The sequence below is a fragment of the Pseudoalteromonas sp. A601 genome (assembly GCF_002165575.1).
Lineage (GTDB): Bacteria > Pseudomonadota > Gammaproteobacteria > Enterobacterales > Alteromonadaceae > Pseudoalteromonas.
Window position 1 is genome coordinate 1 of the sequence record NZ_MXQF01000004.1, and the last position, 57,671, is coordinate 57,671.

56 protein-coding genes and 1 pseudogene (1 of these 57 running past the window's edge) are annotated in these 57,671 nt (G+C 38.0%); 9 read left to right on the forward strand and 48 right to left on the reverse strand.

What is annotated here, in order from left to right; genetic code table 11:
• Positions 1 to 387: 387 nt before the first annotated feature.
• Positions 388 to 1,449, forward strand: coding sequence for a DUF5677 domain-containing protein (locus tag B5G52_RS03975; protein WP_140394299.1), 1,062 nt, complete (start codon positions 388 to 390; stop codon positions 1,447 to 1,449).
• Between the two features lie 166 nt (positions 1,450 to 1,615).
• Here B5G52_RS03975 and B5G52_RS03980 read toward each other — a convergent pair whose 3' ends face one another.
• The 11 genes from B5G52_RS03980 to B5G52_RS04030 form a co-directional block, all read right to left on the reverse strand.
• A complete protein-coding gene (locus tag B5G52_RS03980; protein ID WP_087531411.1) occupies positions 1,616 to 2,662 on the reverse strand; it encodes a patatin-like phospholipase family protein in 1,047 nt (348 codons plus the stop codon).
• A gap of 65 nt (positions 2,663 to 2,727) precedes the next feature.
• Positions 2,728 to 4,134 carry a sodium:alanine symporter family protein gene (locus B5G52_RS03985; RefSeq protein ID WP_087531412.1) on the reverse strand — a complete coding sequence of 469 codons (1,407 nt, stop codon included), beginning with the start codon at positions 4,132 to 4,134 and terminating at the stop codon, positions 2,728 to 2,730.
• 289 nt (positions 4,135 to 4,423) lie between these two features.
• A complete protein-coding gene (locus tag B5G52_RS03990; protein WP_087531413.1) occupies positions 4,424 to 4,870 on the reverse strand; it encodes a hypothetical protein in 447 nt (148 codons plus the stop codon).
• A 3-nt stretch (positions 4,871 to 4,873) separates the two neighbouring features.
• On the reverse strand, positions 4,874 to 5,902 hold the full coding sequence (locus B5G52_RS03995) for a hypothetical protein (protein WP_087531414.1): 1,029 nt from the start codon (positions 5,900 to 5,902) through the stop codon (positions 4,874 to 4,876).
• Positions 5,892 to 6,161 carry a hypothetical protein gene (locus B5G52_RS04000; RefSeq protein ID WP_087531415.1) on the reverse strand — a complete coding sequence of 90 codons (270 nt, stop codon included), beginning with the start codon at positions 6,159 to 6,161 and terminating at the stop codon, positions 5,892 to 5,894. Before B5G52_RS04000 ends, B5G52_RS03995 begins: the two co-directional genes overlap by 11 nt.
• On the reverse strand, positions 6,154 to 6,423 hold the full coding sequence (locus B5G52_RS04005) for a hypothetical protein (RefSeq protein WP_087531416.1): 270 nt from the start codon (positions 6,421 to 6,423) through the stop codon (positions 6,154 to 6,156). The genes B5G52_RS04000 and B5G52_RS04005 overlap by 8 nt, the downstream gene beginning before the upstream one ends.
• A 3-nt stretch (positions 6,424 to 6,426) precedes the next feature.
• The gene (locus B5G52_RS04010) at positions 6,427 to 9,291 is read right to left on the reverse strand and encodes an FtsK/SpoIIIE domain-containing protein (protein ID WP_087531417.1); all 2,865 of its coding nucleotides are present in this window, start codon (positions 9,289 to 9,291) and stop codon (positions 6,427 to 6,429) included.
• 10 nt (positions 9,292 to 9,301) lie between these two features.
• Positions 9,302 to 9,961: a hypothetical protein gene (locus B5G52_RS04015; protein ID WP_087531418.1), complete on the reverse strand. Its 660-nt coding sequence runs from the start codon at positions 9,959 to 9,961 to the stop codon at positions 9,302 to 9,304.
• A 338-nt stretch (positions 9,962 to 10,299) separates the two neighbouring features.
• Positions 10,300 to 11,283, reverse strand: a complete 984-nt coding sequence (locus tag B5G52_RS04020; RefSeq protein WP_087531419.1) for a patatin family protein — start codon at positions 11,281 to 11,283, stop codon at positions 10,300 to 10,302.
• 181 nt (positions 11,284 to 11,464) lie between these two features.
• On the reverse strand, positions 11,465 to 12,463 hold the full coding sequence (locus tag B5G52_RS04025) for an LLM class flavin-dependent oxidoreductase (RefSeq protein ID WP_087531420.1): 999 nt from the start codon (positions 12,461 to 12,463) through the stop codon (positions 11,465 to 11,467).
• A 66-nt stretch (positions 12,464 to 12,529) separates the two neighbouring features.
• The gene (locus tag B5G52_RS04030; RefSeq protein WP_087531421.1) at positions 12,530 to 13,297 is read right to left on the reverse strand and encodes a siderophore-interacting protein; all 768 of its coding nucleotides are present in this window, start codon (positions 13,295 to 13,297) and stop codon (positions 12,530 to 12,532) included.
• 101 nt (positions 13,298 to 13,398) lie between these two features.
• On the opposite strand from B5G52_RS04030, the gene B5G52_RS04035 reads away from it, so the two are divergent.
• The 3 genes from B5G52_RS04035 to B5G52_RS04045 all read left to right on the forward strand — a co-directional run bounded on the left by B5G52_RS04035 (position 13,399) and on the right by B5G52_RS04045 (position 15,587).
• Positions 13,399 to 13,827, forward strand: a complete 429-nt coding sequence (locus B5G52_RS04035; protein ID WP_087531422.1) for a MarR family winged helix-turn-helix transcriptional regulator — start codon at positions 13,399 to 13,401, stop codon at positions 13,825 to 13,827.
• 96 nt (positions 13,828 to 13,923) lie between these two features.
• Positions 13,924 to 14,337 (forward strand): LexA family transcriptional regulator, encoded by a 414-nt coding sequence (locus tag B5G52_RS04040; protein ID WP_087531423.1) that lies wholly within the window; start codon positions 13,924 to 13,926, stop codon positions 14,335 to 14,337.
• On the forward strand, positions 14,325 to 15,587 hold the full coding sequence (locus B5G52_RS04045) for a Y-family DNA polymerase (RefSeq protein ID WP_087531424.1): 1,263 nt from the start codon (positions 14,325 to 14,327) through the stop codon (positions 15,585 to 15,587). The genes B5G52_RS04040 and B5G52_RS04045 overlap by 13 nt, the downstream gene beginning before the upstream one ends.
• Here the strand turns inward: B5G52_RS04045 and B5G52_RS04050 are convergent.
• The 6 genes from B5G52_RS04050 to B5G52_RS04075 form a co-directional block, all read right to left on the reverse strand.
• Positions 15,582 to 16,049 carry a hypothetical protein gene (locus B5G52_RS04050; protein WP_087531425.1) on the reverse strand — a complete coding sequence of 156 codons (468 nt, stop codon included), beginning with the start codon at positions 16,047 to 16,049 and terminating at the stop codon, positions 15,582 to 15,584. The genes B5G52_RS04045 and B5G52_RS04050 overlap by 6 nt on opposite strands.
• Positions 16,050 to 16,148: 99 nt before the next feature.
• Positions 16,149 to 16,667: a DUF4240 domain-containing protein gene (locus tag B5G52_RS04055; protein ID WP_087531426.1), complete on the reverse strand. Its 519-nt coding sequence runs from the start codon at positions 16,665 to 16,667 to the stop codon at positions 16,149 to 16,151.
• A complete protein-coding gene (locus tag B5G52_RS04060) occupies positions 16,664 to 16,858 on the reverse strand; it encodes a YwbE family protein (protein WP_087531427.1) in 195 nt (64 codons plus the stop codon). The genes B5G52_RS04055 and B5G52_RS04060 overlap by 4 nt, the downstream gene beginning before the upstream one ends.
• A gap of 58 nt (positions 16,859 to 16,916) precedes the next feature.
• The gene (locus tag B5G52_RS04065) at positions 16,917 to 17,378 is read right to left on the reverse strand and encodes a hypothetical protein (protein ID WP_087531428.1); all 462 of its coding nucleotides are present in this window, start codon (positions 17,376 to 17,378) and stop codon (positions 16,917 to 16,919) included.
• Position 17,379: 1 nt separating this feature from the next.
• A complete protein-coding gene (locus B5G52_RS04070; protein WP_087531429.1) occupies positions 17,380 to 17,667 on the reverse strand; it encodes a hypothetical protein in 288 nt (95 codons plus the stop codon).
• Complete coding sequence (locus B5G52_RS04075; RefSeq protein ID WP_087531430.1) at positions 17,660 to 17,881, reverse strand: hypothetical protein; 222 nt, start codon at positions 17,879 to 17,881, stop codon at positions 17,660 to 17,662. The genes B5G52_RS04070 and B5G52_RS04075 overlap by 8 nt, the downstream gene beginning before the upstream one ends.
• 102 nt (positions 17,882 to 17,983) lie before the next feature.
• Between B5G52_RS04075 and B5G52_RS04080 the strand changes: the two genes are divergently transcribed.
• Entirely contained in the window at positions 17,984 to 18,793 is an 810-nt protein-coding gene (locus B5G52_RS04080) for an ion transporter (RefSeq protein WP_176372505.1), read from the forward strand.
• An 83-nt stretch (positions 18,794 to 18,876) separates the two neighbouring features.
• Here B5G52_RS04080 and asd read toward each other — a convergent pair whose 3' ends face one another.
• The 4 genes from asd to B5G52_RS04100 form a co-directional block, all read right to left on the reverse strand.
• Entirely contained in the window at positions 18,877 to 20,016 is a 1,140-nt protein-coding gene (asd, locus tag B5G52_RS04085; RefSeq protein WP_087531432.1) for an aspartate-semialdehyde dehydrogenase, read from the reverse strand.
• Positions 20,017 to 20,160: 144 nt separating this feature from the next.
• Positions 20,161 to 20,946: a polyphosphate kinase 2 family protein gene (locus B5G52_RS04090; protein WP_254911140.1), complete on the reverse strand. Its 786-nt coding sequence runs from the start codon at positions 20,944 to 20,946 to the stop codon at positions 20,161 to 20,163.
• Positions 20,947 to 21,101: 155 nt separating this feature from the next.
• Positions 21,102 to 23,792 carry a TonB-dependent receptor gene (locus tag B5G52_RS04095; protein ID WP_087531434.1) on the reverse strand — a complete coding sequence of 897 codons (2,691 nt, stop codon included), beginning with the start codon at positions 23,790 to 23,792 and terminating at the stop codon, positions 21,102 to 21,104.
• Between the two features lie 69 nt (positions 23,793 to 23,861).
• Complete coding sequence (locus tag B5G52_RS04100; RefSeq protein WP_087531435.1) at positions 23,862 to 27,971, reverse strand: hypothetical protein; 4,110 nt, start codon at positions 27,969 to 27,971, stop codon at positions 23,862 to 23,864.
• 490 nt (positions 27,972 to 28,461) lie between these two features.
• On the opposite strand from B5G52_RS04100, the gene B5G52_RS04105 reads away from it, so the two are divergent.
• Both B5G52_RS04105 and B5G52_RS04115 read left to right on the forward strand, forming a co-directional pair.
• The gene (locus B5G52_RS04105) at positions 28,462 to 30,066 is read left to right on the forward strand and encodes a tyrosine-type recombinase/integrase (RefSeq protein ID WP_087531436.1); all 1,605 of its coding nucleotides are present in this window, start codon (positions 28,462 to 28,464) and stop codon (positions 30,064 to 30,066) included.
• 780 nt (positions 30,067 to 30,846) lie between these two features.
• Positions 30,847 to 31,335: a helix-turn-helix domain-containing protein gene (locus B5G52_RS04115; RefSeq protein WP_087531438.1), complete on the forward strand. Its 489-nt coding sequence runs from the start codon at positions 30,847 to 30,849 to the stop codon at positions 31,333 to 31,335.
• Positions 31,336 to 32,518: 1,183 nt separating this feature from the next.
• Here B5G52_RS04115 and B5G52_RS04120 read toward each other — a convergent pair.
• The 14 genes from B5G52_RS04120 to B5G52_RS04185 form a co-directional block, all read right to left on the reverse strand.
• Positions 32,519 to 33,208: a recombinase family protein gene (locus tag B5G52_RS04120; RefSeq protein WP_087531439.1), complete on the reverse strand. Its 690-nt coding sequence runs from the start codon at positions 33,206 to 33,208 to the stop codon at positions 32,519 to 32,521.
• An 841-nt stretch (positions 33,209 to 34,049) separates the two neighbouring features.
• Entirely contained in the window at positions 34,050 to 36,044 is a 1,995-nt protein-coding gene (locus tag B5G52_RS04125; protein ID WP_087531440.1) for a hypothetical protein, read from the reverse strand.
• Between the two features lie 153 nt (positions 36,045 to 36,197).
• The gene (locus B5G52_RS04130; protein ID WP_087531441.1) at positions 36,198 to 36,638 is read right to left on the reverse strand and encodes a hypothetical protein; all 441 of its coding nucleotides are present in this window, start codon (positions 36,636 to 36,638) and stop codon (positions 36,198 to 36,200) included.
• A gap of 29 nt (positions 36,639 to 36,667) precedes the next feature.
• Positions 36,668 to 36,862 carry a hypothetical protein gene (locus B5G52_RS04135; protein ID WP_087531442.1) on the reverse strand — a complete coding sequence of 65 codons (195 nt, stop codon included), beginning with the start codon at positions 36,860 to 36,862 and terminating at the stop codon, positions 36,668 to 36,670.
• A 79-nt stretch (positions 36,863 to 36,941) separates the two neighbouring features.
• Positions 36,942 to 37,679 (reverse strand): hypothetical protein, encoded by a 738-nt coding sequence (locus tag B5G52_RS04140; protein WP_087531443.1) that lies wholly within the window; start codon positions 37,677 to 37,679, stop codon positions 36,942 to 36,944.
• Positions 37,680 to 37,729: 50 nt separating this feature from the next.
• A complete protein-coding gene (locus tag B5G52_RS04145) occupies positions 37,730 to 38,320 on the reverse strand; it encodes a hypothetical protein (protein ID WP_087531444.1) in 591 nt (196 codons plus the stop codon).
• Between the two features lie 17 nt (positions 38,321 to 38,337).
• Complete coding sequence (locus B5G52_RS04150) at positions 38,338 to 38,577, reverse strand: hypothetical protein (protein WP_087531445.1); 240 nt, start codon at positions 38,575 to 38,577, stop codon at positions 38,338 to 38,340.
• 19 nt (positions 38,578 to 38,596) lie between these two features.
• On the reverse strand, positions 38,597 to 38,803 hold the full coding sequence (locus B5G52_RS04155; protein WP_087531446.1) for a hypothetical protein: 207 nt from the start codon (positions 38,801 to 38,803) through the stop codon (positions 38,597 to 38,599).
• Positions 38,804 to 39,077: 274 nt separating this feature from the next.
• The gene (locus B5G52_RS04160) at positions 39,078 to 39,353 is read right to left on the reverse strand and encodes a hypothetical protein (RefSeq protein WP_087531447.1); all 276 of its coding nucleotides are present in this window, start codon (positions 39,351 to 39,353) and stop codon (positions 39,078 to 39,080) included.
• Positions 39,354 to 39,512: 159 nt separating this feature from the next.
• Positions 39,513 to 40,247, reverse strand: a complete 735-nt coding sequence (locus B5G52_RS04165; protein ID WP_087531448.1) for a hypothetical protein — start codon at positions 40,245 to 40,247, stop codon at positions 39,513 to 39,515.
• A gap of 29 nt (positions 40,248 to 40,276) precedes the next feature.
• Positions 40,277 to 40,627, reverse strand: a complete 351-nt coding sequence (locus B5G52_RS04170; RefSeq protein WP_087531449.1) for a hypothetical protein — start codon at positions 40,625 to 40,627, stop codon at positions 40,277 to 40,279.
• Between the two features lie 189 nt (positions 40,628 to 40,816).
• Positions 40,817 to 42,313, reverse strand: a complete 1,497-nt coding sequence (locus B5G52_RS04175) for a hypothetical protein (RefSeq protein WP_087531450.1) — start codon at positions 42,311 to 42,313, stop codon at positions 40,817 to 40,819.
• Entirely contained in the window at positions 42,273 to 42,479 is a 207-nt protein-coding gene (locus B5G52_RS04180; protein WP_087531451.1) for a hypothetical protein, read from the reverse strand. Before B5G52_RS04180 ends, B5G52_RS04175 begins: the two co-directional genes overlap by 41 nt.
• 50 nt (positions 42,480 to 42,529) lie before the next feature.
• The gene (locus B5G52_RS04185; RefSeq protein WP_087531452.1) at positions 42,530 to 42,736 is read right to left on the reverse strand and encodes a hypothetical protein; all 207 of its coding nucleotides are present in this window, start codon (positions 42,734 to 42,736) and stop codon (positions 42,530 to 42,532) included.
• Between the two features lie 811 nt (positions 42,737 to 43,547).
• On the opposite strand from B5G52_RS04185, the gene B5G52_RS04190 reads away from it, so the two are divergent.
• Positions 43,548 to 43,841 carry a hypothetical protein gene (locus tag B5G52_RS04190; protein WP_087531453.1) on the forward strand — a complete coding sequence of 98 codons (294 nt, stop codon included), beginning with the start codon at positions 43,548 to 43,550 and terminating at the stop codon, positions 43,839 to 43,841.
• A 169-nt stretch (positions 43,842 to 44,010) separates the two neighbouring features.
• On the opposite strand, the gene B5G52_RS04195 is transcribed toward B5G52_RS04190, so the two are convergent.
• Genes B5G52_RS04195 through B5G52_RS04220 form a run of 6 tightly spaced genes read right to left on the reverse strand, consistent with a single transcriptional unit; the run spans position 44,011 to position 49,111 of the window.
• The gene (locus B5G52_RS04195; RefSeq protein ID WP_087531454.1) at positions 44,011 to 45,318 is read right to left on the reverse strand and encodes a lipopolysaccharide assembly protein LapB; all 1,308 of its coding nucleotides are present in this window, start codon (positions 45,316 to 45,318) and stop codon (positions 44,011 to 44,013) included.
• Positions 45,319 to 45,365: 47 nt separating this feature from the next.
• On the reverse strand, positions 45,366 to 45,971 hold the full coding sequence (locus B5G52_RS04200) for an energy transducer TonB (protein WP_176372506.1): 606 nt from the start codon (positions 45,969 to 45,971) through the stop codon (positions 45,366 to 45,368).
• A 15-nt stretch (positions 45,972 to 45,986) separates the two neighbouring features.
• Entirely contained in the window at positions 45,987 to 46,397 is a 411-nt protein-coding gene (locus tag B5G52_RS04205) for a biopolymer transporter ExbD (RefSeq protein WP_058559390.1), read from the reverse strand.
• A 49-nt stretch (positions 46,398 to 46,446) separates the two neighbouring features.
• Positions 46,447 to 46,974, reverse strand: a complete 528-nt coding sequence (locus B5G52_RS04210) for a MotA/TolQ/ExbB proton channel family protein (RefSeq protein ID WP_087531456.1) — start codon at positions 46,972 to 46,974, stop codon at positions 46,447 to 46,449.
• A gap of 3 nt (positions 46,975 to 46,977) precedes the next feature.
• Positions 46,978 to 48,345, reverse strand: coding sequence for a MotA/TolQ/ExbB proton channel family protein (locus tag B5G52_RS04215; RefSeq protein ID WP_087531457.1), 1,368 nt, complete (start codon positions 48,343 to 48,345; stop codon positions 46,978 to 46,980).
• A gap of 13 nt (positions 48,346 to 48,358) precedes the next feature.
• Positions 48,359 to 49,111 (reverse strand): DUF3450 domain-containing protein, encoded by a 753-nt coding sequence (locus B5G52_RS04220; RefSeq protein ID WP_087531458.1) that lies wholly within the window; start codon positions 49,109 to 49,111, stop codon positions 48,359 to 48,361.
• A gap of 498 nt (positions 49,112 to 49,609) precedes the next feature.
• On the opposite strand from B5G52_RS04220, the gene B5G52_RS04225 reads away from it, so the two are divergent.
• A complete protein-coding gene (locus tag B5G52_RS04225; RefSeq protein WP_087531459.1) occupies positions 49,610 to 50,431 on the forward strand; it encodes a 2-keto-4-pentenoate hydratase in 822 nt (273 codons plus the stop codon).
• A gap of 66 nt (positions 50,432 to 50,497) precedes the next feature.
• On the opposite strand, the gene B5G52_RS04230 is transcribed toward B5G52_RS04225, so the two are convergent.
• The 7 genes and pseudogenes from B5G52_RS04230 to B5G52_RS04260 form a co-directional block, all read right to left on the reverse strand.
• The gene (locus B5G52_RS04230) at positions 50,498 to 51,124 is read right to left on the reverse strand and encodes a DsbA family protein (protein ID WP_087531460.1); all 627 of its coding nucleotides are present in this window, start codon (positions 51,122 to 51,124) and stop codon (positions 50,498 to 50,500) included.
• A complete protein-coding gene (locus B5G52_RS04235) occupies positions 51,108 to 52,214 on the reverse strand; it encodes a GGDEF domain-containing protein (RefSeq protein WP_087531606.1) in 1,107 nt (368 codons plus the stop codon). Before B5G52_RS04235 ends, B5G52_RS04230 begins: the two co-directional genes overlap by 17 nt.
• A 28-nt stretch (positions 52,215 to 52,242) precedes the next feature.
• Complete coding sequence (locus B5G52_RS04240) at positions 52,243 to 54,132, reverse strand: methyl-accepting chemotaxis protein (protein ID WP_087531461.1); 1,890 nt, start codon at positions 54,130 to 54,132, stop codon at positions 52,243 to 52,245.
• A 452-nt stretch (positions 54,133 to 54,584) separates the two neighbouring features.
• Complete coding sequence (locus tag B5G52_RS04245; RefSeq protein ID WP_087531462.1) at positions 54,585 to 55,856, reverse strand: sugar MFS transporter; 1,272 nt, start codon at positions 55,854 to 55,856, stop codon at positions 54,585 to 54,587.
• A 274-nt stretch (positions 55,857 to 56,130) separates the two neighbouring features.
• Entirely contained in the window at positions 56,131 to 56,643 is a 513-nt protein-coding gene (locus tag B5G52_RS04250) for an RNA methyltransferase (protein ID WP_087531463.1), read from the reverse strand.
• Entirely contained in the window at positions 56,643 to 57,140 is a 498-nt protein-coding gene (locus B5G52_RS04255) for a YcgN family cysteine cluster protein (RefSeq protein ID WP_087531464.1), read from the reverse strand. The genes B5G52_RS04250 and B5G52_RS04255 overlap by 1 nt, the downstream gene beginning before the upstream one ends.
• A 106-nt stretch (positions 57,141 to 57,246) precedes the next feature.
• Positions 57,247 to 57,671 (reverse strand): annotated as a pseudogene (locus B5G52_RS04260) (DUF885 family protein) (it continues 1,397 nt past the right edge of the window).

The following is a 57,671-nucleotide window of genomic DNA, read 5'->3' on the forward strand; positions in this document are numbered from 1 at the left end:
CGGCGGGGAATAAACCCGAAGAGATTTAAATTCATTTTTACCAAATGCTCAGCTATTGGCTTACTTTAATTATTTACTTAGCCTATTTACACTTACTCGCCCATCGACAAATGGTAGAATTTCCGCTCATGATCATATAATGTCTGCGCCTTGATGAGAAATTAAACCTTACGATGTACAACTTGTCCATAGGATACAAATGGTCAGCAAGGGAACATGAATCAATGTGTAAATCACTGAAATAAAAGAGCTTAATAAAAAATAAGGCCAATATTTATTTGATTTACAGAGTGAATTACTAGATATTGTAGGCGAGTTATCAATTAAAACAGGTAGTTAATTTTTCATTTAGGGCATCACATGCCCTACTTTATTGGGATAGTGTTTATGAAACCTGAAAAAGTATTATTCAATGCTTGTAAAATTATGTATGAAAAAATGATTGAAATGGATAAAGTTTATTCTGGCTTTTCCGAAAGTGATTTTGAAAGTGTTTTAGAGTATGCAGATGAAGATTTTTTGAAATCTATTCGTTTCGTTTTTACAGAGGAACATCTGTTAGATTTTGATTTAGATACACATAATAAGTTTAGAGAATGTAATAATTCATTATGGGGTAGCTTATTTGACTCACTTCAGCGTTATATATCTTTTATTACTTGGTTAATTCAAAGCAATAACCAAAATTTTCTTCCTAAGCAGAACGATCCAAAAGAATCTGTAAGAATTGTAGTATTAAATCTTTTTGCTCGCTGCTGCCTTATTGGAAAGGAGATCTTGTGTTTACTAAGGAATGGATATCCAGATGCGGCTATATCACGTTGGAGAACATTAAATGAAGTAGCTAACACTCTTTATTTCATCATGAATAATGGTACTGACTGCGCTGTAAAATACCTAGACCACTACATTATAGATGAATACAATACTCAAAAGGTCCTTAAAGACTCTAAAAGAAACAATCCAGATAAATTAAATCATATTGATTTTGATGAAGAAGTGTTTAACGAACTTCAGACACGTAAGTCAGAGTTAGTTAGTAAATATGGCTCTAAGTTTGCCTCAGACTATGGTTGGATTGATGGTTTTGTGCCAGATACAGGTAGGTATGGGGTTAGGACAATAGAAAAGCATGCTGGAATGGAGCATATCTCTCCATTTTCAAAGCTTGCTAATCATTCTGTACATTCTAGTTCTCTAAGTATGACTGCTAGTCTTTCATCAGATGAAAAAAATATTATGCAAATTGGAAGTAGCAATAATGGTTTATTACTTCCTATTGACTGCACAATTTGTACTTTGCACTCTGTAACGACCAAAGTGTTGAAATACTATTCAAGTATTAATTCTGAACTTCAAAAAACGAATCAGCTTTCAATTATAATCTTAGAATATCAATTTCATGAAATAAGAAGGGCTTTGAGCGAAAAACATAAAAGTATAAAATAAAATATGTGACTAAATTTTACATTAGAGTATGTTTGTCATCCATTAAGATTAGTTAACCTTCTAATAAGATGGAGCTTTTTGTCCTTCTCTTAATTACTACGTACAGTGATTTATGGAATGTAGACAAAATTATCGATGTCAATTATTGTTAAGGCAAGTAGAGACATCAACTAATTATTTTCAAACCCATTTTTTGGTTTGATATATTTTGATCAAACGCCTCTGCCAATTTTTCAGTTTCGCTGAATACTGTGCGCCAATATTTAATTCGGGTGTCGGCATCGAGATCTGTAAAGTCGGTTCTGTCTGGGATTTTCCCGTAAGGTAAGCCCGCGATAAATTCTTGTGATGGTGAAATCATTACCACGTTGTCGTAATTTTCAGGGGCAACGTTGCGCTTTAAACTTTTATCAAACCACCCTGCTTTTGGCGTTGAGTTAAAATGTGGATATAAAATTAAGCCTGGGTTATTAATTTTTAAGTCAAAATGGTAGTCAATAATTCCGCCGTCGCGGTACATACCCGGTGGAGATCCGGCAATATTTTTTATGCCTTGCATTACAAGGGGGATTGACCCCGATGCTAATAATGCATCTTTTAAATTATCAGTGGTTAAATCTAATTGTGTGGTTTTAAATTTATAACTGTCTTCAAGGGTGAAATCACTGTTTGGCGCTTGGTATATAAAGCGTTCATATTGCTTTGTTAAAAACCGGCGATGTACGCGATTACTCAAATAGCTTTTGGTTAAACCCAATAACTGCAGTGCCTTTTTCTCACTTGCTACCAAACCGTTTGATTTTGCTACAATAAAATGTGATTTAAACACAGGGTTATTAATTATTTCAGCAACGCCGTTATCACCAAAAACCTCTTCAAGTAAGGCTCGCGCTTTTTGTGTGATTTCTTCAGGTGTTGGTTTAGTGGTCGCGTAACGAGTTTCACTGTATGATTTTGCTAACCGTGTTATTGCAGCTACTGGGTCGTTTTGCGAAAAACACGCTGCACGAAATGCTCCCGCAGATGAACCTATTAAGTTTAATTGCTGCGTTCTACCTTTAAAAAATTCGCCAAAAAGGTATTTATCTAAACCAAACAAGGTGAACCATTTTGGCCCACCACTTGCGCCTAAAAATGATGTAAAAAGCTCAGGCTTTAAGCCTTGCTCGTTTATTATTTTTGCTGCCGTTTTACCAGCGTGTATTTCAATCATCGAATATCTTAATCTACTTAACGCTCAAAATGCATAAATATGCAATCTGAGCATTTTAAAATGAGTTAATGCCAAATACCTTTTTCTGTTTTACCCTGAACATTAACCTTGTTTGCATTAAATTCGGGCTCTGCGTTTTGTGCTCTTTGTTTATTATAATCCGCAGTCACAGCGAGTATTGTTGGCGTTAAGATGATGATAGCAATAACATTAACCACCGTCATCAACCCTAACGCAATATCGGCTAAATCCCACACTTCTTTTAACGTGGCCGATGCGCCCCACATCATCATTGATAAGTATAAAAACGTATAAATACCTCGTCCAATTTTATTATCGAGCTTAAATAAATGCAGGTTACTTTCAGCGTATGCATAGTTAGCAACCACTGAGGTGAAAGCAAATAAGGTAATGGCAGCTGCCACAAAGTATACTCCCCCCTGTGCTAAGTGCGCGGTCATGGCTTCTTGGGTTAATCGAATTCCTTCCATCTCACCACTAATATCAACATCAGCCAATAATATGATCACTGCGGTACAACTACACAGTACGATGGTGTCAAAAAACACCCCCAACATTTGAATGTAGCCCTGAGTAACGGGATGGTTTGGGATTGGAGTCGCGCAAGCAGAAGCGTGAGGCACACTCCCCGCACCGGCTTCGTTTGAATACAGCCCGCGTTGAATACCGTTTTTAATTGCTGCGCCCATTGCGCCGGCACCTGCTTCTTGTAGGCCAAATGCTGATAATAATATATCTTCTATCATGGCAGGTACTTGGCTAAAGTTTATAATGGTTATGATCACCGCAGCTAATACAAATACTATGCCCATGATTGGCACAACGCGCTCTGCAAAACGGGCGATTGCTTTAAAGCCGCCGAGTATAATTGACCCCGCGAGAATGGTAATAACAATACCGGAATAAAAGGTTGGAATTTCAAACGCGTAATTAAGTGCATCGGTTATGGTATTTGTTTGCATTGCACTGAAGGTAAAACCGTAACCTAAAAATAAACACAGAGCGAATGCTATGGCAAGAGTTTTACTGCCTATACCTTGTTGAATATAGTAAGCAGGCCCACCTCTAAATTCGCCGTTACTATCACGCACTTTGTACACTTGACCCAGTACGCTTTCGGCAAACCCCGTGGCCATCCCTAAAATGGCAATCATCCACATCCAAAATATCGCGCTACTGCCACCAAGAGATATGGCAACGGCCACACCGGCTAAATTCCCTGTACCTACTCGCGCACTTAAGCCAGTACACAATGCTTGAAATGAACTAATATCGTTTTTATCGCATTTGCTACTGGTGCGTAATAACGAAAACATGTGTTTAAATTTTACGATTTGAATAAGCTTTAAACGCACTGAAAACCAGATACCCGTAAACAATAAAATGTAAATTAGTATTTGTCCTTCGCCCCACAGTAAGTTGTTAACTGTGCCTACAATCAAATCAAACATGCTTTCCCTTTATAGTTTTTATAAAACAACGACAGAATATAAATTCTTTATTTTAGAATATTTAACTACCGTCACTTTATCTTTATCGTATAAATTAGCAAGTATTAGTTACATTACACCTAGCTAGACCCTCATAGATTTAAGTAATTACTCGGTATTGCCCTTTTAAGTTTAGGGTCCGGTCAGTGGCGCATTGAATTTTGCCAAGTGCATTAAAAAGCGAGCCAACTTCGACTCGCTTTGATTTTAATAAATTGAAATAACTAAAAAATGCTGATATCAGCTTAAGCTATATTGGCTTAACATGAGAATTAGCCGCTTGTTTTTTTGCCGTAACTGATTTTTGCTGCTCTTCAACTTGCTTAGCCATATTTTCACTGGTCCTTAGTGTGCGATCTCGCTCTTGTGATTGGTTACTCAAAAGAGACATCATATCGGTAAACTGCTCATGATGATGTGCTGCTTGATTTAAAAGCTTTTGTAGCTGCTCAAAGTGTTCAGCACAACGCTCTTTTACGTTAGTTACTTTTATATTTTGCTCTAACAACTCATCGTACGTACTGATCAAGGGTGTCATCTCTCGCGTATTTACACCTCGACCAGCAGCATCATTCCATTGTGTACGTAAGTGCTCCCAATACTCACTGTAATCAGACTTTGAGAACGTCGTGTTTTCAAACTCTTCATTTAATGTGTTCAGTTTCATACGATAGAAACTCGGTTCAAATGATGACATTATTTATCCCGCCATTGTAAGAGGTTGATCGTATGAAAGTAATAAAGAGATTTTATCCTGTAAGGTGTATTTTAAACTAAACGCCTGATCCTGTAGTGACTCTTGCTGGCCTTCTAAGCTTTTTAGGTATAAAAAAGCATCGTTGGTGTCTGCAGATAATGTTCCTATCCGCGATGTTTGTTGCTCACAGGTTTCTTTAAAAGCGGTGAGTAAAAGGTTAATTTTTTCTAGCGTTTCTAAGCATTCCTTAGAATAAGATTGGCTATATTGAGATTCACGTTTAGTGTGAGTTGCAACTTCCCGCGCTTGCTCTGCTAAGTGTGTTGCGTTTTGCGCATCTTTTATAGCGTAGCGAGAACCATTTAATTGAGTTGTTGCTCTAGTCACTTCTATTCTAGCCGCGCTTTCTGCACTCAGTGCAGAATTAACTTCTCCATTTCGTTGACTAACGCTTGACTGAGCACGACTAACTCGAGCTTCTTCTTGATAAGTACTTACTGGCTCATAGTCATAAAGATCATTACCATTTCTATCTCTACCACGGTATATTTTTCGTGGTGGTAAACTCCTGACATGATTCAATGCACTTTGTGCTCTCGCTAATTCAGCTTTAGCACTTGCTAATTTACTCTCTGCTTCAACTCTTTGTGCTGTACATCGATGTAAATGTGTATTGGCAGAACTCAACCACACATCAGCCTTGAGTTCTTGTTTATTCCAAAAGGCTTGTAAATCTCGTGACTCTTCTAAGCTTTGCTCACTATGATTTAATGTATTAGTTGCAACCTCAACTTGATGTTCTACTCGAGTATTTCGCATCTGTGCATGTTCAAGGGCTGCTTCGTAGCTCATCACTAGCGTTTCATATAATTCATGCACAGAAAAGACATCTGCCTTAGCAAGCTCTAAAAAGTTTTGTGTTATTGCATGTAGCTGCTGCGTTTCAAAAACCAATGAACTTGCTAACTCCATTTGATAATCAGTTTGATAATCTAACTCTTCTAACTGAGAAACTAACCATCTAGGTTGCATCGCTCACTTCCTTATCTGACGGCGAAGGGGTTTTGCATATATCCTGCCACTGCTCTAATGCCTCTATCAACCGTTCTGTCTGCGCAAATACAATATTAAGTTCAGACTCAACATCCTCTGCGCCCAAACCGAGATAATGCTCTCGTAAAGCAAACCAGCGGGCACGTAATGATTCCAAAGCTGACTCTATACCATTTTGAGCTCGCTCAGTAGAGCCTAGCAGCGTTTGTAATGACTCATTTATTTCAGCATTAGCCATGTAGAAATGTCCTTATTAATGCTAACTTTTGAATTAACTGTGTCGATAAATCATTACAACGCGTATTAGCGAGTGCATTCGATAAATCTTCAATTTCAGATAGTTTTTTTTCAAACTCCATTTGCATATCATTAGGAAGCTTTATCATTTCTTGTTGTGCTTCTGAACTGAGTAAGCCAACTTGCTTCCTAATTTGGCCGCTAAATGCCTCTATTTCAGCTACTAATAACGGGATTTGTTCTTCAACATTATCTAATGACATACACTAAGCCCATTTAGCATATAGATTTGATAAATGCTCAAAGTTCTCATGCAATATCACATCTTGTGAGTAGCAGTAAGGCTTAAATTTTGTTGGCCTATTTTGCATTTGATCTATATGTAATGCATATATAGGTTTTTTACCATCAGCTTGTAGTTTCGCTGCATCACGGGTTTTCAAAAATCTAAAGCTATCTTCTTCAGACATTTGTAAAGCAACTTTATGGCGAAAGCTCTCAATATCATTGCGATCAAATGCTTTAGTTACAGAGCGCACGTTATCAAAGCTCAATACCAAATGAATACCATACTCCGAACCTTGTTCTAGTAACGTGGCTAAATTAACCCCACCATCGTCATTGTAGGCTTTCATACCAAATGAGTTATCTTTTTTAACAAGCTCTTTTACACGCTGAGCTTCATTAACAATTAGGAATATAGAAGGCTCTAATAGCATTTCTTCCTCATCCATATGCTGGCGTTTTTCAAACTCTGCCATAACACTGGTTAAATGCGTGCTAAAATCTTTAAAGCTTTCACTAAATGACGCGTGATTATTTAATACACTGTCGTTCGCTGCAGACAATACGCCACACCATTGTGAGCCTTTAATACTGCGGTCAAGTATATGCACCTGGTATTGTGAGCTTTGTGCGTTAATAGGCAATTGTGCCACCATATAACTCAACATACCTAAACGGGCTTCGTTACTGTCACCCACTAGTAGCATATGTTCATGCGCACGCCTGCGTAATATTACTTTTGCTTGGCCATGTATATTCATTTCTTTACCAAGCCATAATACAGATGGGCGTTCTATTGGGTACCATTCGTTGTCATTGAGGCCACCAAAATGATCTGGTTTATTGGCGTATGATATCCATTCGTCTTCATTCAAGCGTTGCGGTGAAGTAAAGAGTGTCTGTAATTGGGTATTATCTTTTATTTCTGGTTGTTCTGAACCATCCAGTAAAATTGTGTTATTTGTTCCTTGCCACTTATTTGATAACTGCTCTAACATTTGCTGTCTTTGCTGCTCATCAATATAAGCAACTCGTCCGGTATCACAAGGAAGTTCATTCGCACCACCATTGTGGCTAACAACAACCTGACCTGTTTCGGTACAACCTCTAATTAATTGCTTTCCTTTAGAGCCAAACTCTTGTAACGATGTCACTTCTTCACCGCTCATTTTCATCGCAACGCGTAAATTAATATTACTAAACGTAGCTTGTGGTTGTGACATGCCAGGAACAGAGAATTTTTGAGAGCCTACAAACATATGAATACCAGCGCTTCGGCTTTGTGAAGCAATGCTGATCATCAGTTGTGATCCTAATCCCGTTTTATCATCTTCAAATATCGTTTGATACTCATCAATAATAAGCATTAAGCGAGGTAATTTGCCATTTGGCGATCCTGCTTTTCTATAACTTATAAAATCAGACAGGCCTAGATTTTTGAACATTTCATTACGACGGTTCATTTCGTCAAGTAGCTCTTGTAAAACGCTGCGCGCAAGTTGCGGGCTGGTACTTAAAGAGACAACGCGTGCATGAGGCAACTTAGGGTAGCTTTGAAACTCAACGCCTTGCTTTCCATCAATTAAATAAAACTGTAAATCTTCGGGGCTGTAACGGCTAGCCAATGAAAGTATAAAAGCATGATAAAGATTAGACTTACCGGCACCCGTCATCGCCGCTAACATTCCATGTGAAGATGGCTGCTTATTTCGCTCACCAAACCATAATTCAATATCATTTTTGCGACTGCCAGACCCACCAATGGGTGCAGAAATAACTTCCATTGAATCTTCTTGCCACCAAAGCTCAGGGTTCATTTCAATTACATCTGAAAAACCTAATTTAGTCTCTTTTGGCTTGGCACGGCTTAGGCCATCTAAAATCGCGTTTATTGTATCTGTGCTTCTAACGGAGTCTCTGTAGCCTTTACCTAAATTCCAAGGAAGCTGATTTTCATTTTTATAGATATGTTTTAAATCAGGAAATAGCACCGATAGCTCTGCGCCATTAGGTAATGCTTTATCACTGTCTAAATCAAGGACAACCATTTTACCCGCTTTTGGACCTGTACTGGCTATCTTAGCTAATAACTCTATTGAACGACGGTCATATGCTTGCGGAAAGTCCTTTGCAACAATTAGTTCAAATTTTGCGTTACCAAGAATTTCTTCATCTACATCAATCAAGCGTTCAGTATTATTATCTAAAAAGCTGTTTTGAATACGCACTATATCTGTCAATATTTCTTCGAGCACCCGAGAAACGTCGTTATCAACCATGCGTTTAAACGGTAAACGTTTAGTGTATGGGAAACTTTGCCCCATTTTAATTGGATCAATGAGAGTAAACTGAGATGAATATGGCAGCATTGCTGCGAGTCGAAACACAAGCGTGTTAATGATTGTTATTGAATCATCACCCTGTGCGAATGAGTAACAATTATCAGATGAGTAAAAAGGGATTTCTTTTGGTACTTGAATAACTTGCTTTCCTGATTCCCCAAAACTATAGGTGATCTCTTCAAGTCCCACGACCAGATTTTTTGGTAAGTAGTTATGAGCAAAGTCATATTCTTCCCAATTTACGCTATCAAGTTGTGCTCTTAATGGCTCAGGCAGTCGTGCGCATATATTTCGCAAGTCAGCCGCAGCCTTTGCGGCATTCTTTTTACTTGCTTCATATTCGGCATCCATATTATTTATTGCATTAGGGAATACTTTCCCTTTCAACGTAGCAACTGTATTTTGTATCGGTTTTATTGTGGCAAGTGCACTTTCTTTTACTTGTTCACGTGTCGTTTTGCGCGCATCATTCGAGCTTATTAGTTCAACATCATCATTATACATTTCAGTAGCCTTAAAACATGTTCTTATACAAATAACCCGCAACAACTAAAACGAAGATGCTAGTTAGCATTAACCTCTTCATAATTCCTTTACGTCGTAGAGCTTTGGCTGCTTTTTCTTCTGCAAGTTTTTGCAATAGTTTTTGTTCTTCTTCTTCGCGAATCCGTTCGTCTTCCATTAGCTGGTGATAACGAGAGTAGAATGTTATTTCTTGTGACTTTAATTTATTTATGTGTTCTTGAGCTGCGTCGCAGCGCTCTTTTAACGCTGACAAGTCTTGCTGTAGTTCATCATTAACGTCTGAATCTAATTCGATTGTGTCATTTAAGTTTTGTAAAAGTTTTACTGTTCTAAGAGATTCATTAATCGTTGTGAGATTACGACGCAGTAGCAACACTTCTTGCCCTTCATCGCCGTCTTCATCTATGTGCTCGAAAAGATCGTCAGTTGTTTTAAAGTTTTTTGAATTAAAGATTTCTTCGATAAATTTTATTCTGAGTTCGAGGGCATCGACCTGTTCTTTTATCAAGGCTTGTTTAGATGATTTATCTTCTTCATTTTTTATTATCTGGTTACTTGCTTGCGTACCTAATTGATGTAAAGGTAAAAATGCTTTTTTAAACTCGTCGATATTATCGAACAGTTCATTTCCATCCACTGAAATAGTCATCTTTGTTTAAGATTCCATCGCTGATTTCATTACTGCAACAATTAAACGTAACGTTACAGACCTTCATCCGATCTACAGTAACTCAATCTGTAAGTTGTGATGATCGTATTGTTCAAACTAAGCATAAAGAATATATTATGTTAGAGAACACCCCATACTATAAATTAAAATATTTAATGTCAATTTACTCTAAGATATTAACGCATTGTTACTTCTATATTTTATTTCTTTGAATAATATGAGATTGGTTGTAGTAGGTAGTATATTAGACAGGTGATGAGGTGGCTGACAAAGACAAAGATATAAAAATAAGTAGGAAAACTGTATTACGGGCTCTGTTACCCGTAATACTTTTGCTGTGTTTTATTAGAGTCATATTGGTCACTGAGGTAGTGATTACCCGCAGCGAGCCCTAGTTTGTAATCATTGCGTAAATCAGCATCAGTACTGCCGAGTAATTTACTATGTAATTTATCTCCTGCAAAAATCTGAATCACTTGGAGATCTTCAGGTGGGTTTTGCATGAAGTTTAGTTCTTCTAAATATGCTTGCTCGTGTTGTAGCAAATAATCGAGTGATTTAGGGCAATAACCTGATGCACACACAAATGTTTTAAGCTTATTTACCCACGCCGATTGTACTGGCAGGCTTGCATCCACTGTACGAATAACAACAATTTTGCGCGCACCTCGATTATAAGCTTCTCTTACAGGTAGTGGCGCAGCAAGGCCACCATCTAAAAAGAAGTCATCGTCAGCTAAGGCACATGTACTACATTCTAGCTCTTCGTTTGCAGCTGTTTTATCAAGCCAAGGAGTTAATCTAACGCCTTGTTTGTACAAAAAAGGTAATGCACTGGAGGCCTTTAACAGCTCACGCCATTGCTTTCCCTCTCCGGTTGGAGTTAAAAAGTATGGCTTTCTATCGCGTGCGTTTGTGGCCGTGATCAACAGCTCTCTTTCACCTAAGCTGGTTTTAGCCGTTTTAAAATCAAGTGCACGATTAAACTCTGTGGTTTTATCAAAATACCAATCAAGATCAACAATACTTTTGCCAAGCAATCCTCTTCCTAACTGAAAGAAACGCTTGTTACGAGATAAGCCTCTAATAAGACGTTTAGCATAGCCTTTTTGGCGCGCTAAAAAGCTAGTCAGGTTTTGTGAGCCTGCTGATGTGCCAATAAAAAGGTCGAATGGGTCGTATTGGTGCTCAAGCCATGCATCTAGTACACCTGCGGTGAAAATTCCTCGTTGACCACCCCCCTCTGCGATCAATGCTGTTTTATTGAAAGTTTCTGTGGTTGTAAGGTCATGAGGTTTCACGGTTAGCCTTCCTTTGGGTATGTTGCTTAGTTTATACCTTCATTCTAATGAGTTTTATTAAAACGTTAAAATTGATTATATAAATCGAATTGATTAATAAAACAGAACGGTAAACTGCTTGGTTTACCGCTGTTTCGATGTATAACTAGAGTAGCAAGCGCAAAATGTATACTCGCTTAATTTAGCTGCTTTTTAATGTGCTTAATATTTCAAGGGCTCTGTGTCTGTCTTGGCTGTGGTATAGATCATTGGTAAATATAAATTCATCTACTCCAAGCTCTTTTACTATCATTTCGAGCTTATGTTTAATGGTCACAGGGCTGCCCACAACTGATAAACCTAAAAAGCTTTCGACTTGAGCTTGCTCTTGCTCACTCCAAAGTTCATCCATACTCGTAATCGGAGGCTTTAACCAAAGGGCATGGCCTCGTAATAGTGCAAGTACTCGCTGTTTTGACGTGGTTGCTAACTGTTGTGCTTGCTGATCGGTATCTGCTGCAACCACAGGTAAACCCAGCATGACATAGGGTTTGTCTAATACTGCTGAGGGCTTAAACTCACGGCGGTACAAGGCGATTGCATCGTATAAAAAACGCGGCGCAAAATGCCCTGCAAATGCATAAGGCAGGCCTTTTTTAGCCGCCAATTGGGCGCTATATAAACTAGAGCCGAGCAACCAAATGGGCACATTCGTGTTTTCGCCCGGTATAGCGCGTACTGGGGAGTGCTCATCACTTGGGCCTAATAGCGCTTGTAGTTCGGTTACTTCATCGGCAAAGTTCTCCGCTCTGCGCTCATCACGTCTAAGTGCTCGGCTTGTTATGTGGTCACTTCCTGGGGCGCGGCCTAAACCTAAATCTATACGCCCAGGGTAAAGGCTCTCTAATGTACCAAACTGCTCAGCAACAACTAGTGGCGGGTGGTTAGGTAACATTACGCCACCAGCGCCAACACGGATATTACGTGTTTGCCCAGCGATATGCCCAATTAGTACCGATGTTGCGGCACATACAATACCCGGCATATTGTGATGCTCAGCCATCCAAAAGCGATTAAAGCCTAATTCATCTGCTTGTTGTGCATACGCAACACTATTTGCCAGGGTTTGCGATACTGTTTCATGCTCTTTCATTGGGCTAAGCTCTAACAATGAAAAATGTATATTGTTAAGTACAGTCATAACACGCTCTATTTATATTCAATATAAGTATACAGTGGTGCCACAAGTGTATTTTTCAAATGCCGTTCAGGCATTTGATTGATGCTGTTTTTCAACTTTTAAACCATCGGCTGTTATGCCTTGCTTCCAGTAGGCTGAACACACAATACTCTCGCGTTTAATCGAAAAACGTTCTCGTAAAAGGGTGTTTATTTCACGTATCAATGATGATTCAAGGGCCATAAACACGAGCGGTTTGGTATGGCTTTGACCTAATTCAGTGATCACAGCATTTATTAAATCAGTGTGTGGTTGCTCACTAATAAGCCAATTAACGTGGTGGTTATTTTTGATTGTATCTAAGTCAATAATATCTTTTTTATCAGGTACATGAATAATAGCATTCACGGTAGCACTGGCTGGTAACCTCTGTAAGTAACCATTTATTGCATTAACAGAGGTTAAATCACCCAATAGTAGGTAGTCTGATTGACTAAAGTCTGAGAGCTTTTTAGGCCCTGGCCCTGCAATACCGACTTTATCACCCACTTTGGCATACTTAGCCCAATTAGTGGCAACTCCGCTGTGTTGATTAATAACAAAATCCAAGCTAATTGCACCGCTTTGTGAATCTATTTTACGTATTGTGTATGAGCGCATAACTGCCGGCTTATCAGCTTTTAGATCAAGTTCAACGTCGGTTTGTCCTTCATGAGGGAAAAGTACTTTGACATAAGCACCTTGTTGATCACGTGGAAAGTCATCAAACTCCTCAGAGCCAACTACAATACGCATTAAATGCGGCGCTATTTGTGTGGTACTGATCACGTGTGCACGACGTATTTTTTTACTCATGTTTGTCTCCATAATAACAATGATTGTTTGCACAACGCCCCACTGGTTGATAAAATCAACTATATACTTTTAATTGACTTTGTCAACTAACTAGGTGTTTTATGACACAACAAAATTTAGCCGCTACTTTATTTGCTCTTGCCCAGAGCTACCGCGTGACCGTACGAAATTCAATTAACGCTAACGAGTTAGGTATCAACGCATTACATGTACGCTGCTTACACATTATTGCCCAAACGCCCGATTGCACTGCAAACGATATTGTTCAGCAAACACAACGTGATAAAGCTCAAATAGCACGTTTGATCAAAGAGTTACTCAAACTTGATTTAATTACTAAATGTGCCGATGAAAATGACAAACGCTGTTTTATCCTCTCGTTTACCCCGGCGGGTGAGCTGTTATTACAAAAATTACATGCTGCGGAGCAAAGTGTAGATGCCTTACTGTGCCAAGGGCTAGATCAAAGCCAGATTGATAATTTTTTGCATACAGCTAACACTATGATCAGCAATATAAAAAATGAGTAAAATAGACCATTTTCGCTTGCGATACTGATCTAACTCTTGGCATTTTAACTTGCCAAGCACTATACTGTACAAATATACAGTTAAGTGTGTTTTAGTATGCGTGTTATCCCTATTTATATCGAAGCTGGCGTGTGTGGATTTGAATCCCCCGCAGCACAATACAAAGAATTAGGCTTATCGCTTGATCAATTATTAATAAAACATCCTGATGCTACGTTTATCGGTGTTGCCTCAGGAGAGTCAATGCAAGGGGTGGGTATTTTTGATGGCGATTTACTGTTAGTCGACAGAGCTGAAGACGCTAAAAATGGCGATGTGATTGTAGCCAATTTAAATGGCTTATTTGTGTGTAAGCTACTAGATAAAACTAACGCACAACTATTGTCAGCGTCCCCTGCTTATGGACCTGTGCAACTGTCAGCCAATGATGAGTTTCAATTAGAAGGCGTTGTTACTCGCTCTATTCGCCTACATCGTTTAAGCCCTGAGCTACACCAATGTATGCCTTAGTCGATGCTGTGTCATTTTATGCTAGTGCCGAAAAGGTGTTCGACCCTGCAATTAGGCGAAAGCCCGTTGTTGTACTAACTAACAATGATGGCTGTGTATGCGCAGTATGCCCGATTGCTCGTAAGTTAAATATTCCAAAATTTCAGCCGTACTTTAAAGTAAAGCATTTACTCGCTAAACATAACGTAATTATTCGCTCATCTAACTATGAGCTGTATGCCGACTTAAGCGACAAAATGATGAACGTGATCAGCCGTTTTTGTGATAACCAACATATCTATTCGATTGATGAATCATTTTTACACTTTAATGGCTTTACGCCTTTAATTAAAGATTGGCATCACTATGGGCAAATGATACGCCATACGGTGTGGCAAGAAACAAAATTGCCTGTTGGTGTGGGTTTTGGCTCTACACCCACATTGGCTAAAGCCGCCAACCATGCCGCTAAAAAACTTAATGGCTTTAATGGCGTTGCGGTAATTGATGATGAGCGCTCGCGTAAACACGTTCTTAGTTTGATGGATGTTAGCGATGTGTGGGGCGTGGGTAGACGTATAGCAAAAAAGCTCAAGCTATTAAATATACACTCTGCGCTTGACTTAGCGCAGCAAGAACCAAGGCGTATAAAACGCCAATTTAGTGTTGTGCTTGAACGTACTGTGAGTGAGTTAAATGGTATAAGCTGTTTAAATTGGGACGAAGTACGCCAAGATAAACACGAGATATTTTCAACCCGTAGTTTTGGCAAGCGCTTAACCGACCCTATCGCGTTAAAAACAGCCCTTGTAAATCACTGTGTCGTGGTCGCAAAAAAACTGCGCCAGCAACGCTCAGTAACTAAACGATTACTATTATTTGTAGCAAGCTCCCCTCATGAGCAGTATTACTACAAAAAATCATTAGTGTATGACTTCACTGTACCCAGTGCTGATAGCCGTGTGTTAGCCCATGCAGTAAGTAGTTTGTTCGATCAGCTTTATCAATCAGGGGTGATGTTTTATAAATGTGGTGTCGGGGCACTCGAGCTTAACTCGGTGCAATTTCAACAAGCTGATTTATTTACTGTCTCAAAGGATAACATTAAATTGATGCAGTGCTTAGATACCATAAACCAGCGATACGGCAGTGATACACTCAGCCTTGCTAGCCAACAACAAACACAATCGTGGCATATGAAACGCGCGTTTTTATCGCCGCAATACACCACTCGCTGGCATGCCTTACCTAAAATAACATGTGACTTATAGACGCTGTAGTTCAAAGATACACTCAACGTCTGTGTTTTCAATACTGTACTGTATTTTATGATCGGCTAAAAAGCGTAAAGTTTGACTGGTATCGAGGTTATCACTGTCATTCTCACAGCGGTTATGACGAAGCGTCATAGTGAGGCCTTCACTGGTGTATTTAAACTTGGTGGTCACTAAGCAAAAGTTAGGCACCTTATTTGTTTGTGTCCCATTGTGTAATGCGTTAAAAATAATACCGCTGCCAAGGCTAAAACCAAGGTTGGTATCACTCTGGTTATGCCAATTAAGCTCACCACTTGTGCAAATATCGCTGTTCCCAGCAATTAACTTATAACTACCTAAATGAGTGTTCACTAATTTAACAAACTGGCCTTTATTACTAGGCAATACTGATTTAGCATTACTCGCATTGACAAATAAAATTAATGCCGCACAGAACAAAACTTTATAAAAATACATTAAATACCTAACCTAGGGCTATTTATAATTTCAGCATAGCATAGGGACAATAATTAGAATAATGATAAAGCAAGTTACAAAACTCGCTTTAATTGATCATTACTGCCAATACTTTGCGAAGAGCTGTGGGTAAATTAATTTTAAAAACTTTGGCTTGTCTTTAAAACGTTTGCCTTTTGGTTGGTCTAGCCCTGAAGGCACAAACGGTAATTCATCGTCATTACGCTCTTCATAGAGCAAACCAGCAATAAGGTCATATTCATCTAAATATGGGTACGGTTGTTCATTAAGGTGATAAACTGGTGTGCAATCTGCTAGAGAATCAGGATTGGTAACTGCTTTATTAAATACGGCTTCACCACGAGATATTAACCAACAGCGGAACTCTGAAAAGCCATAATCGTCGTTACAGCCAGCCATAACAAACGCTGCACCAAATAAATCCCAGGTATAGCTTTGACGCATACAGATACTAAACTGTTTATCAAAGGCGATTAGTTTTTCGTCATTTAAATCAGCGAGTAACGCTTTTAATCGTTTACTTACTGACTCAGGATCAGCGGTTTTATCATCAACAGTGACTAATCGCCAAAAATCAGACTCAGTGAATTCACTCATGAAACAATCTCTTTAACACGCCCTACCTGACCATCTTCTAACTGCACTTTAATGCCATGAGGGTGATTCGGTGATTTAGTCAATAAACGCGAAACAATACCGTTAGTTAATGTGCCACTGCGTTGATCTTGTTTTAAAACAATGTTGACTTCAGTGCCCGGGGAAATTTGAGAACGAGTAGGAACAGCCATAAATGTATCTCTTTTACTATTTTGCTCGATTATAACGGTATGTGAGCTCTACACCAAATTAAACTACAGTGATAGTAATCGTTTGTTGTTCATTCGCAGTTAAAATTGAAGTTACTTGTGTCTCAATATCACATGCTTTGCCAATTATTTGAAAATCAAAGCCTTGCCCATTGCCATCAAGTATACAACTAAGGTAATTGTCTGCGATTGTGATTTGGGTGATTCTTGTGACATCAACCTGTGATACTTTTTTAATTGGCGCTTGTTTTACCACTAACTGCTCATTAAGCCGAGTAAGGGCATTACCAAGAGCATGTTGTTTTATAAACTTATCACTGTAACGACGAGAAAATGCCCAAAATGCTATTACGATGATAAAGCCATTACTAAAAACAGGTATCACAGTATCATTCGTTGATGCGGTTATTTGATAAATACCTAGAATAAAAAACAGTAACGCAAGTACCAATAAACTATATTGCTTTTGTTTGTTAGATAGATTTGAAAAAACGCTTATCATATTAAAGTGAGTCCGCTAAAAAACTGATTGCCTGTGGTTTGATGTTGATTACTGCAAGCTGCGCTTTTATTTCGCTTTCAAGTGCTGGTAATTGTTGTTTGCTGTTTGCCTCGGATAAGGCTAATTCATCAATAAAGTAACAGCTTATCTGTAAACTGCTTGCTGGTTTTTTTAAATTAACATCATGAGTTAAATAAGCAAAACCGCTACAGTCATCTTTAATATTTTCACAAGCAATGGTCAACATTTTTCGAAGTGATTTATCGAGTAATTTTTCTGTTTTAGTCATTTTGTGTTGTTTGCTCTGTCGCTCTATTTTTTTTGTATTCGTCGTAGCTATCTTCTTGGCGCTTAATGCATTCGTGATATTCTTTATCAGCCATATAGTTACATTCATCTAAACGCGCAGATTGAATTTCATGATAACGACTATCAGATGTACAAGCCGATAAGATAAAAATCATTGAAGCACTAAAAAGTAGCTTCAGTATATTGAAAATCATTAAAAATTCCTTACATTTTATACCGCAAAACTAATTCATCACACTCGGTTTTGCTGTATATTGCAAACGTTTTAAGTTAATTACCATTAGGGCTGTATTATGATGTTGTCGCAGTTACAAGAGCTGTTCCAGCGTATCGATAAAAGTAAAATATTTCAATCATTTGTTATCGCCGTTATTGTGATCTCTGCGTTAACTGTAGGCGCACATACCTATTCCTTACACCCAACTGCAGAATTTGCGTTGCATTGGATGGATATAGCAATCACTGCATTTTTCCTCGTAGAGCTTGTTATTCGCTATATTGCGAGTAAAGGAATTAAAGATTTCTTTTCCAAAGGCTGGAATATATTCGATTTTATCATTGTGGTAGGCAGTTTATATCCTGCGGCAGGTTCAACCATATTTATTGCTAGGTTATTAAGAATTTTCCGCGTATTGCGGTTAGTATCTATGATCCCCGAACTGCGTTTGCTGGTTAACTCTCTACTCAAAGCTATTCCACAAATGGGCTATATCGGTTTATTAATGTTTGTGATTTTTTATATTTACGCAGCAATGGGCAGCATGTTATTTGCTGATATAAACCCCGTATTATGGGGGGATGTGTCGATTTCAATGTTAACTCTCTTTAGAATTGCTACATTCGAAGATTGGACCGACGTCATGTACGAAACCATGGCGGTTTATAAGTTAAGCTGGATTTTCTATCTTACATTTATATTCTTAACGGCATTTATATTTTTAAATATGATGGTCGGGGCTATTTTAGAAGTTATGTCAGAGGAACATCGTAACGCCCGAGAAGAGAAAGCTGATGTCGACTCTTTACCTGCAACACAAGGTCAGGTTAATGAGCTTAAAACACAAGTTGCTGAGCTTAAACAGTTACTACAGCATAAGAATGAATAAACAAATCTAATAATCACAATTATAAACATAAAAAGGTCGGCAAATGCCGACCTTTTTATGAGAATTAATACTAGCTACTCTGACTACTGCTTATCAACAATAATACGTAACATACGGCGAAGTGGCTCTGCAGCGCCCCACAGTAATTGGTCACCCACAGTAAACGCACTAATGTACTCAGGGCCCATAGATAATTTACGAATTCTACCAATCGGAATATTTAATGTACCAGTCACTTTAACCGGTGTTAAATCTGTTGCAGTGATCTCACGTTCATTGGGTATCACTTTAACCCATTCGTTATGAGAAGCTAAAATCTCCTCAACTTTTTCAACGCTGATATCTTCGCGTAATTTAATGGTCATGGCTTGTGAGTGACAACGCATAGCACCAATACGTACGCATAAACCATCAACAGGGACAGGCTGCTTAGATGAGCCTAAGATTTTATTTGCTTCAACTTGCGCTTTCCATTCTTCTTTAGATTGCCCTGATGGCATAGGCACATCAATCCACGGAATTAAACTGCCCGCTAGCGGTACACCAAATTGATCTTGTGGTAAATCACTTGATGCAATTTGTTCAGTTACAAGCTTATCAATTTCTAAGATGGCAGCTTGAGGGTCGGCAAGCTTATCTGCAACGCTTGCATGAATAGAGCCCATTTGCGCGATGAGTTCTTTCATATTACGCGCACCGGCACCTGAGGCTGCTTGGTAAGTCATTGGGCTGACCCACTCAATCAAATCTTGCTCAAATAAACCACCTAGAGCCAATAACATGAGTGAAACGGTACAGTTACCACCCACATAGGTTTTAACGCCTTGCTCAAGACCTTGCTCAATGACATCTTTGTTTACAGGATCAAGTACAATAATACTGTCATCGCTCATACGAAGAGCTGACGCTGCATCTATCCAATAGCCGTTCCACCCTGCTTCACGTAACTGTGGGTAAACCGCTTTAGTATAATCACCACCTTGGCAGGTGATAATGATGTCCATTTTAGCAAGCTCTTCAATGCTAGTGGCATCGAGTAAAGGTTTTGCCGCGCCGGCTATGTCAGGCCCTAGTTGCCCTGCTTGAGAGGTGGTAAAAAAAGTGGTGTCAATATTGGCAAAATCATTTTCTTGCTGCATACGTTCTAATAACACTGAGCCAACCATGCCCCGCCAACCGACTAATCCTACTTTTTTCATTGTTTGTTCCACTATTTGAGTCATAAGAAATACCTAATACGTTAAAAATTAAAATTCATTGCGTGAGATTTAATTTTTAGACGAGTTAATCTAGCATTGCAGTAAATGCAAAACCAGTAATAGTCATAGAACATAAAAATATTTCATATTGATTCTGTAACTTAAAGATCAATCAATGGTTATATCTTCTAAACTGGGATCTAAAGCAGGTGGCGATACATCAATGCCTTTGCGTAATTGCTTTACCACTGTTTTAAGCACATCAATACGGGCATACCATTTATATTGGGCAGCAATGATATGCCATGGAGCAGCTTTGGTATTGGTATGAACAAACATATCGTTAATAGCATTTACATACTCACCACGTTTTTCACGATTACGGATATCTTCGCTGGTGAGTTTCCAACGTTTATAAGGGTCTTGCAGGCGTCCTTCAAAGCGCTTTAACTGCTCATCACTACTGATATTTAAAAACACCTTAACAATGCGCACCTCATCATCTATCAATAAGCGTTCGAATTCATTGAGCTCTTGATATGCACGTTGCCACTGCTGTGAACTGGCAAGTCCCTCAACTCTTTCTACCAAAACACGGCCATAATAGGATCGATCAAAAATGGCGATAGTGCCTGGCGCAGGTAGTTTATTCATAAATCGATACAAATAATGTTTGCCTTGTTCCTCAGATGTTGGCGCAGCAATCGGGTAAACAGTAAACCCTCTGGGGTCTAACCGCTGCGTTAAACGCCTTATAGCACCTCCCTTCCCTGCTGCATCCCAACCCTCTAAAACAATAACGGCGCGACGCCCTTGATGAAAATAAGCTTGCTGTACATGCAACAACTTAGTTTGCCAGTGTTTGAGCTGTCGCTTATAAGTTTGTTTATCTTTAATCGATGGCCACTGCGTTTGTGACTCATCTAACACTAGTTTATTTTTATTGAGTTTAATTTGACTAACAGAGTGCACAATAATTCCTTTTCAACAAGCAGCTTGGGCATTTGTAGATGCCAATAAGCATAGCAAACAGCTGGGCAAAAAAAAGCCCTACAAATGTAGGGCAATGAAGTGAGCTTATTGTATTCGCCTTCCTAGGCTAAACTAAGCTAGAACTCGTAAGAATACGCTATACTAAATTTAGTCCCTTCTTCTTTTTTCCAGAGTGATAAACCTTCTTGCTCAATTTCTTTCTCTTGACCAAGAATATTTTCAACTTTAAATTTCACTTTACTGCTGAAGTTTGGAAAATAAGAATAAACTAAATCTAATGAGTGGAATGATTGCTCCTCAGCGTCTTCATTACCACGAGTACCTGGTACGATTATTCTAGGCCCAAACACATTATAAACTAATGATGTTGAATGGAAGCCATCATCAGAGTCATAACCCATTTGTAAGTTAGTTACCCATTCAGAGTGACCTACAAGTCGACGCTCATTATTTGTAACAATGTTAGAAACAGAATCAGCTTCTAATGCATCTTTTAATTGCTGTTCAAATAAAGAATCGACACCATCAGAATCATCAATACCAAGATTAACTGATGAATCTGACAAAGTTAGATTACCTGATACAAATATATTAGCTAAAGACGAGTCAATAAAGCTAAAATCAGATAAGAAATCGAACTCTATACCTGTTAATTCACCTGATTCAGCATTGGCTGTTAATAGCTGTGGTGCAGCACCGCCAACCCCAGCAAGCTCAACCATTTCAATCGGATTTTCAATATCTTTATGGAATAAAGCAACAGAGAAGTTATTTCCTGATTGCATATACCATTCGAATCTAAAATCAATGTTCTTTAATTTAGAGCTTTGTAAACTAGGTGAACCACGAACCAAAAACTCAGTTAACGGGTCAACATAGTAACTAGAGCTAACATCACGCATATCAGGGCGAATGGTTGTTTCGCTTAAGTTTAAGCGAAACTGCATTTCTTCATCCATAATATAAGTAACCGCAAGAGACGGAAAGAAATCGTCATCTTTAATTGCTACTTCAGTGATTTCATCAGTCGTTGCATCAAATTCATTGCTATGAGCTTTAAAAGGTACAGATACTTGGGCAAAATCTTCCCAACGTATACCACCTGTAAAGCGCCATGTATTATCTAAGAAATAATCAGCCATGAAATAATAAGCATCTAGCTTATTCGCTGCAGTGTATGAATCTCCATCAGCTGTTCTATCATCAAAAATGCCAGAACCTGTAGCACTCGTGTAGAAGTCATCGTTGTTGATATTATCATCAGCGAAAATTTCATCTAAGCGAGAACCATAGCTGTATTCATCAGCAATACCACGGTGGGTAATACCAAAACGCGTATTTGCAGCATCACGAGATTTTTCTGAGAAGTCGCCACCCGCTTTTAATTCAAGCTCATAACCATCGCCATAAAATGGCATCCCCATATTCCAGCCCCAAGTATCTACCTTATCATGTAGGGTTTGAAACTCTCGGCTTAAATTTGTTGCAGAAACATCTTGCAGTTGTTCAGACTCAAAAACCCCATCGCTATAATTTTTTTGAAAAATAGCGTCAACCATACCTGGTGCATCACGATTAGCACGGCTAGTGCCTGCGTACCAATCAACAAATAGGTTGTTATACTCTATAAAGTTATGAGTACCTTTTAACTGGCTAGAAAACATTTCGCGTTCTTCATACACGACATCGACACGACGTAATTCACGAGTTCCTTCTTCTGACTCATTGGCATCATAGAAATTACGGTCACGCACTCGATCACGCATATCATGTAAAGCAATATTAGTTAACTCGACTTTATGATTTGAGTTAAATTCATAACCCAAGTTTAAAGTTCCACTCCAGCGAACACTTTGTTCTGTAGAAGTACCATCATAATATTGCGCAAAACATTTGTCTTCACAGCCTAAGCTACCTAGGTTAGTTCCATTTTGCTCTTGGCTAACTTCCCACTCGTTTTCATACGAAACAGCAGCTAGCACACCAAAAGTACCTAAATCACTCTCAAATCGATCACCAAGTGCAACTGAAAAATCCATACCTAGAGGAACGTCTTTTTCGGTTGGTCCAATGTTCCAATCAAGTGATGACATTAACGCCTGACGCTGCTCAAGTGTTGTATCAAGGTTACCTTCTATACCATCAGCAGCAAATGCATCAATGAACTCTTGGGGTAATGCACGTGTTCCATCATCACGGCCCATCCAATCATCATCACCGCCTTCATAGAAATAACCTGTTTCACTATTACTGGTATCGTATGAAGCACCAACATCAACTTTAAATAAGAAATCGCTTGGGATAGACTTCGTTCTGATGTTGACGTTACCACCACCAAAATGCGCTGGCATGTCAGGTGAGAACGATTTTTGTACACTTAAACTTTCAATGATGTCTGATGGAAATAAATCCAAAGGAACAACTGAACGCGTAGGATCGGGACTTGGCACGTACATCCCATTTAATTGTGTACTTGAGTATCGCTCACCTAGACCACGAACATAGATAAACTTACCATCTACAAGGGTTAAGCCTGTTACACGGCGAAGTGCTGCAGCGGCATCACCATCACCTGTTCTTGAAATTTGATCGGCACCCATAATATCTGCAACAAACGCTTGATTTTGACGCTCTTGCAATACGGCACCCGCACTTCCTTTTAAACGCTGTCCAACAGCGACCACTTCTTCTATCTCTTGGTCAGATTCTTGCGCTTGAGCTGAGTTTATCGACAAACCTAAAAGAGCAGCAACAACCGCGTAATTTAGTTTTGAGCGACCAAGTTTAGAGGGGGTAAAAGAATTCATTATTATACTCCGAAACATGAACTAGAAGCTGGGTGAGAGCGAACTCTCACCCATGGTTATAAAAGAGGGTTATTCAAGACCTACTTTTACCCAACCTGCAGTCCAGTCAGTTTGTGCATCCATCGCACCGATGTAATCAACTTTGTCGAAGAAGCTGTTTAAGCTTGATGAGTCAAAGCCTTGACCAAGTAATGCTGAGTCTGAAGTTGGCATATAGCCATTTTCACTTAAACCTAGCATAGCGGCTTCCATTACAGAGTTACCATCTTGAGCTATAAACCAAGCCTGTGCAGTATCGCCATTAATTGTTTGCTCTGAGAAATTGTTTTCAGCAGAACAAGCAACTACAGAGTTAGTTATAGATAGCTTGCCGTCTTCTGCGTGAGGCACAGAATCCGAACCGATACGTAAACAGTTATTGTAGCTATCAGGGCCTGTCACAACTAGATTTTTAATAACACCCGCAGTACCTGCACGTAGGCGCACACCATTTACATCTGCAGCACCAATGATGGTTACATTTGAAATTGTTGGCATTGTTAGTGGTGAAGCCTCTGAATCAAACTCAGAGTTATCAGCTTCAATTGCATTATCACCATTCGTTGAATTTTGTTTGATAAGTACATGTTGAGCATTACCAGTCCAACCAAATGACCAATCAAGAGAGTCGTCACCTATATTAGTTAATACCAAGTGGCTGATACTTGCTGTACCACCAAAGAACTCAACGCCGTCATCAAGGTTTTCATGAACATGGATGTAATCAAGCTCTGTTTGGCTACCTACACCCGCAATAGTGATACCGTTAAGCTCATCACCATTACCTAGTGTTTTACCTGCTTGTTTTACAACAACGTATTTTAATGTACCTGAATTATCTTCTGGGTCTGTACCACCGAATAAACCTGCATCACCTTCAGCCGGAACACCACAGCTTGCAAGCTCATCAGCAGTTGTTTCGCCTTCTTGGTCGCCACATGAGTTAGCAGGTGCATTACCTAGTAATACTAAACCACCCCATTGACCAATACCGGTTTCAGCGCCCGTCATATCTTGGATAGACGTCATAGTGATTGGCTGAGTTGCAGTACCAACAGCTTCAATTTTAGAACCACGACGAACCACTAAGAAGTCATCACCTGACTCACCAATTAAAGTTGTACCAAACTGAACATAAAGAGTTGCAGGTGTAACTCGGTCACCACCTACAGCAGTACGGCCTTTCAAAATCCAGTGAGCGTCATTCGTAAGCGTTACATCTGAAGTAAACACAACATCTTGGTCTAATTCGTAGACAGGTTTATCAGTAATTTGTGGGAAGCTTGCAGAAACATCTGTAGCAAGTTCCTGAGCTAGCGCATTTTCGATATCTGTTGGGAAGTTAGGTGTCACAGCAACAGTCCAACCGTCCATCCAGTTGTTATCACCATCGAATGCACCAATGTAATCAGTTTTAGTGAAAAATGAATCAAGTTCTGAAGCATCAACACCAGCACCTAAAAGTGGTGAACCTGATTTAGGTGTAAAGCCGTCAGTCGCTAAGTTTAAGTTAGCTGACGTGAGTGTTTGGTTACCTGTTTGACCTTCAAACCATGATTGAACATTCCCAGAACCAATTGCTTCGTCACCAAAGTTATTGTCAGCGTTACATGCTACTACTGAGTTTTCGATTGATAATTCACCAGATTCTGCATTAGCAACAGAGTCAGAACCAACTCGTAGACAATTTTTGTATCCATCAGGACCTGTGATAACTACGTTACGAAGAATACCAGCAGTACCCGCGCGTAAACGAATACCATTGACACCATCAGCACCAACAACGGTAACATTCGAAATAAGTGGTTTTGTAAGAGGTGTTGCATTTGAATCAAACTCAGAGTTGTCTGCTTCAAATGCATTATCCCCGCCTACTGAACTTTGTTGGATATACACATTCTGTGCGCGACCTGTCCAACCAAATGACCAATCAAATGAGTCATCACCAATATCAGTTAATACAACATTACGAACATTAACAGTACCACCAAAGAATTCGATACCGTCATCTAGGTTTTGATGGACTTGAATGTATTCAACTTTTGTTTTAGAGCCAACACCAGCAAATGTAATACCATTTAGCTCATCGCCATTACCCAGTGTTTTACCCGCATGTTTTACAAGTACATAGCGAACAACCCCTGAGTTATCTTCTGCGTCTGTACCACCAAATAAGCCAGCATCACCTTCAGCAGGTACACCACAGTTGGTAAGTTCATCAGCGGTTGTTTCACCTTCTTGGTCACCACAAGAGTTTGCTGGTGCATTACCTAAAAGAACTAAACCACCCCATTGACCTATGCCTGTTTCAGCACCTGTCATATCTTGGATAGACGTCATAGTAATTGGCGCCGTTGCATTACCATTTGCATTAATTTGAGAACCACGACGAACAACTAAGAAGTCATCACCTGTCTCACCAATTAATGTAGTACCTGCTTGAATATAAAGTGTTGCACTATTTTCACGGTCACCACCAACTGCAGTACGACCATTTAAGATCCAGTGTACATCGTTTGTTAATGTTACATCAGCAGTGAATTCAGTATCTTCGGTTAAGCGGTATACTGGCTTATCAGTGATTTGTGGGAATTCACTTGATACATCCGTAGCAAAACCTTGAGCTTGTGCGTTCTCAATATCAGTTGGGAAGCCACCGTTAATCGCAACTGTCCAACCTTCCATCCAGTTAGTCGTGCCATCAAATGCACCGACTTGACCATTTGCCAACAATGGTGAGCCAGCTAATGGCATATAACCATTGTCATCAAGCATTAAATCAGCAGGTGTTAATGTTTGGTTAGCATCTTGCCCTTCAAACCAGGCTTGAACAGTACCACCATTAATGGTCTCGCTGCCAAAGTTGTTAGCAGCTGTTTGACATGCAACGATAGAGTTGGTGATAGTTAAAGAGCCATCTTCAGCACGAGGCACTGAATCAGAGCCAACACGCAAACAGTTTTCATATGTTGCAGGGCCTGTTACAAAAACATTCTTCAGAACACCAGCTGTACCGGCACGTAGGCGAATACCGTTATTTGCATCGGCGCCAACAATGGTTACATTTTCGATGGTTGGCATAGTAAGCGGTGACGCTTGTGAATCAAACTCTGAGTTATCAGCTTCGATTGCGTTATCACCCACATTTGCAGCTTGCTGGATGTAAACATTAGTAGCTTTACCCGTCCAGCCAAATGACCAATCCAGTGAATCATCGCCAATGTTAGTAAGAACAACATTGCTCACATTAACAGTACCGCCAAAAAATTCGATACCATCATCTAGATTTTCATGTACTTGAATATAATCTACAGTTGTTTCAGAACCAACACCCGCAAATGTAATACCATTTAGTTCATCACCATTACCTAGAGTTTTACCTGCTTGCTTAACTAAAACATACTTTAAAGTACCTGAATTATCGGCTGCATCTTCACCACCGAACAAGCCTGCATCACCTTCAGCTGGAACACCACAATTTGCAAGTTCATCAGCTGTCGTTTCACCTTCCTGATCACCACATGAGTTAGCGGGTGCATTACCAAGTAATACTAAGCCACCCCATTGACCAATAGCCGTTTCGCCACCTGTTACATCTTGAATAGATGTCATTGTGATAGGTTGAGATATTGTACCTACAGATTCTATCTGCGAACCACGGCGGACAACTAAGAAATCGTCACCTGACTCACCAATTAATGTAGTACCTTGCTGTATATATAACACAGCATTATCTGCACGGTCATTACCAACAGCAGTTCTACCTTGTAAAATCCAATGTGCATCATTGGTTAAACTAGCATCAACTGTAAATACAGTATCTGCAGCTAGTTTATAAACTGGCTTATCAGTAATTTCAGGATATGAACTTGAAACATCTGTAGCTAAACCTTGAGTAAAAGCATTTTCAATATCCGTTGGGAAACCTGTTGTCGCATTTTGTGAGTCATCACGGCTTGAGTCGTCACCGCCATTATCACCACCGTTGTCGCCACCATTTTCATAATTATTATTAATAGTGTCGCCTTCATTAACAGTTGTATTAGTATCGCCTTCTTTAACGACTAAATCACCACCACAACCAGCTAAAGAAACTGCTGCTGCCACTAAACTAACTTTAAATAAGTCAGATAATTTCATTGTTCACTCCGTTAAGATATTTAATATTTAATTATTTTGTTAGCGCATTAAGTTAAAACTCAAGTCAACTTAAAACACGTTCGACATGTTCTAAGGTCACTTGAGTTTTTCAACGGGGTCTACCTTACGGCAGCTATATGACAAACGGGTTACACTTTAATAAACATAAAATGACAATATGGATTGCATAAATAACAATGTCTTAGGGTAAGGTAAAACGAAAAAAACCGCCCGAAGGCGGTGTGAAATTTACTATATATCAGAAGTTTAAAGCTTTGACTCAGAATGTTACAAATTATGGACACACATCGTGTACACATCAGCATCTATACGTCATACAATTAGAAGAGGTGAAGTTTACAGCTTTAACTATCGAATCGCTGGTAAGGTATACCGCAAAACTTTGAAAACTGACTCACCAAAAAGAGCTAGATCGCTTGTATCAAAAATCTTAGAATACATAGAGCGGAATAAACGAGAAGGAATTGAAATGAGCAAGCAAAACTTAGACACTTTTATTGAAGTATTGATATCAAATAAACTTAATGAGTGTGTAAGATTAACAAAAGGAATTACAGATCCACTTTCAGCAACAGCTAATAGTTATTTTAATCGATGGTTTCACGAAACAAACGCGGCAAGATATGATCTGTGGAATTATGAAAAATACTCTAGTATTGAAGATACAAATAAACCAGCTGTTACATCATACAACACATGGATAAGCGACCAGCTGACAATCACAGCTAATAGAGATGGTTTACATGATGCATTATCTTCTTTTAATCCTGAAGAAGAAGCTTATAGCATAGACACAGACCATGAATTTTATAGTGATTTTATATTCCCCACTTTACACTCAGTAAAATACAATCATTTAGACAATATTGTGAATAATGCAGCGCTACGCATTGCAGAGTCTAACAACAAAAATGATACTGTAGATGTCAGAATGCAGCTAGATGAACTACAAAAGAAATTTAGCTCGCTGCTACCAAAGGAATCGCCCTCAGTTGATACAGAAGAACCACTTGTTAAAGAAGAAACTTTTGATTCACCATTTTTTCAAGATATAAAGGAAGAGTATGAAAGCTATCTTGTAAAATCAGAGGGTAATAGTGAAAAATATGTAAGTAATCAGAAATCCGTTTTTCAAGATGTTGAAGCAACATTTAACGGTATGAGATTAAATGACATAACTCATGAAATACTGCTTGAAACTTGGGTTAAAATTTGTAAGTTACCACGGCTTAAGGAGTCTATAGCTAAGAAGTATGGTTTTAATGTAACTGGTAAATTTGCCAATGCCGAAACTAAAAAGCAAGCTATGCGAGTTAAACGCTGGCAAAGGGTTTGTGATAATGAAGATGGCACGGTTAACTTAAGCATACAAGAAGACGATATGCTTAAATCATCTACAATAAAAAAATACGCCACCTGTATTAAACTAATTTTTAAGTTTGCTAGATTAAGAAACTATATAAAATCAAATCCGATCGTTGATTATGAGTTAAGTCTGAATGTACCTAAAAACCGTCAATCACAGCGCGGTATGATGCCCTCCAATGCAGCTAAGTCGATCATAGAGTACTGTACTACTAATCTTAATAAACGTACCTCATGGGCTATTCTGCTAATGATATATTCAGGCGCGCGCAACTCGGAAATAGCAAACCTTTCATACGATGATATCATAACCGATCCTAGAACGGGCGTGGTGTATATGTACATAAGGAAGGGAAAAACTGTTAACGCAGAGAGACGCATTCCTCTCCATAAGAAGTTAATAGAACTTGGTTTCATGAGCTTTGTTGATAGCAAAATTAACTCTAAACTGTTCCGTTTTGATGGCAACTATCTAACTAGCTATTTTTCGTTTTTCCGTCAGCGCTTTAATATTCCTCATACTGATCATGAGGGGAAACTAATTGTGCTGTATTCATTTAGACATAGTGTTATCACTCAGATAGGAAATAGCACAAATGAGGAAATCCGTTATAAGCTCTTTGGGCATGGCACTAGAACTGTAACAGCTGGTTATACTGAGCTTAATCTCGTTGAGGCTCAAAGTTTGATAAATCTAATATCATACTAAGAATGTGTAGCCTGTACTTAAGCACATTGGTACAGGCTTACAATGTAAGAATCATTTCAATGACAAAGTTATCACTAAAGCTACAGTGAAAAACAACACCATAAACCAAACAAACCTATCCATACTCTGAAAAAACCAGAACAACACTTTCAACATTACACCAATTATCATCCCAAGCATTTCAAGTGCATCAGTTAGAAATTTATTGAATATAAATAAGATAATTAAAATACACGCTAACATAACCATAAACATTCCCTCTCACATATGTATAAGCCCGTGTAACACACACAAGGCACTCTATTAATCTAAATACGTCTCATTACCCTACTAACTTACAAACCCCTCTCATACGCTCCTACACGCCCCTTATTCCATGTTTCTAAGTAAACCCTCTTTGCAGCTTCAAACAATATCCCTCTCAAAGTTTGATCAGGACAGCTAAGGGCTAATGAAGCTAAAACTTGATGCTTGTATGAATGTTTCATTTTGTTCACTCTGTTTGATTAGTTGACAAGTGGATAATACGATTACCTGTAAAGTTTGTAAACTAATAAATAGAGGTGATAAGATCTTTATATATATTTAATACTCTTTAATGATGCAAAGCCCACTTTACACATAAACATGTTGAACTTTACATACAAAGCACTTAGACTTTACATAGGAGAGGTTAAACTTTACAGGGTATGATCTGTAGACTTTACAATATTCTTTAAATTATTTGTTTGGTATATAATCAAGAGGTGTACAATAGTGAGACAATTTCAAAGGCTAAACATGATTCTAGACTTTACAGCAAAGCAACTAGGCATAAACAATGCTGACTACTTGTGTTTAGTACAGCTAACTCGACTGAGTAATGATAAGAATATTACATATGTATCTCAGACAGCATTAGCTAAACGACTCTCTAAAACTCGTATGTCAACAAACACTAGTATCAAAAACCTAGAGAAAGCAGGGTTAATTAAGATCACTAACCTAGCCACAGAACAAGGTGGAAGGCTAGCAAATAGTTACACTCTACTATTAGATAAATGGGCAAGTATTGCCAACTGTGATGTTGAAGCATTAGTTAAATCTAGCACAGAGACTTTAGAGGGTTTACAAAGTAGATTTATGGGCGGTGCTAAATTAAACTTACTGGAAATGCAGCGCTTAGTTGATGCTAATATTCTAAAACCTTCTGATGAGATGTTATTAAAAGCGCTCATAATGAGAGAAGAAGAAAAGCGTATTGATGCTACGAATGTAGCAAAGGAATAATATTACCAAAGGAATACTTTGTTAGGGGGTATATTTGTTAAAGGAGTGTACCTCTTGTGTGAAAGTGTATACCCTTTGAAGATAGTTTGATTTGTGGATAGGTGCTAAACAAACCTCTCAAACAATCACCTCCTGATCACAATATCCCTCTCAAAATAATCACCCTAGATGAGAATTACTCTCATTTACACCAACTTTCACATATAAGCATATTACCCCCAGTATTACCTTCTTAGGCGCACACAGACAGCACACAGCGCCATATAACCAACCTTCTAATATAATCACTCCTCTTCTAAACAATCTCCTCTGTACTACGTACACACGCCCTTTAAGCAAGGCTTAATAGGTATATACGTTTATCCATATATACACATTTAAGAAGGTATTCCCCTTGGGAGAACTCCCAAAAATCCCCTTTGTTAATATTACCCTGTTAATATACCCGTACATAAAAACCCACTCATATAAATAAAATGAATGTATAAGAAGGGTTATATAAATAATATAAATATACTAAGGATGTGTTATATCCCCTGTACGGCTCACAGGGAGGAGTTTATTAGCTTAGGGTGATTGTATTAGTAAGAGGGTTATATGTTGTTAGCATGGCTAACAGGGGATTCTATGAGGGGTGTATATACTTGTACGAAGTACAGAGGGAATAATTTAAAGAAGCACTCCTATCAATAAAATCATAATAAGATTACAAGTGTAATCAACAGGAGTGATATTATTAGAGCAGCCATTCTAAAAAGCACTCTAGGTAATACCCTTATAATTAATGTGGTTATTAATTCATTAGAATATTACCAGAGGAACACATACTCAAAGTATACTCACTTAGAGAGTTACCCCCTCTTGTACTTCGTACAAACATCATATATTAGAAGAATTGAATATAAGCTATAGCAAGCTATATAACAGCGTGTAAGTCTATTTAAGAAGGGTTCTATTGTGGTATGCAAAATTGCATAAGGGGAATTGTTTATTAGCTGTGTGGTGCTTGTACGGACGTACAAAGGGAGGTATTACCAAGAGGATTGATATTAATAGAGGTTTATTTGGAGGGGTTATTTGTAATAGTCTATTGGAAGATTACCCTTTAGAGTATTCCCCTTTAGAATAGCTCCTAGCCCATGTGATTAGGGCTATAGAAGAATTATGACTTTATTGCAAAGTGTTATATGGGCTTAGGTAATAACTCAATACCCAAACGCTTCATAAGGCGCTGTGCTTGTATAGGTTGGTAGTGTTTATCCTCTTTACTAACACTAGTTAAAACCCTTGCTACAGCTGCATAAGAGTAATTGTTCTTCACTATCTCATTAAGGATATTACGGTACTTTTCAGCACGATTATTAGCATTAACTTTCTTAGCTTCATTAGCCTTTTCACTACCAATACGATTACCCCCGAGCTTTACACCACGGGCTTTTGCTTCTGCTAAGGCTGCTTTAGTACGCTTAGAGATGAACGCCCTTTCTTCTTCAGCCAAAGCTGCGAAAATATGTAATTGAAACCTTTCAGCAGTAGGCATACAAGCCACTTTAACATCAACTTCTTCAATCACTTTTGATATAACACTCACCTTTCTAGATAGTCTATCCACCTTGGCAACTAGGAGCGTTGCATTGTGCGTCTTACAGGCTTTAATAGCCTCTTGGAAGTGTTGACAGTCTTCTATATTAGAACCGCTGTGTATGCTTGTATGCTCGCTTAGAATAGTAAAAGGTTTATCAGCGTATGACTCTAAGTAGATGTTAATATCTCTTTTCTGTGCATCTAAACCTAAGCCTGATTTCCCTTGCTGCTTTGATGATACACGGTAAAAGATTACATACTTATTTGTTGTGGTGCTGTTAGTAGTCATAGTGATTCCTCTTTGTAATTTGATGAGGTTATATTACAAAACTATACAGGATATTACAAGCCGAAAAGAACTATGAATTATGTAATAGAGTAATTGAAATATTATAAGAGTAATCATTCATAAAATAGATTACATTTTTGGGAGGGAGATTTTACTCAAAAGAGGAATATTAGAAGAAAAAAAGTTTATGGGATATTGTGCCGATATTTTGAACAAAGGTGGATTTTTTTGTGGTGGGCGGTATTGACTAGCTCAGCACCATTCACACTAAACCCTTAATTTACATAGATATTTCAAATAATACCCCTACAAATCCATCTCTAAAAGTACCTCTCCCCATAAAATTTTTATATTTTTGGATAAGTATACAAAAAGGTGAATATATACACACTAAGGTGCATTTTATGTAAATCATAACTCTACACGAAATAACACCATTTTGAGGGGTAATACCTCTTGTGTAGGTAGAGCTACTTTGAAATTAGTGTATACCTTGCCAAACTATACACCCTCCTTAACCTTACACACTGGTTAAAAAACACTCAATTTAGGTCAAGGGGTACACTTTTTCCAAAGTATACACTCTTTTTGAAATCCCCCTCCGATATTTTGTATATTTTGGCCTTAAAAACACCCTAATACAGTAAACCATACACCAAATTTTATTATATAAATCAGCAGTTTAATCAATAGTGTATACCTACCCTACACTTTTCTTCAACTATACACTACTTAGTATATTTCTATCCTCAGTAGATATTTTACTTTAGACATAAAAAAAGCCCTCCTATTAAGAAGGCTTAGTGTGTAATTTAGTATTTAATTTAAATACAAGAAGCTATTAACGACCCCACCCAATCCATGAGTATTCATCCAGTGCTTGTTTAATATCGTCACTGTTTCTAGCTTCAATATTGATGGTTGGGTTATTGTTTATAATCTTAGTACTGTTAGCACTAGGTTTAATATGTGCGGCGGCAGGAGTGTTAGCTACCACTTGATTAGCTAACGCTCTGTTACTCTCAAATTGTTGTCTTGCAGCATCAGCACGTAACAAGGCATTCTCAGCACGACCACCCAACCCACCTTCTCTAGCATTCTCTAAAATCTTATCTTTATTCTTATTGATACTAGCTGCTTGAATGGCAATTGGTGCTGCTAAAGCTGCCAATGCAGGAGCAAAACCAGCGCCAGCAAGAAGACCGGTCTTAGCCATACCACCCGCTTTACTAGCTGCTTTACTAAGCTTACCCTTCTTACCGCCTGTACCATCTACGGAGTTAAGGTTAACAATACCAGCATTAACATTCATTGCCTTGAGAGGTTTGAACATCTTCCAAATACCGTTACTAATATCAAAAGCTTTTTTACCTGCATACATTCCAGCCAGACCCACAGCTACCTTCGAGCTAGTACTCTCTAACTTACTAAAGCTCTCAATTAACCCTGTACTACTATCGAGCATACTACCGCTGAATCTCACAATATTTGATGTAGTATCATAGACACCGCCCAGCAAACTAGCCAACCCTTTAAAGGCGGCTTTACCTTCTCTAGAGTTGACGGTCTTAGTGAGTTCTCCCATAGCTTTCTTTAAAGCTCCACCTTCATCATCATACACTTCAAGCCACCGCTTATAGATGCTATTACTTAACTTAGCTGATTGATTACTCATACTAGATTGATTCTTAGCATACAGAGTATTAACTTCATTAGATTTAGCAAAACTTCTAAATGCTTGGTTCATCATCTTGCTTGTAAGAAGGCTTTGGGCTGTCATTTCTTTAACAGTTTTTCCATAGCGATTCTTGGTGAAGTCATTCAGGAAGTTAGCGAATAAAGGCAATCTGTCGAAAATAGGGTTTAAGTCAGACTTAGTAACCGTACCATCTTGCGCTTGTAAAACTTGTCTAATTATCTCTGATTGATCACCAGCACTAACATTTGAAGCAGCGAATACCTTGGTTAAATCCTTAAAAAAGGGGATCGCCTGGTCTCCTAAACGTTTCTGCATTACTGGAATGGCGCTAGCTAGAGCATCACTACTCTGTTCTAAACTACCACCACTTTTAGCAATAAAGTTTTGTAAGTCTGCTAACTTAGCTGTTCCTTTGCTGCCATACGTGGACTCAAAAACACTGATTAATTTATCCTGAGATTTTCCGACTTCCAAAAGCTTGCGGGTGGCTAGGGCTACTGCTCCCCCTGCGGCTACCGCACCCACTCTAGCAGCACTACCAGCACTCTGAGCGAAGTCTGCACGTGCTTGAAGTCTCTCGTCTGCTGCTCGTTTCATGTTCTTTGCAATAACACCACTTTGGCGCGACATCATCGTCATGTCTCTACGTGCTTCACTAAATAAGCTTCTAGAGCCTGTACGTATTAAAGTCTTACTAGCTTGCTCTAGCTTCTTATTCAGCTTGTCTTGTTGACTAGTAGATAATTTGCCGTATCGCAGCTGACTCTTCATATTCTCAGTAATATCGTGAGCCGCTGCTGATCGTTTCTCCTGCTGCTTGTAATACTTCCTCATCTGAGCAAGTTCTTTATTATGAGAATTAGTGATAGCTGCTGTAGCTTTCTTAATATTCTCAGTTTTCTTCTTATGAGTTTGATTTAATAATCTCTCTTCATTTTTAGCTGCATTCTTATCTAATCTTTCTTTCGTTTTAATAGTGTTTGATTTAAGTTTAACTTCTAAAGAACTAAGCTTTTCATTCATCTTTTTACTATTAGCAAAAATCTTTTCTAATGCCTTGTTAACGTCATTGTTAACCCCTTTGGCATCAGCACTAATTTTAATGAAATACTCGTCTATAACATTTTTACTTGCCATTTTTATTACCTTTTTTGTTGTTTTTAATATTGTTGATATGCTTGTTTAATACTTGCTTGATACGTTGATATAAGAAGATAACCACAAGGCATATAATGAGAATTAACGAAGGAGGGATATACTTTAAATCTGAGAAATTGAACACTAGCTTTCTCACATAATACTGTTTACAAATGCAATATCATGCTCAGATAAATCTTCAATCAACATGCTAATTTCTTCTTTAGATTTATCGTTTAAGAATCCTGAAAGGTTTGGGTAAAAGCAGATAGTTTGAAGTATTTCGTCTATCTCAATTGACCACTGCTCATCCTCTGTGATAAAAACTCGAATAAAATCATCAGTTACAGTGTGAGAGTAGATTAGAGAAGCTTTCTCAAGTGAACCATACAAATGCTTAAATTGTAGGTATAAATAGCTCACAGACGCTTGTAGTGTCTTAGATTTACGATTGTATACATCAAATGTATGTTCATATAGCTTATACAGCAAATCACCATTCTGTTTGATGTTTTCAAAGTCTTTATACTGCTTTAAGTTCATCAAATCTTGAATATTAGTGATTGCTTTTGTGTTGTTGAATAAATTGAACATGTGTGTAATTCCTTTTTTATTGTGGGTGCTTAAACGATGTGGCATAAATCTTCAATATATTGAAGGACTTGCTGATTAACCTTTCTGGCTTTAATTCTTAAATCAGGGAAATACTTCTTAACAACATTTTCAATAAAGCTGTCTAAGTCAAAGCGCTGTATTACTTGAAAGGTTAAAGTATTAATTTCTACAAATTCTTGCGTATTCTTTTTATATAAAATCATAAACTCTCTCTATTAGAATAATAAAAAAGGGGCTTCACACGTTATGAAAGCCCCTTTAAGTTTTGAGGAATTTACAATGTTATAAATTACTTCGTTTCCACACGTTGCCGCTGTTGCTGCGCTTCTTTTCAAAGTTATGTAGCTTTAAGATATCGCCTAATTTAGCATCTGATAAATCTTGTTTAGATAGCTCTAAAGCCTCTCGTAAATCCGATGTTGTTGTAGACTCAATATCAGTTAAATAATCAATTACGCGCTGTTCTTTATCTAAGTCTTTTGTAAGTTTCTCTGCAGTATTTAACAAGGCTGTACGGCGGCTCTCAATGGCTTGTAAGCGTGCTTTCTCTTCTTCTTGTTCGACATACGCTGTGATCTTATCAACGTGCATATACTCTTCACGCTGTGCTAGTGTTGTCTTGGCTTTATATTCTTCATACAATGATTTAATCGTATCTTCTAAACCCTCAAACAATGTATCTGGACGTACTAAAACGAGTCTATAGCTATCGCTACGTTCCACCTTAAAACCCTTTTCGAATAGTGCTTCTAAGTCTTTAAAGAGATGGTCATACAACACAAATTGTAGTGGTACTGAAAGATAGCGGGTTAGCACTTCACCAATATTTTTGTTATTTGGAGCTACTGTGAAAGTCTCACAATCGACTAAGAATTTCTCGGGGCGCAAGTTGCTGTATAAGACGTCTGTGTGTTTGTTGTCTACATATACCAAATAGTCTTTTTTAAAAGCTTCGTACGTCTTAACGTTTGCTTCAAAGCTATTGATATATTCTGCAACGTATTTATCGAAATTACTCATATTCTTTATTCCTTAAATTTTTTATTAATTTTTGTTTGTGTATTATGTTGTTACGATTTACTGAGCCAGTTTACAAATCGTGTGAAGATAGTTTTTTGAGCTTTAACATTGCCCGTGTTTTTGATGAACTCATCAAGAGAACTCATAAACTTATTTGTTTGTTGTTCAGTGAACGCTTTAACGTTGATATTCATCTTTGTGAGTTGGCTAATAAAACTAGGGATGATGATTTCAGCAGACTTCTTGAGTTCTTGCTCGCTGGTATATGGAGCTTGCCTTAATGCTTGGCGGTTACTGTATTGCTCACTGTGCGTCTGTAATCGACTAAGATTATTACCACCACTTTTAAGACTCTCAGCAAACATCTTTAAATCTTCTGCTGTGCTGTCTTGTCCAAACGTCTTACTACCCTTGCTGATTGAAAGATATTTATATTTAATTTGTTTCGGGTCGGCTGGAATTGTATGTTCAATCTTTACTTTATTATTAAAAGTTGATACTGAGATATATTCATCATTATTTGTCAGATAGAAAATTAATTCTTTAACTAATTGGCTTTCTATATAGCGAATAATCTTAAAAGATGAATACTCTAATAAAATCTCTTCGTCACGTGCTTTCTGTATGCGTAATTGTTTCATAATATATTATCCCTACGTTATAACGTTACATTTGATGTATATAAGAAAAAAGCTAATTTAGGCGAGATTTTGAACACCACTTTCAAAAAATCTTCTTTGCTGAGAATGTAGTATTTTTTAATACCATCTTCTAAATATTTTACATCTGCACTAAGAATCCAGCCGTTCTTAATGAGACGGTCAATTGCTGATTTTATATTGGAATGAGTGTTGTTTGTTACAGCGGCGATTTCGTAAGTAGTATAATGTGTCTTCATCTTATAAGCCTTTTTGTTGTTATTGTTGTTGGAATTTTTGGAACTTTTGGAATATTGCTAATGTTAGCTCTAGAGCATTTTTTAGCTTTTTATCTGTTGCTCGATAAGCAGCTTTTTTGATTGAGTCTAATTTGATCTCATTGTTCTGTAGTCGATTTAGCTGATAAATAACTACGGGGTTTTGAATACATACATCACTTTGATGTAGATATGTGAATACATCCATTTTGCTTGGCCTTTTGTAAATGTGTGTGAATTTTTGGGGGTATTGCTAAGAGGGGTTTGTGAGAAATGATGTTTTAAGCTTTCCTCAACTTCTATAATAATTATACCTCGTTTGAGGACAGTTGTCAACACCCCCATACTACAGTGCAAAATGCAAGGACTTTATTGTAATAAACTGTAATTAATTTGGATTGAGAATATTAACAAGAAGGTTTAACAAGGAGTTTTAAGCGCTCATACGTCTACAAGCGCTCTTATACAGAAGGATTACATTGTTATTTAAACCCCAGTTCATCATCACAATAATCTTTGATTAAATCTCGGATAATACTTAAACAACTCTTTTTATTCTTTTTAGCACATACGTTTAATTCTTCATAAAGTGTACTATTGAGCTGAATAATCATTGTGCGGCGGTTATTTTTGGTTGGGATGGCTTGAAGTAGATATTGTTCAATCAATTCTTCTTCTGTCATTTCTTTAAAATTAGCTACACGTTTTAACATTGAAACTTGTTTATCATCTAGTTTGATTGTGTATGATTTGCTCATTACTTGTCCTTTTTCTTTATATTGTGTGCATACGGGTGTGTAACACTATTTAAAGCATTATTGATTTTAGTTAGATAATTGCATTGGTAGGGGTTAGAAAACCTCTGAAATGGCGTTACACGTAACCGTTTTTGCTGGTGTGGGGTGTTAAATGTTCTATTATGCAGAGAGCATCGTCTTAAACGTTATATAAAGCTCTTTCTTCTTATCAGCATTAGCTAATAGCTTTTTCATCAAAGGGATACTAAGCAAATTCTTAATAATAGTGAGAGTGCTATCTAACGCTAATACTGCGCTAAAGTTCTTTTGCTCTATCAATCGCTCCACTAATAATTTATCAGCTTTGCCTTTCACTGCTTGGGTAGCACTGACACCGAGGGATGTTTTCATCACAAGACGGGTAATGTTGCCGCCATACTGTGTGTTAATATCCCCAAAAGTTTTATATGACCAATTGATAAATTTCTTCCATCGTTCTTGTACTTCTAAAGCTTTCTCTAAGTCAAAGTAAACACTTCCTACAGCGTCTTGCACTGCCCTTGTATCGTTTTCTGTTGCAGAAACAAAAGCTTTCTCTACTGCAAGTTTAAAATCTTCATTCAACCATGCTGCATAAGCAATTAACCCTTGCTTGTTGGCTATGGTTTTTGCGCTACGTCCTCTTGTAGATTTCAATTGATATGTTTCTTTTTCTTTACTAGAAAGGTACTTTTTCCAATCGGTCATTGACTGTGTAGATTTAAAGACGACTTCTGTCGATTCTACATTTTTAGAACTGACTTCTGTCGCTTCTACAACTTCTTGCACTTGCTTGCGTAGGTGGTTTAAATCATAAACCCCGTTTTCAACTTCTTTAATATTAAAAGTGTGTGCCTTAAATTTTAGTGTGATCATTCTTATTATTATTCCTGTTTTTATTATTATTAAATCAATTGAATATTCTTAGACTCTAATGCAGTCAGGCTTTCATTAGTGTATGCACCATCCGAGAATTTAAGACTAGACTTTAATACCTGTGCATCTTTTTTAACTGCTGAGACTAATAGCGCCTTACCTTCGTTAACAACATCTAAGTTAGCTGCATCGATAATGTAAAAAGCTGTTGCTGCTTCGGCCTTAGTTGCTTCTGTGCCGTCTTCATTTAAGATTGAACCGTTTTCCATAGTTGAGGTTTTAACTACTAATACAGAATCGTGTGTAATAGATTGACCGCCAAATTCGTCTAGAAGAGAGTTAACAACTACTTTTTTAAAACTTGTGTGTGTGTCTGACATTCTTATTATTCCTGTTTTATTATTGTTAGGGTTTTGTATATATTTACTTCTTAAAATCTCACTTACTTCTTTACTTCTACATTTCATGCTCCTTTTAAACTGCTAACCAAACGTGATAGTTGTGGGAATCTCCTATGAGCAACATATAAACCTCTATAAACACGCTGAAACTAGTCCAGATCAATTTATTCATGCTGTCATACTCCTTATAAAATTTGGCGGTTTTTGTTGACTTCTCTCATTTTCCTTGACACAATCCGTAAAGATAGGAAGCTTATTACTTTGAGGTGATTTAGTCGTAAAAGAAGTACGTTTTAAGTCTAATACTTCACCTGTTTCAGCGTTTACTCTTGTACCATCACCTAACGTAATTATGGCGTTTGCTGGGCGTGTGGCTGTCTCTGCTGCGTCATATTCAACATCATAAGCAAAGCCTTTATTATCACCCAAAACTATTTCCCACGCTTCTTTCATGCTCTTAACCAGAAGGTTCTTATAACGACTTTCTACTACAAAACTGTCATGATATGTCAACACTGGTACACCAAAACAATTGAATACCTTCACAACCTGTTTGAGTACTCTGCTATCAATATTCTGTAATCTACCCCACTCCCCTTTGAAGAAATGTTCTTGTATTGGTGTGTGTATTCGTTGAAGCTCACTGAAAATATACTTTATATTGTTATCAGTAGCTTTAAACGTTTTAGGTTTTACCAACATGTTAAGATCGCCGCGCAAGGCACTAATAGCTTCTTTCATTGAGGATGAGTTCAACATAATCAAACATGCACGTTTAGCAGCGGTTCTAAGCTCTTTAGCACACCATAAGTCGGGGCATTTAATCTCATAAGCGTCATCTTGAAAGTCTATGCCGTGTTCATTATATAACACTCTTATGTGCATATTCTTATAATCAACCTCACAAGTGGGGTTGTCATTAATTGTAATGGTTGGTCGTAGATCATGACATTCAGTGCTAAAACTGCCAGCAAAACATCTACCACTCACCCCTAAACCATTATAAACCGCAATATAAACAGGCTTTACTACCGCGCCGTCAATTGTGATCTTTGTAGCGTTTAGCGTAGTATTCCAATCCTTAAGAAGTGCTTTTTCTTCCTTGATACCTCTCATACCTTTAGTTGGTATTATGTTGCCTTTGCTATCTTTCATAACCACTAAATCAAATTCGCGAGCCGTACCAAATAAACGGGCTTTCTCAACATCAAACATATTCAACCATTCATCTGAGAATGTTATAGCTGACATCATCCCTTGTTCAGTACCACGGTAGTACTTTTTCACCGAATCAGGTTTAGTGAAGCCTACGTACACAGTTAATAACCCTAGTTCATCTAAAAGGCTGGTTAATTCTTTCATTCGAGTAAAGCTGACTTTTTTACCTGTAAAGCTGTTAGCTGTTTTATAAGCAACTTTATCGCGTGGCAAATAAACCCCGTCACTATCGTACTTAATGGCCTTTGTGGTAGCACAAATAAGAGTCCAAATCTCAGGGGCGTATTTAGTGAGTTTGTTTTTTAGCGGCTGGTTAGAAAGTTTGCTTTTAATAGCTTCGTAAGTATTGTTGAAGTTTTTATTCTGACTGTAGGTGATAAAGAATTTATCAAGTTTTCGCGCTAGTTTAATGCGCTGATGTTTCTCCAATTCCTTCAAATTGATCATTTATTGTATCCCCATTATTTATGCCCTCTTGGCAATCTTCATTTGTTTTCATTTCTTGTACATAACTCTCTAGTAAGTGGGCTATTTTGCTTTTAACACTTAAGTTTTCTCTATTCGCAAACTTCATTAAGTCTTTAAATAATCTGTTCGATAGTTCTAATTGCACTGTTACTCCTTAAAGTTTTAGTTAGCCTGTAGACCATATGTATAAATGCTTTAGCTATTTCCAGTTTTTTCATTATATTTAGAAAGGCTTGTGATCATCGTTAAAGCTAATCCCACATTTATATATTTCTCTAAATCTTTACGTTGCATACATTCGGTACGCATGTGACGTAATCGACTTAGTGAGATGTTGCCTTTATTGAATCGCTCAATTAAGTAGAGTGCCTCCACCGGCAATTTAATATCATTCATGTTCATGTTTGTTCCTTATATATTTTTTGTTGGACGTACGAAAACACCGACCATTCAGTATTGAATAGTAGTGTTGATTTGAAAGTTTATGATGTGATTTGATTGGGATACAAAGAGTAGAGGGTTAGCTAACTAGCTATGGTTTCTTCTCTGTATAATACTATTATAACAGCTTTTAAAGTCATTAGCAACTTTCATGCCAAGAGTGCATTTAAGTCCTATATAAATAACATATTAACTGAATATATAATTGTATTCTAACACGGTTTTACAATATCACCTAATCCACCCATTTAAAGCTCCTGTACGGCCATAGGGGAGGTTTTAGTATAGCAACTTAATAAGTTGAATGGTTTAATGTTAGTTACTGTCTTACGTTAGTCTTGAGAGGCTATTTGGTTTTTAGTATTTATATTTGTGTACCCCTTATATTGTTGTATCCTTGTGGGTACAGGACTATGTACAACTGTATACACTAGTTTATATTTTATCAGACCAAATAATCCCTTGGCGAAATCGCCACACATAATACTCTTACCCAAGGGAGCTCTTACATTAGAGATACACTTTACTGAGGTGATATGTTCGGAGCAAGCTCCAAGGAGGTTAGACTTATCTTAAGAGTTTACTTTAATAAGAGGTTACTATTCTTTAAGGTTAGAGATTATGAGGGTATCTTACCCTTGCCGCCCCTAATTCAGTATTCTCCATCTAAATCAATAGCTTAACCATAAAAACAAGCGTATTTCAGGTATAACTCCCCTCTTAATAACAGCTCCTCCTTGCAGAGGCTATTAGCAAAGGGTTATCTGGTCGGGTGGGTAGACCTTCTAAAGAAATTGTGGACAATTGTCCACAATTAATAGAGGAGTATAAGGAGGAAAAGACCCGTGATATTGCCGCTAAGGAATCAGGACTAGGTAGTAGTGCCACCTTAAGAAGAGCTAAAACTGTTATAGACAGTGGTGATGAGGATATCATTGAGCAGATGAATGCAGGAGAAATCACAATCAATAAGGCTCATTCTTTAGTGAAGGGTGGTGGTAATGTAGACTTACTTCCGCAGAATTCTTCGGAGGTTAATAAAAGGAGTATAAGGAGGAACACTTAAGGACAATGTGAGAAGGGTTGCTATATAAACAAGTTGATTGCGTGTACACAACTTAGTAAGATTATGTACACAATTACTCTATTAACCTACATTCTGAGCCTGTTAACGCCCCGAAGGCGGTTTTGGTGTTGCGATTATAAACTGAGCGTTACTAACGAATTGTTAGCAACTAAAGTAAAGCTGTACGTAATGTTTCAGCATGTACTTTTTCGTTCTTCACATACTTGATCCATTGCTCAGCTAAACGTTGAGATTTTTTGTGTTTTTCAGCTTGTTCAAACGCTAAAATTGACGCATCAAAATTCTTTAAATTATATTGTGCCATACCAAGAGCAACATACACGTTAGATTCAAAATCCAAGCCGCCTTTATCAAGGGCTGCACGGGCGGCATCGGCTGCTTCTTCGTAGTTTTGCGTATTAATAAGCACTTCAGCTAAGCGTTGATCATATTTACCATGCGATGATAAGTCAGCAGCTTTGGCGAAATATTGCGCCGATTTATCATCTTCTTTGGCTTGCACCATAGCCTCTGCAATAAAGGCATAGTTCTTCGCTGATTTTTCTAAAGCACCTGACTCCATAGCCTGTTTCATAACATCGGCCGCTTTATAAGATAAGCCGTTGTACATGTAAACTTGGGCAAGCTGGGTCAGCTCAGATTTTGATTTTAAAAAGCCTTGTTGATAGGCTGCTTCTAACACAGCTAACTGTTTTTTCTCAGCGCCTGTCTCACCATACATACCACCTAGTTGTACCCAGTACTCAGGTTTGTTGTAAAGTTTTACCATGCGCTCAAGAACTTCTACGACTTTTTGTGGTTGATTAAGCGAGTAATACATTGCACGCTGTAATACTAACCAGTTTTCTTTGGGCTCTTTACCTTCACTATCTGCTTGAGCAATAGCTTGGTTGATACTATCAACACCTTTGCTGTAGTCTTTCATTTGGTAGTAAGCTTGCGCTTTTAACACATGATAAGCATCTGTTTTAGGTTTAGTATTAATTTTATCCCAGTCATTTAAGAATGAGATAACTTTATCGTAATCACCATTAGCCATTGCTAATTGCGCCAAACTAAACGTAGTACTTAAACGTAAACTTTCAGGAATTGCCTGTGCATTAACCACCTTTTCAAATGAAGCAATTGCTTTTGGTAAATCGTTTTCGTTGTAGTAAATAAAACCATAAAAGTTATACATCATGGCTATTTCATATTCGTTCATACTTGATGCACGCTCTTTTATGCTATCAAGGGCTTCTAATCCGGCTTTTGCATCACCGTCATCAGCAAGCTTTTGTGCACGCGCTAATTGGCTGTAAACTTTTTCGCGCAATGCTGGAACTCGTTTAGTTTTTTGCTCTTGTGCGTAAGCCGTTGCCATGCTCACACCTGGTAAAAAACTAGCAATACTCGGCAGCAAAATACTACTGGTGAATGCTGTTGCACAAATAAGTGCAGTTTTTAATGGTTTCATAATCGCCTCGCTTCTCTATCCGTTTATTAAGTACTTTTAATGAAGTACTAACCGTTAATTTGGAAAGAAATTTTGTTCTGTACCCCCGCAACTTCAACAGCTTCGCCATTGACTACACGTGGTTTATATTTAAATTTAAGTGCTGCATCCATCGCTGCACGGTCAAATAATGATTCTGGCTCTGCCCTAACAACAACTGGGTCACGCACTGTGCCTTGCTTTGTTACTGTAAATTCAACAATCACATAGCCTTCAATACCGCGCGAAAGTGCTCTACGTGGGTAAACAGGTGCAACTTTAACAATGGGTAGATATTCACCATCACTTGACTCTAACGCTAACCCACCAGCAAGGTTTACATCCGCTTCTACATTGGCACCAAAATCAAAGTTTGATGCACTCGCATTAGGATCACTACTTTGCATTTGCGGTGACTCCATTGGCGGAGGCGGCTCTTTTGGCTTTGGTGGCTTTTGTGGTTTACGGTCTTTCTTTTGCACCGTTTCTTCTTTTTTAAGACGAACAAAGTCAAGTACGTTGCCTTTAACAGGCTCACTCATTGCCCCTTCACCACCGGTTATTAACGCTTGCATACCTAAGAACAAGAAAAACGTAACAACACCGGCAATCACTAATGCAACTAAATATCGCAACATATCAGTTCCTTATTATGCTTCTTGCGCAGCAATTGAAACGTCAAACGCACCTGCAGCACGTGATGCATCCATCACTTTAATTAATACTTCAGTGGTGGCTTTTTTATCCGCTTGAATAACAACGCTACCTTGTGGGTTTTCAGCTTTTAAGCGTTCAATATTTGCTTGTACTGCACGTTCATCGACTTTACGTTTGTTGATCCAAATCTCACCGGTGTCAGAAATCGCAACCAAGATATTCGCACGTTCTTTTTTTACGGCTGTTGCAGCTTCTGGGCGATTCACATCAATACCGGCTTCTTTAACAAAAGAGGCTGTTACAATGAAGAAGATAAGCATAATGAAAACAACGTCTAGCATTGGCGTCATGTTAATTTCTTCTGCTTCGTCTTCTTGTAATAAATTACCTAATGGGGCTCTCATCGTTTACTCCTTTGTAAAGCAGCCCTGTGACTGCTTTACTAAATTTTTATTAGTGGTCTAAAACCATATTGTCTTCAAGTAGCTCTACTTCACGCTTGGCACGGCGTTGTAAAAATGTAGAAGCAAATACACCAGATAATGCACCAACCATTCCCGCCATCGTTGGGATAGTGGCTTTAGATACACCTGATGCCATTGAACGAGCACTGCCAGTACCAGTCACAGCCATTACATCAAATACTTCTATCATCCCCGTTACTGTGCCTAATAAGCCAAGTAGCGGACAAAGTGCAACCATCACATTGATTAACGCTAAGTTTGTATTAAGTTGCATACCAGCACGTGAAATCATAGCTTGGCGTATTTGCTCAGCATTCCAGCTGTTTCGCTCAGGGCGATTTCGCCAAGTTGCTTTTACATCACGCTTGTATTGCTTATAACCTTGAAAGAAAAATATAAATCGCTCGAGTATCAATAACCACATCGCGAAGATTAACACTCCGATGACCAAAAGGACTTGGCCACCAGTGTCGAGAAAATCACGGATAGCATTGATTGAATCAATCAATAGCACCATGGTTTATGCTCCTTTCTCGCTACGTTCAGCGATAATACCTGCGCTTTGCTCTTGGATTATTAACAAGATGTTTTTAGCACGGGTGTTCAGCAAGGTGTATAAAAATACAGTTGGGATAGCCACAACCAGACCAAGTACAGTTGTTACAAGTGCTTGAGAGATACCACCAGCCATTAGTTTCGGGTCACCTGTACCAAACAAGGTAATAGCTTGGAAGGTGTTGATCATACCGGTTACAGTACCAAGTAGACCAAGTAGCGGGGCAACTACTGAGATGATTTTGATAAGTGTTAGGTTACGGGTAATTTTAGGCATTTCACGTAAAATCGCTTCGCTTAACTTAAGCTCTAATGTGTCATGCGCAACATCTGGGTATTGGTCTTTAACTTTCATTACACGACCAAGTGGGTTGTCATCACGAGCAACACTGTCTTTAAGCTGACGACGTACTTTGCCACCAATCAACATAAGCGATAAGAAACGCTCAATTGCAATAAGTAGTGCGATAACACCAACACCTAAAATTACATAGCCAACTGTTCCACCTTGGTGAACACGCTCTTCAGTGTCAGGCGCTTGTACTAATAAACCAAGGATTGAGCCTCCTGTAGGGTCAAGAGCAAACTGTACAACACCAGAGTCTGTATTTTGTAACTCTTCTGCAGTTGCTGTAAAACGCGCTACAGGTTGGCGAGTTAACTGGCTAATTGTATTTGTTGCCGCGTTGTATTCTAAGTATTTACCGTTAGAGATAAGGTTAAATGCACCAACACGAACCACTTCTTGTTGTGCTTTAGTACCGCCTTCAACGATAACGTCAGTATTAAAACGAGTAACTTTACCTTGCTCTGTCATTTCGCGTTGAAGTTCGTACCACACTTTTTCGATATCTTCGATTGACGCTAGGTTTGAGGTTGAGCCCATTTTTACTGCCAGCTCATCCATAAACTTACTACGGTCTTGAATTTGTGCTGATACCACAGATGTCATAAATTTATTGCTTGAGTCCCCTGCAACTTGCTGCAGTACACCAAACAGTTCTTTTAATGAACCCATACGGTTAGATAAAGTGTCTGTTAAATTTGCTAATTTAACTTCGTTCTCTTCAAATTGAGTTTCAAGACGCTCAGATTGTGCAAGCATTTGATTACGTTTAGCTTGCGTATCTTTAAGCATTTGAACTTGTTCGCTTTGACGCGATTTAAATTCTTGTTCACGTTGCTGATTTTGTGCTGATTGTGCTGATTTACCTTGCTCTAATGTTTTAAGTAAGGCATCTAAATCCATTGGTTCTGCTGCCATGCTTGTTGCAGCAAAGCCTAGGCCTGTTGCTAACACAGCCATTTTTGTCATTTTGGTTAATAATTTCATTGTCATAAACCTCTTATTCAGCCGCGTGTACTGGTAGTGTTAACATATCTGGGGCAAGTTGCTTACGAGCAATACGTAAACCTTTACTGATTTGGCTAATTGTTGAATCAGGCAGCGCTACAAATGACTTTGTATTTTGATCCCAGCTTCCTGCTTTTTTCCCATCTCGTGTTAAATAGATAAGCTCTAAGCGCCCAATGCGCAGAAAATCAACTTCACGTTCTTGGCCTTCAACACTTAATAATGCTGTATGCGCTTCAATTGTACGTCCGTAATCAACTTCGACTTGGTATGCTTCTAATAGGCGGCGGAATTTTTCACTTGAATTGATATCAGCACGGTCCATCATTTCTTTTAGAGAAGTAATACGTTTTGCACGTTCATCTTTTAAGAAAGGCACATCCAGAGCAACAAATTGCTCAAGGCCTGTGATCATACGAATCATTAATGGAGTGATTTGACGCTCAATAACCGATACCTTATCCATAGAAGCGTTCAAATCTTCCATTTCTGTAAGTTGGTTATTAAGTTGCTTTGTTAACTGGGCGTTGTATACAGCTAGGCCGTCAATTTCTTTATTTAGGGCTGTGAACTGTTGCAGACGTCCTTGCATTGAATCTGCAATCTTGTCTATTTTTGTTTGTGATTGCGCAGCTGATTGGTTTATTTCGCTGCTTTTGTCGATTACCTTATCTAGTTCATTTGCATGTACTGCTGCAGACGCTGCTACAATACCTGCTAGAATCAATGGTTTAACGCCTTTCATCGCATACACCTTACTCGTTAATTACAATTGGTTTGTTTTAATGAGCGAGATTCTATAGTTTGTAAATGACAAGAGTGTTGCGCTAAAAAGTCTTTTTTATGACAACTGTAATAAAAGTAAGCTTTAGTGGATTATGAGTGACATTTTTGTACGGTATGATGGAAGGTTAAATTCATTTAACAATTTCCCTTCATGAATTCCCCACTAAATAATTCAACAAATTTCTAAAAGCAACATGCAATGTGATTGAATATCTATTGTTGTATCCACCTCAGTAAACTTGATACTATTTTTTCATGATCTCCCCTAACCTATTTTAAAATAAACACTTTTCGTACCTATTTGAAAATAAACATTTAACAACTTATTATACACCACGCATAAAAATTCATAATTATGGCTTTTTTTGCACATTTATAGCGTTTATACTGCCCTCAGTTTAAAACTTAAACTTATAAATTAGCATTTCAATTTCATCCAACATTGTGAGAATACTTTATGCCAACATCTTTATCTAAAGAGCAAATAAGCCAATTAGCCACTGTACTTTCAGACGCACGTAAAGACGCAACAATTCTTGATACTTTCCCAGGACCAATTCCAAGTACTTTAGAAGAAGCATATGTAGTACAAAATGGTTCAATAGATGCTTCAAGTGATAAAATTGTTGGTTGGAAAGTCGGTATGGTACCGCCAGAACTAAGAGAGCAATATGGTGATGAACGTATCTTAGGCCCGGTATTTGAAAACGTGTATGTTGAATTAAATGATAACCAAGCTAAAGGTGAAGAGTTTAAACTGCCAGTCTATGCAGGCGGATTTATAGCAATAGAAGCTGAACTTGTGATTGAAACTAATCAAGATATTCTACCTGGTACGGTTAACACTGCACATGGCGTTGAACACCTAGTAAAGAATGTATATGCCGGTATTGAAATAGCAAGTAGCCCTGTGGTTGATCTAAACAGCTATGGCCCAACAGCAATTATTGCTGATATTGGTAATCAGTACGGGATGATCAAAGGAAGCGCTATTGAAAACTGGCAAGACAAAATAGCTAATATGAATACCAGTGTTAGCATTAATGACAAACTTATTAATGAAGCCCCTACTGACGGTATACTTAACGGCCCTATGGCAGCGTTTGCATTTATGATTGAGTGTTGTGCTAAACGCGGGATCACTTTACCAGCCGGTTCATTTTGTAGCTCAGGTGCTATAACTGGTGTTCATGAGACCTTAGTTGGCGCGAAATCAACAGTAAAATTTGGTGATGTTTGTACTATGAATTTTGTTTTAGTTGATAATAAAGCAAAGTAAGCAAGCCCTAAATATAGTTCAGTACATAAGAGCGGTAAAATACCGCTCTTATAATTTCACCAAAAATCACAGACTCTCTAATACCTTATTTATTTGTGAATAGGTGGTATCTGCATCTGTGTAATTTATAGCAATAGGGTGTAATCTGTTATTATATTTTAATACCAAAGAAGGAAACCCTTGAATAGGCAAGCTTCGGATATAGTCTAATTCGCTGAGCAATTTGTCATTAACTAATACACTGTTCAATTGTAGTTTAAACTCCTCAGCGGTACACAAGTCAACTTGCTGTGCTAATTGACAAAGCACATCTTCATCAGAGGGATTTTTTGCTTCTAAATAATAAGCCTGTTGAATTGCTGCAACCATTACACTTTCTTTATTGGCATCACGCGCAATAATAGCAGCTCTACACGATGGGTAAGTCGAGCGTTTTGGTTTACATAATCGCCAAAAATCAAAATTAAACTCAGTACCCAACTTACTTTCTATATTTCGCCAAGTATTTTGTAGCATGGTTTGCATTTGTAAGGGCATAGGGCTATCTGAATCAGGTGCTAAACCACCTACCTTGTATACAATGTTTACATCATCATTTAAAAGGCTCTTCAATTTAGACCAAGTTGGAGCATAACCCCAACACCAACTACACATAGGATCATGAACATAAATAAGTTCAGCTTTGTTGTTCATTACATTCCTTGCTCAGTGATGAAACCACACAATTTCTACCAGCACTTTTAGCATCATAAAGATGATCATCAGCCACTTTAACTGCTTCATTAAATTCATGAATTTGACTCACTTGGGCAACACCAATACTGCACGTTATATTAATTTGAAACTCTGTGAAAACAATGGGGTTTAGCTCAATATGATTACGCAATTTATCAGCGACTCTTTGCGCTGCAATCAAACCTATTTGAGGTAAAACTATCATAAACTCTTCACCACCATAACGAACTTTTATATCGGATGCGCGTAATTGATTTTCTAACATCTGACTAAACTCAATTAACACCTGATCACCCACACCATGGCCATACATATCATTAATTGCTTTGAAGTGGTCAAGATCAACAAGTAACACACTAAGGGGTAAATATTGTTCAGGTCTAGATTTCACCAAAGGTAAATAATGGTTCGTAATGAAACGACGATTTGCAAGTCCAGTAAGTTGATCTGTGTGTGCATCTTGTTTTTGCAGCAAGGTCATTTGTGCAATGGCTAAATGGCTTTTATTGCGAAAATATTCACCAATTAAGCTAAATAAAAAGACCAGACTAAAAGCAAGCGTAAATCTGATATCTTCGGCATATTTATAATCAACTTGACCAATATTAGGCCCAAATAAAAGCAAAACAGTGAATACTAGTAATATTGAAACAACAACCAAACCCAAGCGAAAACCTAATGTTGAAAAAGCAACAATAGGGTAAAACATTAACCAATAGAGCGCGGTATTGTCTTTTCCTCCGGTATAAGCAAGTGCTAGACAAAGCACACAAATAATACTCATAACTATGAGCGCTACACCGGTCAATTTTCCTGTTTTAATAAAATAAAATGCGCACAATAAAAGCGTTATATCTGATAACAGCATCATTATCGTTAAAACTAGATCGTAATACTGATAATTTAAAAAAACTAATACAGTTATAAGCACAACAGCCACTAGAATCATCGTAAAAAATGTAAATGCTCTTCGCTGTATTTCTGCACTATTTACATTTTCAATATTAATTAAATTTAACCAATCCGGCTGGTTTAAAGATTTAGTCATATAATTTGGGCCCTCTTCAAAGTGACTATTAAACTTTAAACCGCAATACCATTTTTTCAAGCTCATCAAACTGTAACTTCAAGCGAGTACATTCATTTAAGGTACTGTTAAGATTGAGTTGCCCTTGTTGGGACAATTCGCTAATGGTGTGAATATCATTATCCAGTGTTTGTATCACCTGATTTTGCTCTGTTGTTGCATTGGCTACACTATGATTTACTTCATCAATTGATTCTATGGCTTTGGTTACATCTGCCATTTTTTCACCAGCGCCATGTGCTTGTTGAACACTATTAGCACTTTCAATCAAGCTCGATTTCATTACCGCAACAGCGCTTTCAGATCCTTGTTGTAGCTGAGTTACTGTGTTCTCAATTTCTTGTGTTGATTGTTGTGTACGCTGTGCCAACTGCCTTACTTCATCAGCGACGACGGCAAACCCGCGACCAGCTTCACCAGCACGAGCAGCCTCAATCGCAGCATTTAAAGCCAGCAAGTTAGTTTGCTCACTTACCCCTTTAATGACCTCAAGTACTTGCTCAATACTTGCAGAGTGCTTAGCAACAGCATTAATGGTTTGTTGTGCTTGCTCCATGTTATTTGACAAAGAATTTATCGCTGCAATATTGTCATTTAATGAATGTTGGCTTTGCACCGACTGAGCGTTAGCCTGTGTTGCAAGTGACGAAGCATGGCTTGCACTATTTGAAATTTCTACTGCACTTGATGATAATTGGTTTATTGCCGTTGCTACATTGTCAGTGCGTTTTGTTTGATCGCTATACATAGTAAGGGTTGATTCTGTTTGCTCAACTAAACTTTCGACCGAACGCTCTAACTCAACAGTGGTGGTTTTCACTTGATCTATAGACGTGTGAATCTTATCTATAAAAGCATTAAAGTAGCCTGATAGTTCACCAAATTCATCATCATTTTCTATTTCCAACCGTCTAGTTAAATCCCCTTCACCTTGCGCAATGTCTTTTATTGCATCATTAAGTCGGTGCATTGGGCGCATTAAGTAGCGCAAAACATATTGCATCATCAGCACTATCGCAGCAATGCCTAAAACCATATACACCGTAGCCATGTTACGAAAAGACGCTACCGATGAATATGCAATTTCTTTATCAATAACAACACCTAAATACCAATTAACATTTTTAATCCCTTTGATTGGAGTAAAAGACACTAAATGCTCACTATCATCGATACTTATTTCAACAAACTCAGGATTAAGTGGCAGCTTTTTGGAAAATAGTTTATCCATGCCCTGATCGTTTAATTTAGTATTAGGGTGACTGAGAATGCGACCATCACTGTCGAGTAAAAAGCCATAGCCGAAACCTAAAAAATCGATCTCATTTACTATATTAGTAATTGTTTGCATATCAATGTCTGCACCAGCAACGCCAATAAATTCACCAGCAATAGTGATAGGTGCTACAGCAGAGATTGTCAGCTCATTAGTGGTCACATCTATATAAGGGTTCGTGAATGCTGTTGTGGTTTTGTTTTCAACTAATTTATACCATGGTCGAGTGGTGGCATCATAATCAGCTGGTAATACAATAGATTGATCGTTTAAAACAAACCTGCCATCGGGCTTTCCAATATAGGTATTTTTAAAATCCCCTGCCATTTCAGCGGTATTTAACTGGCTTAGAGTAAGTGCTTTACTGTCATTCTGTTGATGAGTTCTAGCAATTGCAACAACAATCGACAGTTTATTATTTAGCCAGTTAGCAATATTTTGAGAAACTGATTGAGAGCTTTCTTGTAGCACTGAAGAAAGCTGCTGCTGTGTTTGCGAGCGCATTGAGATAAAATTGTTAATTGTAAACAAGCCAAGAACCAACACCAGCACAATTGATGCCGCAATGGTAACTTTAGTAGTAAATTTTAACGAACCAAGCATAGTAAGCCTATATTAATTATTTTTGTTATCACCTTAGTTTTAGCAAATAAAGCTGGATTTGTCTCATTTTATCGATAGTTCTTACTATGTTATGAATGATTCTGATATTAAATATACAATATCCTCTACGCAAGCCAACATCGATGAACATACGCTGGTTTAATCTATTTAATAAAAGTACGCATTGAAAATTGCTCACCTACAATATAACCAGACACAACTTTTGATTACTCTTTTGAAAAAGTACATAATAATGAATGTGTATTAATTATAACGAACACCAAATAGGATCGTTCCACTAATTTAATCCTTTTAACTCAGTGAATACGTATTCAAATGATATTATATTTGATAATTGTAACTATAAAGAAGGGCTTTAGAACTGGGAAAATGTAGATAAAAATGCACTTACCGAAAGTAAGTGCATTCAAAAACAAGAATTAAATAACAAATTAATTAACTCTTTGCTGCCACTTAGTTGATAGCCTAACAACATTTAGTCCATACCAAGCAATAAAGGCATAGCAGATAACAGGGACGAAAAAGCTGTCCTGAATATTTACTGTGTCAGCAATATAGCCTTGCAGTAACGGTACAAGAGCACCACCTACGATTGCCAAACATAACCAACCTGAGCCTTTACTTGTTAAAGAACCAAGCCCTTCTATCGCAACAGAAAATATAGTTGGGAACATAATTGAATTGAATAATCCGATAGCTAAAACACTATAAAGGGCAATATTGCCTTGGGTAAATATCGTTACTAACAACAGTACAATAACCGCACACGCATTGAATGCTAACGCTTTTGAAGGTGCTATTTTTTGTAATAGTACAGAACCAATAAAACGGCCAACCATGGCCCCACCCCAATAGTAGGCTATTAACGCAGACGCAGCATGCTCTTCAAGTCCAGCAATATGCTCTTCACCAAAAAAGTTTACTAAAAAACTACCAATTGCGACCTCACCACCAACGTAACAAAAAATAGCAACCACACCCATTATTAAATGTGGCGCTTGCGTTAAAGAGTGGTCCTTTGCTTTACAGTCCAGCTCTTCTTTGTGGGCAGTAATTTCAGGTAACTTTAAAAATGCAAACACGACTGCGATTGTAAGTAATGCTGCCGCTAACATTAAATAAGGGATTTTTACAGACTCTGCTGTAGCAGCACCAGCCGTTAACGACCCTGCAGCACCAAAGAATAATATTCCACCTACGTATGGGCCAACGGTAGTGCCTAATGCATTTAATGCCTGAGCTAAATTTAACCGAGATGAAGCCGTTTTCTCAGGGCCAAGTGCAGCTACATAAGGATTTGCAGAAACTTGTAATACCGTCACCCCCCCTGCCAATACAAATAATGCCGTTAAAAATAGCCAATATTCATGGACAACAACCGCAGGGTAGAATAATAAACACCCAATAGAAGCAACAATTAACCCTGTCAGTACACCATTTTTATAGCCAAATTTATTAACTAACAACCCTGCAGGTAAAGACACAATAAAGTAAGCACCAAAAAAACAAAACTGAACCAGCATTGCTTCGGTGTAACTTAAATCAAAAACCCCCTTTAAACGTGGGATCAAGACATCATTTAAAACAGTAATAAAACCCCAAAGAAAAAACAGGGTTGTCATTGCCGTTAATGCTGGCAGGTAGTTTTTATTCGACTGCGGATCATTAGTGGCATAGCTTTGGTTTGTATTTATTTCACTCACGTGATTTTCACTCCATTAACAAGTTAGGAACGATTCTACACATTGAGAAAATAAGATCACAAACTTTTAATAGGAACGTTCCATATAAAAGTGCTTTAAATGGGCAATTCTCAGCTAACCCAGTACTAAATTGGTATGCTGATTTTTGAGAAAAAGAAGAAATCAATTATTAACTATATTGTTGAATGGCTCTATTTGTTAGTAGAATGAAAGGCGAATACAAAACTATAGCTCATAGGTCAATCACTAGCACATCGTAAAAATTTTAATAATATTACGCTTTTGACCATTTCATTTTATTATTTGTATCACGGCTTTTGATAATGGTTTCATCGCAACTGCTAACACCACCAAGCTTTGCTAATCGATCGTATAAAACCACATTACAAGTTGCTGCTAAATTCATACACCCAACTGTTGGAATATAAACGACCTCATCGCACCAATTTAATACCTCTTTACTAATTGAGCCATCTTCTGGGCCAAATATATAAAAGGCATTTTCTGGGTGGATAAACTCAGGTAACGGTGTAGCACCTTCGATTAATTCAATCACAACCGCTTTGGCCCCCTCAGGCTTTGCATGCTTTAGATCATCAACTGACGTAAGCGGGATACGCTCAATAACGTTTTTGGTATCGGTATGAAACCTTTTCGCATTTAAATAACGAGTACCGGTAAAAAACACATGCTTGGCGTTATAACAACCTGCGGCACGTAAAACACCACCTACATTGGTAGGGCTTTTCGGGTTTATTAAGCCAATTGTCGCCACTAAATTTGTCATTAATCAGCATCCTGCGTTGGCCAGTAAGCCACATATAAGTCAAAGTCATCTAGTTCTACGTCGCAATCTTTAACCGTTTTATCTCGCACGGAAATATCGAGATCATGCATTAGCTCTTTGCTACCACCATTATTTAATGGGTGCCAAGAAGCAAGACCACGACCTTCATGCAAACGACGATAGCTGCAACTTTGTGGCATAAAGAAAATGCTTTCGAGGTTTTCTTTGGTGAGTTTTACACATGATGGTACTAATACTTGACGGTTTTCATACTCGCTGCAGCCACACGTTTCGTTATCAAGGTATTGGCATACAATATTGGTGAAAATAAGCTCTTCACCTTCACGCAGTTGGTCTGTTGCAGTAAATTCGTCTTCATCTTCACTATCGATAAATGTATTTAAACAGCATTTACCACAGCCATCACAAATGGCTTCCCATTCAGGTTGTGACATTTGATCAAGTGATTTTTTAAGCCAAAATTGATTTTCTAACATGTTAAAACTCAGCGCCCCTAAGAGCGCGCATTCTACCGCAAACAGCCATAGTGCGCAAAACTACTCACTTCACGCACTTAGGTGTTAATAAACGAACTAGTTAGTACTATTTCTGTATCTCTACCCAACGTTTAATTTTTGCTTCTAGAATTGGCATAGGCAATGCGCCATCTATTAATATTTGCGTATGAAACTCTTTAATATTAAATTTATTGCCTAATGCTTTTTTACAGTAATCACGTAATTCTTGGATTTTAAACTGCCCTAACTTATAAGAAAGCGCCTGTCCTGGCCAAGCAATGTAACGCTCTACTTCTGCAGTAACATCACTTAGCGCCATTGAAGAATTAGCTAGCATATAGTCAATGCCTTGCTGACGAGTCCACCCTTTGGCATGAAAACCAGTATCAAGTACTAAACGCATAGCACGAAGCTGCTCATCAGCTAAACGACCGTACCACATATATGGGTCGGTAAATAAGCCGAGTTCTTTTCCTAAGCTTTCTGCATATAGTGCCCAACCTTCGGCGA

What these genes read in the sequence shown, in the direction of transcription:
- B5G52_RS04165 (WP_087531448.1), bottom strand. Translation starts at nt 40,247, where the DNA reads ATGATCACACTAAAATTTAAGGCACACACTTTTAATATTAAAGAAGTT.
- B5G52_RS04135 (WP_087531442.1), bottom strand. Translation starts at nt 36,862, where the DNA reads ATGATTTTATATAAAAAGAATACGCAAGAATTTGTAGAAATTAATACT.
- B5G52_RS04105 (WP_087531436.1), top strand. Translation starts at nt 28,462, where the DNA reads ATGAGCAAGCAAAACTTAGACACTTTTATTGAAGTATTGATATCAAAT.
- B5G52_RS03995 (WP_087531414.1), bottom strand. Translation starts at nt 5,902, where the DNA reads ATGCAACCTAGATGGTTAGTTTCTCAGTTAGAAGAGTTAGATTATCAA.
- B5G52_RS03985 (WP_087531412.1), bottom strand. Translation starts at nt 4,134, where the DNA reads ATGTTTGATTTGATTGTAGGCACAGTTAACAACTTACTGTGGGGCGAA.
- B5G52_RS04115 (WP_087531438.1), top strand. Translation starts at nt 30,847, where the DNA reads ATGATTCTAGACTTTACAGCAAAGCAACTAGGCATAAACAATGCTGAC.
- B5G52_RS04000 (WP_087531415.1), bottom strand. Translation starts at nt 6,161, where the DNA reads ATGGCTAATGCTGAAATAAATGAGTCATTACAAACGCTGCTAGGCTCT.
- B5G52_RS04210 (WP_087531456.1), bottom strand. Translation starts at nt 46,974, where the DNA reads ATGGTGCTATTGATTGATTCAATCAATGCTATCCGTGATTTTCTCGAC.
- B5G52_RS04075 (WP_087531430.1), bottom strand. Translation starts at nt 17,881, where the DNA reads ATGATTTTCAATATACTGAAGCTACTTTTTAGTGCTTCAATGATTTTT.
- B5G52_RS04185 (WP_087531452.1), bottom strand. Translation starts at nt 42,736, where the DNA reads ATGAACATGAATGATATTAAATTGCCGGTGGAGGCACTCTACTTAATT.
- B5G52_RS04025 (WP_087531420.1), bottom strand. Translation starts at nt 12,463, where the DNA reads ATGACTGTACTTAACAATATACATTTTTCATTGTTAGAGCTTAGCCCA.
- B5G52_RS03980 (WP_087531411.1), bottom strand. Translation starts at nt 2,662, where the DNA reads ATGATTGAAATACACGCTGGTAAAACGGCAGCAAAAATAATAAACGAG.
- B5G52_RS04040 (WP_087531423.1), top strand. Translation starts at nt 13,924, where the DNA reads ATGCGTGTTATCCCTATTTATATCGAAGCTGGCGTGTGTGGATTTGAA.
- B5G52_RS04005 (WP_087531416.1), bottom strand. Translation starts at nt 6,423, where the DNA reads ATGTCATTAGATAATGTTGAAGAACAAATCCCGTTATTAGTAGCTGAA.
- B5G52_RS04155 (WP_087531446.1), bottom strand. Translation starts at nt 38,803, where the DNA reads ATGGATGTATTCACATATCTACATCAAAGTGATGTATGTATTCAAAAC.
- B5G52_RS04100 (WP_087531435.1), bottom strand. Translation starts at nt 27,971, where the DNA reads ATGAAATTATCTGACTTATTTAAAGTTAGTTTAGTGGCAGCAGCAGTT.
- B5G52_RS04145 (WP_087531444.1), bottom strand. Translation starts at nt 38,320, where the DNA reads ATGAAACAATTACGCATACAGAAAGCACGTGACGAAGAGATTTTATTA.
- B5G52_RS04255 (WP_087531464.1), bottom strand. Translation starts at nt 57,140, where the DNA reads ATGTTAGAAAATCAATTTTGGCTTAAAAAATCACTTGATCAAATGTCA.
- B5G52_RS04235 (WP_087531606.1), bottom strand. Translation starts at nt 52,214, where the DNA reads ATGACTAAATCTTTAAACCAGCCGGATTGGTTAAATTTAATTAATATT.
- B5G52_RS04150 (WP_087531445.1), bottom strand. Translation starts at nt 38,577, where the DNA reads ATGAAGACACATTATACTACTTACGAAATCGCCGCTGTAACAAACAAC.
- B5G52_RS04220 (WP_087531458.1), bottom strand. Translation starts at nt 49,111, where the DNA reads ATGAAAGGCGTTAAACCATTGATTCTAGCAGGTATTGTAGCAGCGTCT.
- B5G52_RS04250 (WP_087531463.1), bottom strand. Translation starts at nt 56,643, where the DNA reads ATGACAAATTTAGTGGCGACAATTGGCTTAATAAACCCGAAAAGCCCT.
- B5G52_RS04225 (WP_087531459.1), top strand. Translation starts at nt 49,610, where the DNA reads ATGCCAACATCTTTATCTAAAGAGCAAATAAGCCAATTAGCCACTGTA.
- B5G52_RS04070 (WP_087531429.1), bottom strand. Translation starts at nt 17,667, where the DNA reads ATGACTAAAACAGAAAAATTACTCGATAAATCACTTCGAAAAATGTTG.
- B5G52_RS04240 (WP_087531461.1), bottom strand. Translation starts at nt 54,132, where the DNA reads ATGCTTGGTTCGTTAAAATTTACTACTAAAGTTACCATTGCGGCATCA.
- B5G52_RS04230 (WP_087531460.1), bottom strand. Translation starts at nt 51,124, where the DNA reads ATGAACAACAAAGCTGAACTTATTTATGTTCATGATCCTATGTGTAGT.
- B5G52_RS04010 (WP_087531417.1), bottom strand. Translation starts at nt 9,291, where the DNA reads ATGTATAATGATGATGTTGAACTAATAAGCTCGAATGATGCGCGCAAA.
- B5G52_RS04045 (WP_087531424.1), top strand. Translation starts at nt 14,325, where the DNA reads ATGTATGCCTTAGTCGATGCTGTGTCATTTTATGCTAGTGCCGAAAAG.
- B5G52_RS03990 (WP_087531413.1), bottom strand. Translation starts at nt 4,870, where the DNA reads ATGTCATCATTTGAACCGAGTTTCTATCGTATGAAACTGAACACATTA.
- B5G52_RS04205 (WP_058559390.1), bottom strand. Translation starts at nt 46,397, where the DNA reads ATGAGAGCCCCATTAGGTAATTTATTACAAGAAGACGAAGCAGAAGAA.
- B5G52_RS04080 (WP_176372505.1), top strand. Translation starts at nt 17,984, where the DNA reads ATGTTGTCGCAGTTACAAGAGCTGTTCCAGCGTATCGATAAAAGTAAA.
- B5G52_RS04130 (WP_087531441.1), bottom strand. Translation starts at nt 36,638, where the DNA reads ATGTTCAATTTATTCAACAACACAAAAGCAATCACTAATATTCAAGAT.
- B5G52_RS04160 (WP_087531447.1), bottom strand. Translation starts at nt 39,353, where the DNA reads ATGAGCAAATCATACACAATCAAACTAGATGATAAACAAGTTTCAATG.
- B5G52_RS04050 (WP_087531425.1), bottom strand. Translation starts at nt 16,049, where the DNA reads ATGTATTTTTATAAAGTTTTGTTCTGTGCGGCATTAATTTTATTTGTC.
- B5G52_RS04060 (WP_087531427.1), bottom strand. Translation starts at nt 16,858, where the DNA reads ATGGCTGTTCCTACTCGTTCTCAAATTTCCCCGGGCACTGAAGTCAAC.
- B5G52_RS04015 (WP_087531418.1), bottom strand. Translation starts at nt 9,961, where the DNA reads ATGACTATTTCAGTGGATGGAAATGAACTGTTCGATAATATCGACGAG.
- B5G52_RS04175 (WP_087531450.1), bottom strand. Translation starts at nt 42,313, where the DNA reads ATGATCAATTTGAAGGAATTGGAGAAACATCAGCGCATTAAACTAGCG.
- B5G52_RS04215 (WP_087531457.1), bottom strand. Translation starts at nt 48,345, where the DNA reads ATGAAATTATTAACCAAAATGACAAAAATGGCTGTGTTAGCAACAGGC.
- B5G52_RS04030 (WP_087531421.1), bottom strand. Translation starts at nt 13,297, where the DNA reads ATGAGTAAAAAAATACGTCGTGCACACGTGATCAGTACCACACAAATA.
- B5G52_RS04095 (WP_087531434.1), bottom strand. Translation starts at nt 23,792, where the DNA reads ATGAATTCTTTTACCCCCTCTAAACTTGGTCGCTCAAAACTAAATTAC.
- B5G52_RS04055 (WP_087531426.1), bottom strand. Translation starts at nt 16,667, where the DNA reads ATGAGTGAATTCACTGAGTCTGATTTTTGGCGATTAGTCACTGTTGAT.
- B5G52_RS04140 (WP_087531443.1), bottom strand. Translation starts at nt 37,679, where the DNA reads ATGAGTAATTTCGATAAATACGTTGCAGAATATATCAATAGCTTTGAA.
- B5G52_RS04065 (WP_087531428.1), bottom strand. Translation starts at nt 17,378, where the DNA reads ATGATAAGCGTTTTTTCAAATCTATCTAACAAACAAAAGCAATATAGT.
- asd (WP_087531432.1), bottom strand. Translation starts at nt 20,016, where the DNA reads ATGACTCAAATAGTGGAACAAACAATGAAAAAAGTAGGATTAGTCGGT.
- B5G52_RS04120 (WP_087531439.1), bottom strand. Translation starts at nt 33,208, where the DNA reads ATGACTACTAACAGCACCACAACAAATAAGTATGTAATCTTTTACCGT.
- B5G52_RS04125 (WP_087531440.1), bottom strand. Translation starts at nt 36,044, where the DNA reads ATGGCAAGTAAAAATGTTATAGACGAGTATTTCATTAAAATTAGTGCT.
- B5G52_RS04170 (WP_087531449.1), bottom strand. Translation starts at nt 40,627, where the DNA reads ATGTCAGACACACACACAAGTTTTAAAAAAGTAGTTGTTAACTCTCTT.
- B5G52_RS03975 (WP_140394299.1), top strand. Translation starts at nt 388, where the DNA reads ATGAAACCTGAAAAAGTATTATTCAATGCTTGTAAAATTATGTATGAA.
- B5G52_RS04195 (WP_087531454.1), bottom strand. Translation starts at nt 45,318, where the DNA reads ATGAAACCATTAAAAACTGCACTTATTTGTGCAACAGCATTCACCAGT.
- B5G52_RS04035 (WP_087531422.1), top strand. Translation starts at nt 13,399, where the DNA reads ATGACACAACAAAATTTAGCCGCTACTTTATTTGCTCTTGCCCAGAGC.